This window comes from Sphaerochaeta halotolerans, from assembly GCF_003429665.1.
GTDB lineage: Bacteria > Spirochaetota > Spirochaetia > Sphaerochaetales > Sphaerochaetaceae > Sphaerochaeta > Sphaerochaeta halotolerans.
In genome coordinates this window covers 173,015-230,685 of the sequence record NZ_QUWK01000001.1, presented here as the reverse complement: position 1 = coordinate 230,685, position 57,671 = coordinate 173,015, and the positions used below count along the sequence as shown (strand labels likewise).

The window sequence follows — 57,671 nt, the reverse complement described above, 5'->3', positions numbered from 1 at the left end:
CCAGCAGAGCTACTTCCTTATCCAATCCATCGGCAAGATTACTCAACTCAGCAATCAGCCCTGCCTCATAGGAAAGTGAAAGGGAGGATACTGCTGCTTTCTTGTCCAGAAAACTTCTTGCCAGTGCCCCGCTGAAAGCACTCAGGGCAGGAAGTACTTGTTTTCTCATCATATCGACGAGCGTGAGCGCCTCGATATTGAGTGTCTTGCAATAGTTTTCCAGGACAATCTCATAGCGACTATGCATCTCTGATGAGGAGAGCACCCCGAACTTCTCAAACAGCGCAATGTTTTTCGCATGAATAAAGGTGGGGAGGGCTTCAGGGGTGCTTACGAGGTTCAGCAATCCCCTTCTCTTTGCCTCATCAATCCATTCAGGTGCATAGTTGTTGCCATTGAACACAATCCTTCTGTGCTTGCTATAGGTCTCTTTTACCAAGGCAGAGAGTTCACTTTCGAAATCCTTTGCCTGCTCCAACTGATTGGCAAAACGGGAGAGTTGCTCAGCAATTATCGTATTCAGGACAAAGTTTGGTCCAGAGACAGAGAACGAGGAACCGAGCATACGGAACTCGAATTTGTTGCCGGTAAAGGCAAATGGACTGGTGCGGTTTCGGTCGGTGGTATCCCTGGGGAATGGAGGCAAGAGGTTTACTCCAAGCAGCATGGAGGATCTCTCTTTATTGGGATAATCGGTTCCGTCAACAAGGGAATCAAGAATTTCAGTCAACTCTTCCCCAAGGAACATGCTGACGATGGCCGGAGGAGCCTCATTGGCACCGAGGCGATGATCATTCCCTGCACTGGCAACCGAGACGCGAAGCAGGTCCTGATACTCATCCACAGCAGCGATTACCGCTACAAGGAAGAGCAGGAACTGAGCATTGTCCTTTGGGTTGTCTCCCGGTTCCAGAAGGTTCAGCCCTGTGTCCGTTGAGATCGACCAGTTGTTGTGTTTCCCTGATCCGTTCACCCCAGCAAACGGTTTCTCGTGCAGTAAACAGACAAGACCATGCTTATTGGCAATTTTCTTCATTATTTCCATAGTCAGCTGGTTCTGATCGACGGCAAGGTTGCTTGTGGTAAAGACGGGAGCAAGCTCATGCTGGCTGGGAGCAACCTCGTTATGTTCTGTCTTGGCAAAGATTCCAAGTTTCCAAAGTTCTTCATCCAGCTCCTGCATGAAGGCAGAAACACGACTCTTGAGATTGCCGAAGTAGTGGTCCTCCAACTCCTGGCCCTTTGGGGGGCGTGCCCCTACAAGGGTACGACCAGTGTGGATCAAGTCCTTGCGTTGCAGGTAGAGGTCCTTATCAACCAGGAAATACTCCTGCTCAGGTCCTACCGTGGTCACCACACGCTTCACATCACTTCGCCCAAAGAGTTTCAGAATCCTGATGGCCTCACGGCTTATGACTTCCATGGAACGAAGCAATGGGGTTTTCTTGTCCAATACTTCTCCGCTATAAGAGCAGAACGCAGTAGGGATACAGAGTGTATTCTCCTTGATAAATGCATAACTGGAAGGGTCCCAAGCAGTATACCCACGCGCCTCGAAGGTTGCCCTGAGGCCACCGGACGGGAACGAAGATGCATCAGGCTCTCCCTTGATCAACTCTTTTCCACTGAACTCCATAAGGGCGATACCTTCAGAGGAAGGAACCAAAAAACTCTCATGCTTTTCTGCGGTAATGCTGGTCATGGGCTGAAACCAGTGACAATAGTGGGTAGCACCTTCACTCAAGGCCCACTCCTTCATGGCATGGGCAACCTGGTTGGCAATATCCAGATTCAGTTCTTTTCCTACCCTGATGGTCTCTTTCAGCTGGCGGTAGGTGTCTTTTGAGAGATACTCTTTCATCTTCTCGTACCCAAATACCATGCTCCCAAAATACTGATCTGCTCGTTCTTTCATACAGTCCTCCACTCTCTATAATGCACAAACGGGGTCCCCGGCAGCCCGGGCGCTTTGCTTACAGCATCGCCTGGGCTACCCACCTGCCCCAATCCGACAAGAATCCTTCTGCCGGAAACGCACAAAAGGCGCTGTAGCCCAAACTGGACTACAGCGCCTTTGCTGATGTTTCTTTTTACACCAGAGCGGGTACTTCTGTCAATCAGGGAGCCTTGGTTTCCTTCTTATTCACCTCGAAAGTGAGATGAACACTACGTATCAGGTATAGAGAAAGGTTTGCATCCCCATGGATTTTGCAGTCTCGATATTGCGTTTCGCATCGTCTATGAACAGAATGTGCTGAGGGGCTGTCTGTACTTGCTCTATGACGTGATGGAAGATTGGCTTTTCTGGCTTATTCATCCCCAGGATTCCTGAGATGACAAACAAATCAAAGCAAGCAGTTGCCCAGTAGGTACCGTGCACAAGCCGCTCATAGGTCTCTGAGGCCATATTTGATACCAGCACTGTCTTGATCCCCCTACTACGCATATCACATACCCACCTCACCATCCTGGGCCGTATGTGTGAGAAACCAAGAAGATCTATGGTAAAGAGCAATTGCAGGGTCTCCTCATCATCTCTGAGAGGACTGTAACAATCAGTCAACACATGATGAAAGTAACAATATGCATCATATTCACCTGAATCGAGCCTATCTCTTCGTTCCCAATAGGGAATTTCAAACGCATCAAGTGGCACCTGAGCCATATCTGCCAAGAGACTGAGGGTGTCTCTATCGATGAAGTCACTCATAACTCCCCCAAAATCGACGGCAAGAGCCTTCACCTGCATTGCGTGCAAATCCAATTGGAATACATCTCGTATGGTCCCCATTACTATCCTCTTTGCATGAACGTTCTTGTAACGATTCTAATCGAGTTTGATGCTTGTGTGGAGAGCCAGCTGATGTATCCATACAGAATCAGTACCTTCCATGACTGGTAATGAAAGGCACTACTCACCTTGCAAAATGCTATTTCCAGGGATAGGCTTGGGATATGAATGCAACTCTGATCAAAACAATTTCTGAAATGGTGGAACAAGCCTGCGCTTCAGAACGAAACAAGATTGGGTATGAGCTCTGGAAGTCTCATATCAAGCCGATGATTCCCATCGCACAAGAACTTGCTGTCGTCCATAAAGCGGATGAAGAAATTGTGACGCTGGCTGTCTTGCTCCATGACTTGGCGGAAGTAGAGGATATTGCAAAAAGGGAATTTTATCCTAACTCTGCTGCCCAACGTGCTCGAGAAGTTCTTGCAATGTATCAATATCCCGTTGATAAAACTGAACTGGTCGCAAGGTGTATTCAGAATCATACAGCCGACTTGAACATCCCTGAGGAACAGTGTGTGGCTGATGCCCATGAACTCATAAAGATCGTGGATATTCCAAGCCTGTTTTATGATGCATACCATCATGAGCATCTTGGCATTGCTGAAGGGAAAAACTGGGTGGAATCATGCTGGGCACAGGTAAGCCCTCTCTCCCAGTCTCTGTATCAGGATAGGTATACATTGGCAAGACACCTTACACAAGGCAATGTTTGTAAGCCTTATTCCTATGAAACAGATCTTGAGCGAACGCTTTCTGAACTCGTAGAGAAAGCTTGCATGTCTGAGAAGAATGTCTATGGATATGGAATGTGGGAAAACCATATTTGTCCAATGGTACCTATAGGAAATGCATTGTCAGAGCTCCACGGAGCTGATGCAGAAATTGTTCGCATAGCCATACTGCTCCATGACCTGGCAGGTATTGAGGATTATTCCAAAGCAGCAGATCATCACATCCATGGAGCGCAGAGAGCCAAGCACCTCTTACAAGAAGCAGGATATCCTTCAGATAAAACCGACCTGGTTGCAAGGTGCATACTGCACCATAGAGGTAGTGTTATACTGCCAAAGGAAACACCGGAAGAGCGATGCCTCGCTGATGCCGATGCCGTTGCGCATATGTCTGACCTCCCTTCCTTGTTCTTCATGGCATACGAAAAAAAAGGGTTGGGATTTGAAGATGGGAAAAAATGGGTCAAGAAGAAAATCCTGAGAGATTGGCAGAAGATGAGCGAAATTGCAAGGCAAAGCTATTGTAATCAGTATGATGCGATCATGCATATATTGGTTTCGTAGCACCATCAATCTCTTCATATACCCCAATCTGTGTTATGCAGAATGAAAAGTATCAATACCCAAAGACAAGTCCATCATTTTACATATTTTATTCAATAATAAAGACTTAGATACATATATCCCTTCTCATTCCCTCCCCTCGTGACAAACACATGCATTTTCGCTATGATAAGGCATATTCAATTGGACAAAGGCGTCCATCAGAGGTACCTCGCGTATGCAAGGTATCTGTGGTGGGCGCCTTTTTTTCGTATCCAAGGAGAAGCCCTATGAACGGATACCATCAACGAACACCTTTGGAGGGAGAGGTCCGCATTCCCAGCGGATGTGCTATCAGTGGCATTATTTCACGGAGCGGAAAACGATTTTCCGGACGGGAAGCCATCTCCTCAATTGCTGTCATGCACGATCGCTCGAACGGACTCGGAGGAGGCTTTGCCGGGTATGGCATCTACCCCGAATATGCTGACTTCTATGCGCTGCATGTCTTTTATTATTCCAGTGAGGCAAAACGGAGTTGCGAGGACTTCCTTGAAGAGCACTTCGATTTGATCAACCTCTCCAAAATTCCTACCACGAAGCACCACGCCATCACTGATGAGCCACTCATCTGGCGTTACTTCGTCACGCCACTTCCTACCAAACTTGCATCCAGTCAGTTGGATGAAAATGAATACACCGCAAGATGTGTCATCAAGATAAACCGAGAAATTGATGGTGCCTATGTCTTTTCATCCGGAAAGAACATGGGTGTCTTCAAGGCAGTGGGCTATCCGGAGGACGTTGGTGAGTTTTATCGTCTCGACGACTACGAAGGATACAGTTGGACCGTCCATGGTCGCTACCCGACCAACACCCCCGGTTGGTGGGGAGGAGCCCACCCCTTCAGCCTGCTCGATTACAGCGTAGTACACAATGGGGAAATATCGAGTTATGACGCAAACCGGCGTTTCATTGAGATGTTCGGCTATTCCTGCACCTTGATGACCGACACCGAGGTCATTACCTATATGATCGACTACCTCCACAGAAAACAAGGTTTGAGTTTTGAAGAGGTAGCCAATGTCATTGCAGCTCCCTTCTGGTCGACCATTGAAAGAAAATCCCAAGAGGAAAAAGAGGTGTGTACCTATTTGAGAAATACCTTTGCAAGCATGCTGATCACCGGACCATTCTCCATCATCCTCGGCTTCAGTGGAGGGCTGATGGCACTCAACGACAGACTCAAACTCAGAAGCCTTGTCGCAGCAGAGAAGGATGACCGGGTCTACCTGGCCAGTGAGGAAGCAGCTATCAGGGTCATTTGTCCTGAACCCGACCGGCTCTGGTACCCAAGTGGTGGGAAACCGGTCATCGTCACCCTGGAAGGTCAACAAGGAGGGCAAGATGGGCATCAATTACCTGTATCCGGACTTTGAAGTAGTAAGAAACCAAGATAGATGCATCTCCTGCAGGGTGTGCGAAAGGCAATGTGCGAATGAGGTCCACTCATTTGATGAGGCCACAGGTCGCATGAAAGCTGATGAAAGCAAGTGCGTCAATTGTCATCGCTGCGTTTCCCTCTGCCCTACCCGTGCCCTGAAGATTGTCAAGACGGACCATACGTTCAAGGAAAATGCAAACTGGAAGGGAGAGGTCATCCAGGATATCTATCGGCAGGCAGAGAGCGGTGGTGTTCTGCTAGCCTCAATGGGCACCCCCAAGGACTATCCAGTCTACTGGGACAAAATGCTGGTGAATGCGAGCCAGGTAACCAACCCTTCCATCGACCCGCTTCGCGAGCCAATGGAGACCAGAACCTACCTTGGGCAGAAAGAATCTGTAATAAAGAGGGATGCAAATGGAAAAATAATCACCAAGACCGCTCCCCAGCTGAAGCTGGAGATTCCCATCATGTTCAGTGCCATGTCCTATGGGTCCATCTCCTACAACGCCCACAAATCCCTCGCGCTTGCTGCCCAAGAACTCGGTATCTACTACAACACCGGTGAAGGGGGCTTGCATGAGGACTTCTATCAGTATGGAAAGAACACTATCGTCCAGGTAGCCAGCGGCAGATTTGGGGTACACCCCGGTTACTTGAATGCAGGAGCAGCCATTGAGATCAAGATGGGACAGGGAGCGAAGCCCGGCATCGGGGGACACCTTCCCGGTTCCAAGATTGGGGAAGATATCTCAAAGACCCGGATGATCCCGCTCCACAGTGATGCGATCAGCCCAGCACCCCATCATGACATCTACTCCATTGAGGACCTCAGACAGCTGGTCTTTGCCCTCAAGGAAGCGACTGCCTATACCAAACCGATCATTGTAAAAGTGGCTGCAGTACACAACATCAGTGCAATCGCCAGTGGTATTGCCCGTAGCGGTGCAGACATCATCGCAATCGATGGCTTTCGAGGAGGAACCGGGGCAGCTCCTGCCAGGACAAGAGACAATGTCGGAATTCCCATCGAACTGGCCTTGGCCAGTGTTGATGAACGACTGCGTCAAGAAGGCATACGCGGCAATGTAAGTCTTGTGGTAGGTGGTTCAATCCGCAGCAGCAGTGATGTATTGAAGGCCATAGCCTTGGGTGCAGATGCGGTCTATGTAGCCACCAGTGCCCTAATCGCCCTTGGCTGCCATCTTTGCCGCACCTGCCATAGCGGGAAGTGCAACTGGGGAATTGCAACCCAGAACCCCGAGTTGGTCAAACGTCTCAACCCAGAGGTGGGTAGCGAGCGATTGGTCAACCTTATCACTGCCTGGAACCATGAACTCAAGGAGATGATGGGAGGAATGGGGATAAACTCCATCGAGGCACTCAGAGGAAACCGCTTGATGCTCAGAGGTATCGGCCTGCATGAGACTGAGCTGAACATCCTCGGTATCAAACATGCCGGGGCGTAGGAGGAACTGATGAAAAAGATCTACGTCAATGAACAGTGGTGTTTGGCCTGTCATCTTTGTGAATATTACTGTGCGTATGCAAACAGCGGACTCTCCGACATGGTGCAGGCATTGAAGGACAAACCCTTGCATCCGAGGATACAGGTGGAACAGAGAGGGACAGTAAGCTTTGCGGTGAACTGCCGCCATTGCAGTGAACCATTGTGCCTGAAGAGCTGCATAGCCGGTGCCATCACAGAGAAAGATGGCCTGATCGTTATCGACCAGGACAAGTGCGTCGGTTGCTACAGCTGCATCATGGCATGCCCCTATGGTGCCTTGATGCCAAGTGAAAGTGGGGTTATGCAAAAGTGCGAACTCTGTGCCACAAACAGCCATGGACTCCCTGTTTGTGTACAAGGATGCCCAAACCAGGCCATCGTTTATGAGGAGCGGTAGCATGCAGTATGTCATTATCGGAAACTCCATCACCAGTGTGGGTTGCATTGAATCCATCCGAAAACATGATACCACAGGAGCTATCACGGTCATCGGGGAAGAAAACCATCCCATCTATGCCCGGCCCCTCATCTCCTACCTATTACAAGGTAAGACTGATGAGCAGAAGATGACCTATCGGGATGAAGGATTCTACCAAAAGCATGGAGTACAGGTGCTCACAGGAAGGAGAGTGGAAAAGATTGAAGTGGAAGGACAGCTACTTCGCTTGGATGATGGTTCATCCATGCAGTATGACAAGCTACTCATAGCAACAGGCTCCATTCCCTTCATCCCACCTATGAAAAATCTTGAGGAGGTGGAGCATCGCCATACCTTTCTCTCCTTATCTGATGCAAAGGAGCTTGAAGCAGAACTGCAACCCAGCAGCCGAGTGCTCATCATCGGGGCCGGTTTGATCGGACTCAAGTGTGCCGAGGGAATTCTGGAACGTGTACAATCGGTGACGGTTGTCGATTTGGCAGACAGAATACTCTCCAGCATTCTCGACGAAGAAGGCTCGGCGCGGGTACAGACCCATCTGGAACAGATAGGAATTCGTTTCCATCTAGGAGACAGCGTCCGTGAGTTCTGTGGCCAGGAGGCACTCCTGACCAGTGGCAAGGTCGTGGGGTTCGATATCCTCGTACTGGCTGTTGGGGTAAAGCCAAACATAGCATTGGCGAAGGATGCTGGACTTGCTGTCAACAAGGGAATTCTCATCGACCAAGCATGCAGAACCAGCAATCCACATATCTGGGCTGGAGGGGACTGCAGTGAGGGGTGGGAGCTTTTGAGCGGGGAAAGACGGAATCTTGCCCTGCTGCCGAATGCCTATATGCAGGGAGAGACCGCTGGATATTCCATGGCTGAAAATGAGCAACGCTTTGAGAATGCCATTGCAATGAATGCGATTGGCTTCTTCGGCTTGCATATCATTACAGCCGGGATATACCAAGGGGAGGATCTTTGTTTTGCCACGGAGAAAGGATACAAGCGACTTTTCATCAAGGACGATCACCTTGTTGGATGCATCCTGATAGGGGACCAGGTTGCGCGAGGGGGAATCTATACTAATCTGATTAGAAGCAGAACAGACCTCAGAACACTCGACTTTGCCATGATCAGCGAACAACCGGCCTTGATGGCGTTTGCACAGAAGGTGCGAAGTGAACAGCTTGGGAGGGCACAATGAAACACATTGACGTAGGAATGATGCAATACCGCCAATTGAATGAACAAATACGAGAGAGTAAAGCAAAGCAATTTATACTGTCCTCAGTAACCGGTCAGCGGTACATTGGGTGTGCTCAGAAAGACAAGACCATTACCATCAATGGTACTCCGGGCAATGGTCTTGGTTCCTATCTGGACGGTGCAACGCTCATTGTGAACGGCAATGCACAGGATGCAACGGGTGATACCATGAACGAAGGCGCTATCATTGTACATGGCTCCTGTGGGGACGGGACAGGATATGCGATGCGAGGGGGAAAGCTCTATATCCGCGACAGTGCTGGCTACCGCTGTGGCATTCATATGAAAGCGTTCGAAGAGAGGCAACCGCTTCTGATCATCGGCGACAGGGCCGGCAGTTTCCTTGGGGAGTACCAAGCAGGTGGTACCATCATTGTGTTGGGTATGAACCAAGAAGGGAAAGCTCCGGTAGGATATTTCTGTGGGACAGGGATGCATGGTGGCACAATCTATTTACGCTGTGATACACTTCCTCAGGGCTTGCCACCACAGGTTGCAGTGCATGATGCCGATGAAGATGACAAAGCGCTCCTGTTTGAGTTACTGGATGAGTACTGTGCCCTTTTCAAGCTCGATAAAGCACAGTTGCTTGCATCGCATTTTTACGTACTGAGTGCCAACAGCACCACGCCCTATCGGATGATGTATACCCATGTATGACAGAGGGAGGAGAAGAATGATGAGAAATACCCAGCAAGAGGTGATGCAGTTCATCAAGGAACAGGATGTTCGGTTTGCCCGTCTGGTCTTCTGCGATATTTTCGGACAGATCAAGAATATTTCCATCTCAGCAAGTGAGCTGGAGCGGGCTTTTTCCAGTGGCATCAGTTTCGATGCATCCTCGGTAAAAGGCTTCCTTTCAGTTGAGGAGAGCGACCTGTTGCTCTTCCCCGACCCTGCAACCCTCTCCATCCTCCCCTGGCGTCCGGCTCAGGGCCGTGTGGTGCGGTTCTTCTGCTCGATAAAAAGGCCCGATGGAACGCTCTTCGAGGGAGACACGCGTTCTCTCTTGCAAGAGACAGTGAGAAAAGCCTCTCTGCAGGGTTACTCCTTTGGAGTAGGACCCGAGTGTGAGTTCTACCTTTTCAAAACTGATGAAGAGGGAAAACCAACCTACCAGCCATTGGATGATGGCACCTACCTCGATGTTGCGCCGCTGGACAAGGGGGAGAATGTACGTAGAGAAATCTGCCTTACCCTTGAACAGATGGGTTTCTACACCGAGCGCAGTCATCATGAGTCAGGTCCCGGGCAGAATGAGATTGACTTCAAGTACGGAACTCCTATTGAGGCGGCGGATAACTTCATTACCTTCAAATCAGTAGTAAAAACCATCTCAGACCGCAGCGGTTTGTTTGCCTCATTCCTCCCCAAACCTATGCAAAGAGAGAGTGGAAGCGGTCTGCATTTCAACCTATCCATCAAGGCTGAGGGGGAACAATACAGCAAGATTGAGGCAGCAATGAGTGCAGGGATTCTGAACAGAATCCAGGAAATATCCCTCTTCCTCAACCCGCTTGCAAACTCCTTCGAGCGACTAGGGTCCTTCGAAGCTCCCAAGTATGTTGGTTGGGGCCGGGCAAACCGCTCCTTGCTCATCCGCATTCCCTACACCAGTGGGGAGTATCGACGGATTGAGGTGCGTTCAGCCGACCCAGCCTGCAACCCGTACCTTGCCATTACCTTACTGCTTACTGCAGCTTTGGAAGGTATTCGTGGAGACCTCCCCCTTGAGGAAGAGTACCAAGGCTCAGCGTATCAGAAACAAACCGGTCGTATGCTCCCCTCCTCCTTGGAAGAAGCCATGGAGCTGGCAAAGCATAGTGATTTTGTACAATCCATTCTCCCTGAGCGTCTGCTTACCTGTTTTCTTGAGGCAAAGGGAGCAGAGTGGAGGTCCTATGAGAAGGCTGTCGACCCATTCGAAGCGAGTCGAAAGGCCTATTTCCTGACGACGTAGAAGGAGTGTCCATGCCTCGAGCGCTGGTGGTGTCATCAACACAGAAAGGATGTGACTCATTGTGTTCCCTCATGCGTGAGTATGACCGATCCATTGAGCTCCTTCACTGTCTAAGCGCAGGAGAGGCTCGGAGACTGGTGCTCGACCAGGAACTCGACTTGGTTGTCATCAATGCACCACTGTTGGATGAATCAGGGGAAGAGCTTGCTGTGATGGTTGTTCAGCAGAGTTTAGCAGGATCCATTCTTGTGGTACGGAGTCAATACTTCGAACAGTCTGAAGCACTCTTCTCCGAACAAGGGGTGCTTGTAGTCAGTAAGCCGGTAATCCGTCAGATGTTCTTCCAAGCCCTTAGCCTCGCACGCTCAATGCGTCGAAGGCTCACGGCAATGCATACAGAGAACGAGAAACTCCACAAGAAAATTGAAGAGATCAAAATCATCGACAAGGCAAAATGGGTCTTGATCGAAAACCTTGGTATGGATGAGCAGCAAGCACACCGCTACATGGAAAAGCAGGCAATGGACCAGCGCAAAAGTCGGTATGCCGTTGCACTCTCCCTACTGAAGACGTATCAGATGTAAATCTAAAGACAAGGAGAATGATATCTATGGCCAAACACATTTTTGTGACGGGCGGGGTTGTTTCGGGTCTGGGGAAAGGCATAACCGCAGCATCACTGGGAAGACTTTTGAAAGCAAGAGGACTGAAGATTGCAGCCCAGAAACTCGACCCCTATATGAACGTAGACCCTGGAACAATGAGTCCGTATCAACATGGTGAAGTATTCGTAACCGAGGATGGTTCGGAAACCGACCTCGATTTGGGACACTATGAACGTTTCATTGACGAGGATCTGAACAAGTACAGCAACCTCACCAGCGGAAGGGTCTATTGGAATGTGCTGTCTAAAGAACGCAGTGGAGCCTATCTGGGATCCACTGTTCAGATTATTCCCCATGTAACCACAGAGATCAAAGAGGCTATCTACGCATTGGACCGGAAGACCGAGGCCGAGGTTATCATTACCGAAATCGGGGGAACCACTGGTGATATCGAAAGCCAACCCTTTCTGGAGGCAATCAGACAGATTGGTCACGAGGTAGGACAGGATAACTGTATTTTCATCCATGTAACGCTGGTGCCCTATTTGAAGAGTAGCAAAGAGCACAAGAGCAAGCCAACCCAGCACTCGGTGAAAGAGTTGATGGCTAGTGGTATCTTCCCCGATATCATTGTGACTCGCAGTGACGAACCGCTTGAGGAGAGCATCAAGGATAAGATTGCCCTTTTCTGCAATGTAAACCGCGACTGTGTTATTGAAAACAAGACGGTACCGGTACTCTATGAAGCACCGATGATGCTGCGCTCCGAGAAGCTTGACGAGATTGTCTGCAGGGAACTGAAGTTGCAAACAAGAGAGCCCGATCTCTCTGATTGGGAGGCAATGCTCACCCGTATTGCAGGTGCAAAAAAACAGGTTCGCATTGCCTTGGTAGGAAAATACATCCAGCTTCATGATGCATACCTCAGTGTTATGGAGGCACTCAAACATGGTGGATGGGAACACGGTGCAGAAGTCCAGATAGATTGGGTGGACAGTGAATTGGTCACTAAAAATACGGTCGACAAGCTCCTCTCTGGGGCAGATGGTATCCTGGTCCCTGGTGGCTTTGGAGACCGAGGCATCGAAGGGAAAATCCTCTCAGCCCAGTACGCCAGAGAACAACAGATTCCCTATTTGGGAATATGTCTGGGGATGCAAATCGCCGTCATCGAATTCGCACGTCATGTAGCAGGGTACCCAGACGCACACTCCTCTGAATTTGCACCTGATTCACAGCACCCAGTCATCGCCCTGATGCCCGACCAGCGGGGCAACATCCCCAAGGGGGGTACCATGCGACTTGGCTCTTACCCTTGTGTGGTAAAACCGAATACGCATATGAGCAAGGTGTACAAGCAATCTGAGCGTATTGGAGAACGTCACCGGCACCGCTATGAGTTCAACAATGCATTCAGGGAAATCCTTCAGGAAAAAGGCCTCGTCATCTGTGGCACCAGTCCTGATGAAACTTTGGTGGAAGCCGTGGAGATTTCATCCCATCCGTTCTTCATCGGAGTACAATATCACCCTGAGTTCAAGAGCAGGCCCAACCGCCCGCATCCACTTTTCAGCGGCTTCATCGCTGCATCTCTTGCGCATAAGAGTTGACAGTTTGCTCACTCTGCGATAGTTTTGTGTATGCATTCAGGGGCCATAGCTCATCTGGTAGAGCGACTGGTTCGCAATCAGTAGGTAGAGGGTTCGAGTCCCTTTGGCTCCAGCACAGAGACCCGTCTCGAAAGAGGCGGGTTTGTTGCGTTTCTGAGAACAAAATCCTCTTTGATCTCATTGTTCCACGATTGCCTTTTTAAATATACAATGGTAAAATGCAACGGCTTGCAACAAGAAGAAGCAGGGAATCGAACAGATGTCAACTATCGTCTGCAAGCCAGACATCTGATACACAAGAGGAGAGAAAACGATGAAAAAACTACTGATGGTTTTGGTAGTGCTACTTACATTGGGACTTCTGTTTGCAGCAGGCAGGACAGAAACCAAGGCTGAAACAGAAGCAATTGAACTGGAATGGTGGACATGGGACCCTGACATGCTTGAACAGAATCAACAGATTATCAGCGCCTTTGAAGAAGCTAATCCAGGTGTGAAAATCAACAACACCATTGTCGGGACCAAGGAGTATTGGACAAAAATCCGTATCCAGGCAAACCAGAACAAGTTGCCTGATGTCTTTACCATGAGCTCTGGGTATATTGAGGAGTGGGCGAAGGCCGGGCTTCTCTACAACCTCGACGCTTTCATTGAGAGTGATGATACCTTCGACAACTTCTATCAATCCATATTCGATTCAAGCCGGGAGATCAGCAACACAGACAGTTACTACGCCATCCCCTTTGCCCTGGTAACTACGGTGCTCTACTACAACAAGGATGCCTTCGATGCAGCTGGGGTTGCCTACCCAACTGATGACTGGACTTGGGACGACTTCAGGAAAGCCGCCAAGCAGCTTACTCTTGACAAGAATGGAGACGGGAAAACCGACCAGTGGGGACATTGGTTCTACGGACGTTACGCTCACATTGAGCCTTGGGTGTATGCGAACAATGGAAAGCTCATCGACAAAAATACCATGCAGTTCAATCCTGATAAAAACGCAATGGATGCTATCAAAATGCTGTGTGACTTGGTGCTTGTGGACAAGGTAGCCCCTCCCCAGAAGGATATGACCAGCTTCCAACAGCAGGATGTATTTTCTCAGGGAGTGGCGGCTATGTGGGTTGATGGATCATGGTTCGTCGATACACTACGCAAGAACGTCGGTGATGATATGAGATGGGGCATTGCACGGGTTCCCAGTGGTCCTTCCGGTCCTAGCGAACTTACCTATGGATGGCCTGACAGTTACGCCATTGCTCCAAATACAAAACATCCTGAAACGGCATGGAAGTTTGCCAAGTACGTGGCAGGAGAGGGTATCAGCTTGGATGTATATATGGCTGGCAAGATTCCCTCTGCAAAGAAACTTGCAGAAGATCCCCTGTTTGCCGATCCCAGTCAACAGCCTGGAGAAGAGATGAACCTCCTGATCGAACAGGCCAACGGTCCCATGACCACCAGCTATACCATGGGATGGAGCGAATGGAGAGGCTATGGTGGATCGGAATCTCTTGGCCTCAACGGTACTATAGATGCAATCATCAACGGACATATGGGTTTTGATGAGGCGTTCAAGAAGGGAACTGAGAACATCAACGCCGTCTTGAAGCGATACTACAAGTAGATTACAATTTTATAGGTCGGTTGCCTGGGGCTCCAGGCAACCCCATAACCAGTAAGGATATCAATTGATGACCCAGCCACCATACCGATGGCACAGCAAGATCACCCCATGGGTATTCATCATCCCTACGGTAATCGGACTGCTTGTGTTCAGGCTCATCCCAATCGTCTCATCCCTGTACCTCAGTTTTACTGATTGGAACCTCTTAAGCTCTCCTGTATTCATTAACATGGAAAATTACCAAGAACTGCTGTCCAGCGAGGATTTTCTGGGAATTGTGCTGAACACCTTTCAGTTCTCCTTGATCTACGTAGTAGGATCCATCGTCTGTGGACTTGCCCTCGCCGTGCTTATCAATGTACGAATCAAGGGAATTGCCTTCTTTCGTTCTGCCATCTACCTCCCGGTGGTGACCTCTGCTGTAGCAGTGGGTATCATCTGGAACTGGATGCTTGGGCCAACCTACGGATTGGTAAACAACCTCATCGAGGCAATTGGGCTGACCCCACCGTACTGGCTTGGGGATACCCGCCTTGCCTTGAACACCGTAGCTTCGGTACAGGTGTGGAAGATGAGTGGCTACTACATGATTATCTTCCTAGCCGGCTTGCAAGGAATAAACAGGGACACACTGGAATCGGCACGGGTCGATGGAGCCAATGCATTCCAGAGTTTTTTCAGAATTACCCTGCCCATGCTGATGCCGACCCTGTTCTTTGTACTCACCATCACCATCATCGATTCGTTCAAGAACTTCGAGCTGATATACGCCATGACCAAGGGGGGGCCACAGAACGCAAGCAATACCTTGGTCTATGACGTATACCTCAATGCATTCGTCTACTACCGGGTAGGATATGCTTCTGCAATTGCCTACATTCTTCTGATATTCGTAGGCTTGATGACCATCTTCAACTTCTACATCAAGAAGCACCTGGTCCAGAGTTTGGATTGAGGAGGAGTTACATGAAACAAAAACAAGCAGATCGCTACCGGCTCCTCTTGATCGCCTTGGTTGCAATCATCTACATCTTCCCCTTTCTCTGGATGCTCTCCAACTCATTCATGTCAGAGAAGAACATCTTCTCAGTCCCACCAAAGTTCATCCCTGACCTTCTCTTCACCGACCAAGTGCTCGACAACTACAAGGAGGTCTTCACCCAGTACAACTTCGGCAGATACACCATCAACAGCCTCTGGGTATACACTTTGGCAGCATTTGGACAGATTGTGGTTTGCTCCTTGGCTGGTTTTGCCCTCTCCACGATGCAATTCAGGGGGAAAGCCCTGATCTTCTCCCTTTTGATTTTCACCCTTATGATTCCCGTGCAGGTGACTATCATCCCTGAGTATTATCTCTTCCTAAAACTCAACTGGATGGATACCTATCTCCCCTTAATTGTGCCTTCTTTCCTTGCCGGCGCCTTTGGCACCTTTATGCTCAAGGAGTTTTTTTCCCAGGTACCCCGCCCACTCTTTGACGCGGGTATCATTGACGGGGTGAATGCCTACCAGATGTTCGCACGCATCTACCTGCCCCAGGCAACCAGCCCTTTAGCTACCCTCTTCATCATAGCCTTCATGAACAACTGGAACGACCTGTTGCGTCCAATGCTCTACATCTCAAGCCGCGATCTCTATACGGTTACCATCGCCCTCTCCCAGTTCCAGAACCAGTATGGAGTCAAGTGGAATCTACTGTTAGCTGGAAGTGTACTCTCCGTGCTTCCCCTGCTTGTCATCTTTGCGTTCAGTCAACGGTACATTATTGAGAGCACCATGAGCTCAGGAATCAAGGGGTAGCATGAGAAACACCATCATTACAGAGACCCACCAAAACGGTGAAATACAACGTTTTCAAGTTATAACGGGGTTTGCTTGGGAAAACCTGCAATTTGCTGTTCCTGAGTTCGATCCAAGAGCCATTACAGAGATTGCAAGGTTGTACCGACTCAACATCGTGGAGAAGAACCCCTCTGCCTATGGGAGGTTGGTTTTTTTCCATGTTCCTGACGATATTGCGTTTCCTTTTTCTGACCACAGTGGAACTTTGCAGTTTTTCTCGAAGAACATTACTGCCAAAATACAGCTCCAGAAGCTTGTCCGTGAAGGGAATCTTCATTGGGCAGGAGTATGGAAATGTAGGGATACCTCTGTTGAGGAATTTCTGGGCCAATTGGAAGCAACGCATGTTCTTGAGATGGTTACAGGAAAGAAAGATGAAATCACCTTCATCCCCATTGATGGCAAGGTAGGATTTCTCTCCTCCCTTACATTTCCCCTTGCAGTTAACTCCCATTTCTTCCTGATGGATCCCACCGACCTCGATTCCCCGTTTTGTGAGCTTGGGACTCCTCATGGTCTTGCACTCAAGGATGGAGTGGTACTCAATCCACCGCTGAACCATCGACCCTGTCTATTGGTGGACAATACGGGAATTTGCTATACCACACAGGTTGAATTGACTGATCTGGTTATAGAACTCGATTCCATGCACTACAGACACAACAAGAATGCAATCTTTTACTTCCGACCTGAAGTACGCGTCACTCCACCTTGCAACGGTACTGATGTCGTCATTACCGGAAATACAGTTGTGGCAGTGAATCGAGGAGGAAACACCATAGTACCGATGGCTGGGTTTGTTCTCAGCCTACCCAATGAGATCTCTCTTAAGGATACCACTGTTCATTTTCTTGGTTTGGAGGCATACCAGTTCGGTATCCAGGTAGGGCCTCCCATGATGCGTAAATCCATGATGGTCGACTCTCTCTGTTGTCCTTTCTACAACCCACTGGTTGAGCAGGTTCCCTACCCATCAACCGTCTATCCCCTCCCATTTGAAACTGCCCGTGCAGCACGCATCGCATTGGGAACAAACAGTGAGGGCAATCCGGTACTCGTGTGGGCAGAGGGAGCAAGCAAACGAAATTACCTGGTGGGGGAGGAGAGCTCAGGGGCATCCCTGCTTGAACTGGCACAGTTCTGTGACAGGCAACACTACCAAGAGATTATCAATCTTGATGGAGGGGGATCGGCACAGATTATCTATGAAGGGAAGCGGTATCTAAAAATTGCCGATCGGTATGAGGACAACAGCGAAGCTGAGCGCCCGATCCCTCTTGCACTGGTTTTTAGTGCTTCCTGTTCGCAGTAAAAAGGACCAAACCCGAGATAAACAACAGCACCAAGCAAAGTGTGATCGCGGGGTTGTAGGAACCAGTACTATCGGCAATCCACCCACCAACACCGGGAGCAATGATTCCTGCCAGTCCATAGGAAAGGAATACCAGAGGATAGCGCTTGGAAAACGCTTCCACCCCATAGGCTCTTGAGAGATACCCCGCATAGAGCACAAACTGAGAGCCAAACAAGAATCCAAGAACAAGTACACTTGCTAGGAATACAAATCCACCCGAAGCGAAGCGCAACAGCATATAGAAAAGCGAAGCAAGCAGAAGCGACCAGGGAATGACACGATAGCCTGTCTTGTCAAAGATATGCCCCCAAATGATTCTACCACTCAGGTTCCCAACTGAGAACAAGACAACTGAAAGCACTGTCATTTCCTCCACAAGTCCCTTGGAGAGGGCATAGGGAGCAAGGTTGCCCACGAGGAGCAATCCAGCAAAGGTTCCACTGAACATTCCGAGGATGCTAAGAAGCATGGGCTTCTTTACGTTTTGATGGACTTGCATCTCCCCTAATTCCTTTCCAGTGGATGCTGGAGGAGAGGAAAGCAACAGCGAGGCAAAAAATAGCAGCGAGCCACTGATAAGACTATAGAAGAGGAAGAAACGATCCAAGGAAATACCCGAGAGCTTGCCTGCCTCAATGCAGGAAGAAAGAATGATTGCCCCTCCTCCAAATCCGCCTACAGAGAGACCGGTGATCAGGCCCTTTTGGCGAGGGAACCACTGCATCCCAACCGAAAGAGGAACAACATAGGCAAAGCCAATCCCAGACCCTGCGATAACTCCTACTGCAAGCAACAAGAGGGGAAAGGAACCGTGGGAACGGGATGCGAGGAAATATCCTGCCAGATACAGGAGCGCACCAATGAGGGCAGGAATCCTTGGACCTTTCCTGGCCAAGAGGTGGCCGGAGTAGACCATGACCAAGGTAAAAACAGCAATACTCAAGCCGAATACAAAACCGCTCTCCCCGTTGCTGATACCATAACTCTCTGCAAGCCATGGGGTAAGGGTACTCCAAGCATAGATCCCCCCCAGTATGGTTTGCATAATCAGTCCGGCAATCAGGACAATCCAACGATTGTGCATCGTCACTCCTCAAGAAAAATTTTAGGCAGTATAGAAATTTTGTCCTCCTGGTGCAAGCATCATGGCAGAATTTCTCAGGAGGCACCGTACGTTCCCTATTTTAGATGGCGGAGGATCAGATATTGGATCATGAGGGCAGAAAGAACACCGCAAGGGAAACGGCAAGATAGCTAACCTTTGCTCCCACACAACTCAAAAAGGTTTAGGATGGAAAGCTTTGGAAGAGAGCGTATTCCAATTTGAGACAGTACTGGATGAATATTTGGAATGGAATATGAAGCATTTTGGACCTTAGGAAAAAGCCCAAAACAAAACCCTCCGACCGGGAGGGCTCTTTGGCTACTCAGGGTTATTTCCTTCGGTTATTCCCCTTCTTCACCACCACAATTACATCGTATCATCGTTCAGGAAAACCGTCAAATTTTTTCGTATCAGGAATATACTTTGTTCTTGACATTACTGTGTAACACACACTCTTATATAACTAAGAGGTTTCATATGGACAGTAGAGAGCTTCTTGCCAACTTTATAACAGAACTCAACCGAGGGACGTTAACACTCTGTGTTCTCAGCCAACTCACCACTCCACAGTACGGGTACTCCCTGTTGCAGATACTTTCGGAAAAGCATATAGCGTTGGAAGCCAACACGCTCTATCCCATGCTCAGAAGACTGGAAACCCAAGGGGTCTTGGAAAGTAGTTGGAATACCAGCGAAAACAGACCAAGAAAGTTCTACCAACTCACTGAGGAAGGAAAGACAATCTTCACAGCGCTTACAAACAAATGGAAAGAGCAACAATCGCACATAGAAGCGTTGCTCGGGGAGGAGAGCCATGCATAAGCTCATCAGCCGATATATTGCGGAGACGGTTCGTCATCTAAAAGCTGAAGAACGGGTAGAGGTAGAGAAAGAACTCGAGGCCAATATTCTCGATATGTTGCCAGAAAACCCCAGTGACAACGAGGTTGAACAGACACTCTTGTCAATGGGATCACCCTCTTCACTGGCAGCGAAATACCGTGGAAGTGAACGCCACCTCATAGGTCCTGCAACGTATGATACATATGTAATGGTACTCAAGATTGTTACCTTGGTAGTCTCCCTGGTTACCTTGGTATTTACAACGCTCTCTTTCTTCCTCTCCCCATCCGGTCTATCAATCTTTGAAATGGTTGCAAAGGCACTGGCATCAATCTTCAGTGGTGCATCAGGAGCGTTCCTGTGGGTTACCATCACCTTCGCCTTACTCGACAGGTATCAGGTAAAAACCGATATCAAGGAATGGAATCTTCCTGAACTGCGTAGCCTTGAGGAAATCCCAACCAAGGAGATCAAGAAGAAGGACAGTATTGCCGACTTGGTAGGCTTGTCACTCTTCTTCCTATTCCTGGGATTCTTGTACATGAACAGTGATTTGCTGGGAATCTACACTAAAGATGGGGAACCAATTCCCCTATTTATTGGAACCTCTTTACGCCCCTACCTGATAGGTTGGATGGTGACCACCACCATCGCCTTCTTCGTGGCAATGCTCAAGATGGTTAGGAGACGATGGACAAAACCCCTACTGGGGTTCAGTGCAACCTCCGATCTACTGGGAGTCTTCTACTTCTTCTTCATTGCCACTCGTTGGCAGATTTATAACCCGGATGCCTTACTGTTCTTCAACCTAGCCATTGAACAGTGGCAGATCATCATCAAGGCAGCGGCTGTGGTACTGCTCTTGCTCACCCTCTTCAGCATCGGGGAAGATACCTACACCACACTCAAGAGAACCGAACCTGACGAATCTGGGAAAGTACCTGTTCGGTAATCTGCTTTGACTCCTGGATGAATGGATTATCATCGAGGCTGCCGAGCACTGCGTTTCGCTCTTCAACAGTACGGTAGGTACTAAAGCGGAACCGGTTGTTGAAATCCTTCTCCTTTGTCTTGAAAACCTGATTTTCAATCTCAATGCGGATTACAGCTACCTCATCCACCACCTGCTCCCACTGACCTTCGTTGATTGCATTGCAACCCAAGATTGCGTGCAACGTGGCAAGTGCATGCAAAGCACGGTCTTCCTCATAGAGGGAGAACCAGTAGGCATAGGCATCATGCACCTCGCCCCAAGAGGTAATGGAACCTTCCTTCAAGCCGTCCCTGAGTGCATCAAACCGACGCTCGGGGACCAGTTGTCCCCCAATATTGAGCCAAGGCTCAAGAGAAGCATCATGGGTCTGTTGAAACTCACTGATGGTAATTTCATGGCCAATACAATACTCACTGAGTGTCTTTACAGCATAGTATCGGAGCATCTGCTGATATGCTTGGTATGCTTCCACCGTCTTGAGCACCTCAACCGGTTCGTTGCTGTTCTCCAACTCCCAGACATACATCTGCATTGACTGTACCTCTGAAGGCTTGCTGGTGATCAGACTGCGACCTTGGTTGATGAGGTCACCTCGTTCCTGGGAAGCAGAACGGGTTCTATTGTAATTGATTCCCACCCACTCACAAAGCAGGTCACATGCTTCCAAAATTTCATTGACCGTATCGGGAGCAAGGTAGTTCGTCTCAATCTGCTGACGGATGACCTTCCGCTTGTCACGCTTGCGATACTTGTAGCTGTTACGTTCCAAAGCATACAGATTGTACATCCACCAATAAGCAGGCATTACTACCCTTCTGCCCTCCTTGGAGTCCGCACTCAGCAGACTGAATGGAAGGGGGATGTTCAACTCATGGGGATAATTCCCCTTGGCGATCAAGACATAACTTGCAAACTTGCAGTCATACTTGAGCGTACTGCTGAGAGCAGGCCAAAACCCCCTGCCCGCAACCATCTCCCCGTCATTTCCACGGCTGTTGTGATTGGAGCCGATATTTGCACCTGCTGCCATGTTGGACTGTCCCTTGATCAAGCTTGCAATCAGGAAGGAGTTGTTATGGTGCTGCTCATGTCCCCCAAAGATAAGGTTGTTGAGTAGTTCACAACAACTAACCGTTGAGTTGTCCCCAAGGAAGGAGTGGATAAGACGGGCACCATACTTGAGATTACAGTTGTCCCCCATGATGAAACGGATTGCCTTGCATCCATAGAACACCCTGCTCCCCGCACCAATGATACCATTTACCAGCTCAACACCTTCCCCAATCTGTATTGGTTCAGCCAAGGTGGAACGGAGACGAAGGTTCTTAAGCTTGTTGGCCCCCTTGATATAGGCACCTTCTCCAACCCAGACATCCTTTACAGTATCACATGATTTAATCACTGACTGTTGACCGACAAACCCGTAGTATCCTCGGCGTGTATCACAGGTTTTGTTCGTCAAGGTCTCAAAAATCTGCATCAACTCAGCATCATCCCGGTAGGTACCCCAGAGGTAGGCATCGGAGGGAAGCATTCCATCGAAGGGTCTAATCGCCCTTCCCCCTGCCTCATTCATGATATCAATGGTGGTCAACACCTCTGGGTCCTCTCCATCCTTGAGAATGCCACTGCCGAACTTTGCATGGTTGGTGGTCTGCATCTCCCCAATACGGTAGATGATGACATGATGGTCAAGAATGTAGTGGCTGAGATAGCTACAATCGAGAATGGCACAACTGTCCCCGATATCACAACTGACAATTCTGCTGTTGGTAATCCCTACAGGCACAGAGAAATCATGGAAGCTGACAATCTGACGAGCCATGCTTCCAATACGTACTAAGCCATAGAATTCGCTGTTTTTAATCAAGGAAGGATCAAAGGGGTCACTTACCAGCACATCGTCCCAACAGGGTGAGGTGTTCAAATTCTCCTCCAGCAGCGCTATCTCCTCTTCTTTGAGATGTCGATAGCTTTCTGGATCCTTCTTGTTCCGGATGTTCCTAAGATAATACTCATCCTTTCCCTCAGGAAGAAATTCCGGGGGGATGAACCCATAACCAAACCGCACCTCTGGCAATACCATCACTATGTCATTCATGCAAGAAGTATAGCAACACCTTTCATGCATGCACAATAAACTTGGGCGTCGTCATTGCTTGTTTTATTTTTTTCTTTTGATTACAGTATCGGCATGAAACAAACAACTGCCTCTCTTGGAACAGAATCGATAGGAAAACTGCTGTTGCGCCTTGCTGTCCCTACCATCCTGGCACAGGTGATTAATGCCCTCTATACCATCATAGATAGAATCTATATCGGCCATATCCCAGGTTCCGGTGCGTTTGCATTAAGCGGAATCGGACTGAGCTTCCCTATTATCATGCTTCTGGCCGCATTCAGTATGCTCATAGGAGCTGGAGGCGCACCACAGGCTTCCATCAAACTGGGACAGAAGAGGAAAGAAGAGGCTGATGCCATACTCAGCCAAGCAATAGGCACCCTTATTATCTTGGCTGTCATCCTTATCTTCTTTTTCCAGATCACCAAACGTCCACTCTTGTTCGCATTCGGTGCGAGTTCCCAGACCATCGACTACAGCATTGACTATCTCTCCATCTATCTCTGGGGGACCCCGTTCGTTCTCTTCAGCCTTGGGCTCAATCCATTCATAACTGCGCAGGGATTCAGCAGGACCAGCATGATGACAATGCTTCTTGGTTCAGTGGTGAACATCATCCTCGACCCAATTTTCATCTTTGTACTGGGCTGGGGTATCAAGGGAGCAGCGCTTGCTACGGTTATCAGTCAAGCAGTCAGTGCAACATGGGTGTTGAGCTTTCTCTCTTCAAAGCGTTCCACATTGACCATCAGTTTCAAAAAAATCCGTCCCACCATGAAGGTGATGCTTCCTGTATTTGCATTGGGTATTTCACCCTTCTTCATGATGTCCACCGAGAGCTTGGTGAACATTATCCTCAACTCTACCTTGCAGAAAACAGGTGGGGACCTGGCCGTTGGAGCAATGTCGATTCTTGCATCAGTCATGCTCTTCAGCCTCGCCCCACTGCAAGGGCTTACCCAAGGGGGGCAACCAATACTCTCCTACAACTATGGGGCGGGTAACACAGAACGGGTAAAGGCAGCATTCTCCAAGATATTGATCAGCAGTGCTCTTTTCTCCACCACGGTCTGTCTCATCCTGGTACTCTTCCCGGAACCGGTGGTCCGGATCTTTACCCGTGAACCACTTCTGGTAGAAAGAACCAGTGAAGCAATGCGAATCTTTAGTGCAGGATTCTGGATGCTTGGTTTCCAGATTGCCTGCCAACAAGCATTCATATCCTTCTCAAAAGCCAGAATCTCACTCTTTCTCGCCTTCCTAAGAAAAATCATCCTGCTTATTCCCTTGGTCTTCCTGCTCTCATCCCATTTTGGTATGCGAGGAGTGTTTCTGGCCGAACCTATCGCTGATGTCCTGGCAGGAGTCACTACTACACTGCTCTTCTTCCTAAATTTTAAGAAAATCATAGCGGAAAGTGGTAAATAGCACATACTTTGTGTTTGATAATTACTAATTGAATATACAAATGACCTAACAGTACTGACTCGAATACTTGCGTCACGCTGATGGATATACTACCATATGATTACTATGACAGACTATGATTTGTCTCCGAAGATGAAACGTATGGTCGCCCTGATAAACAAGACTACGATTACTGATCCTGAAGGGCTGACCCCAAAACGCATCGAGGAGCTTAACGCTATATCGATTCCTAATAACTTGGTGATCCGCAGACTTCTTGGCAAGAGTGCGAAGGACATCACCACCAAGACCTTTATCATCCCGGTTACAGATGGGATGATTAGTGGGTATCTTTTTGAAAAGCAAGGTTCACGTGGCATCAGTGATATTACCCCCTTGATCATCTTCTACCATGGAGGTGGCTGGGTTTGGGGAAATATGGACCTCTATAACTTTCTCTGTGCCCATCTTGCCGATATCACTGGAGCTGTAGTGCTTTCAGTTGATTATCGCCTTGCTCCAAAGTACAAATTCCCAACAGCGGTTGAGGACTGTTACGACACCTTGGTCTGGGCAGCAGCGGGATGCCGCTATTGGAAGACAGACCCTGATCGCATCTTCTTGATCGGAGACAGCGCCGGAGGCAACCTTGCCGCAGTGGTCAGTCGCCTTGCACGTGACAGAAAAGGGCCTGCCATAGCTGGCCAGGTGCTGCTCTATCCTGTAACTGACGGCCGGATGCGGACCAATAGTTATGAGAAGCACAAAGATGCTCCTTCCTTGACTGACAAACAGATGGCCTTTTTCATCAACAGCTACCAACGAGAGCCAAAGGATATCCTCAATCCCAACTTCTCCCCCCTGTTGGCAAAAGATCATAGCAGACTTCCCGAAACCCTGATCATCGGTGCTGAGTACGACCCACTCCATGATGATGGGATGCTCTATGCCGATGCATTGGCTTCAGCAGACACCCCGGTAAAATACCTTGAGGTGAAGAAGACCATCCATGGCTTCATTAATTACCCACAGGCTACGGGGACAGAGGAAACCGAAAGTGCCATCATCCAGTTCATCAGCGGCAGGCCGGTAGATCAGGTTGCGTTGATCAGCCGAAAAGAGTGGGCAAAAGCACAAAAGAAAGAGCTGAAAAAGATCAAGAAGCAAAGCAAGCATTATGTCGATGCACGCGTGCAATAGAGTAACGTTAATCCTATTTTTTCCTTAGAAACACCCTGTTTATAGGTATATTTCCCTAAATACAACACTACCCTTCGGACCGTACATTGACAACGGTCGTAGTGCAGGGAAACTGTATATTATTTGCTTCCAAGTAGTTGACTATGGGAATTTCACCTGCTCAAATCCAACAAGAGCAGGCTTTCTTTGCTTCGCCTTGAACACCCCCCCTTGACGAATAAGGCGCAAACGGTAAGATAAGACCAAGAATAATCCCAAAAAACCTTGTGGCCTTTTGCCACATCCCGTTACTGTAGAAATCTTGCAGGAGTTTTCATGGGGGAGGGAGATTTGAATGGCAATTGATTCGGCAAAGATAGAAGAACATGTCCGTGGGATTTTGCTTGCCTTGGGGGAAAACCCTGACAGGGAAGGTCTTTTGGACACCCCAAAACGTGTTGCACAAATGTATGAGGAGTTGTTTAAGGGCATTGCCTATTCGAATGAAGAGATTGCACAGATGTTTGACAAGACTTTTGAAGATGATCTCTATTTGCCGCAAAACAACAATGAAATTGTTATGATGCGCGATATCTCATTCTTCAGTCACTGTGAGCATCATATGGCGCTCATGTATAACATGAAGGCGACTATTGCGTACGTCCCCAACAAGAAAATCCTGGGATTGAGCAAAATTGCAAGGATCTTGGATATGGTAGGCAAGCGGTTGCAGTTGCAGGAACGAATCGGTTCGGACATTGCCCAGATAATGCAACAGGCAACCGGTTCGGAAGATGTCGCCGTCATTATTGAGGGACAACATGCCTGTGTTACCACCAGAGGTATCAAGAACACCAATTCCGTAACGGTAACAACCACCATGCGAGGAAAATTCAATACCGACCAAAATTTCATGAATAGGCTTATGATCATGTATGGGAAAGAGTTGCATGAAAATCACTGAGGAAATTATTGCCCATCCACTTTTCCGTGATTCCCTAGAAAGAAATGAAGAAGCGGAGAAAGAGAGGGTATTCTGCCACCATGATTTCCAGCATTGTCTCGATGTTGCCAGGGTAGCCTATTGCATGGTTCTGGAAAAAAACTTGCCCATTGAAAAGGACATTATGTATGCGACTGCCCTGTTGCATGACTTGGGGAAATGGAAACAATACGAATCAGGGCTTGACCATGCACAGCAAGGAGCCAACCTTGCAGGAATCATTCTTGGTGACATTGGGGTGGAAGAGAAAATCTCTTTGGAAATACAAGATGCCATACGGACCCATCGGTATGCCGAGAACAAAACGTCCCTTTTAGGTGCCATACTATATGCAAGTGACAAGGCTTGCAGACCTTGTCTCTTTTGCAAGAGCCTCAAAGAATGCAAGCTATTTCCTGAAGGCAGAGAACCTTTGCTTCAATACTGACATTCTCCATCGTATTACCATAGACTGGAAACGGAAGGATATGCACATGAAAGATAAGATGACCATAGCTGGCAAAACCTGGGAATGGGGAAGAAAAACCTTTATCATGGGGATTTTGAACGTAACCCCCGATTCTTTTTCTGATGGTGGGCGTTTTTCGAATCTTGAAGCTGCCCTTGCCCAGGCAAGCCGCATGAAAGCCGAAGGTGCCGATATCATCGATATAGGAGGGGAATCAACCAGACCGGGGGCAACAGATACTGTAACAGCTGATGAAGAGCTGAGACGGATAGTGCCAGTCATCCAACAATTGTCAAAAGATATTGAGATACCTATTTCGGTCGATACCTACAAAGCCAAGACGGCACGACTTGCAATCGGGGCAGGTGCACATATGATCAATGATGTATGGGGACTCAAAAAAGATCCTGAAATGGCCGAAGTAGCGGCATCCTTGAAAGCTCCCGTATGCATCATGCATAACCGCGAGACACCTGTATATGCCAATCTCATGAAGGACATCCTCCTTGATCTGGAACAGAGCCTTGAGATTGCCTTCAAAGCCGGCGTGAAGGAAGAACGTATAATACTGGACCCTGGCATTGGGTTCGGAAAAACCTGGGAACAAAGCCTGTTGGTGATGAGAAACCTCGAGATGCTACGGGAACTTGGCTTTCCCGTTCTCCTTGGGGCTTCAAGGAAAAGCTTCATAGGCAAAACCCTGGGATTGGAAGTACAGGACCGTCTGGAGGGAACCTTGGCTGTTACGGCCATAGGTATCATCAAGAAAGTGGATATCGTGCGTGTCCATGATGTATTGGGAAATGTACGGGTAGCCAGGATGACTGACAAGATAGTGAGGTAAAGTCACATGGATAAGATTCTCATTCAAGATTTACAGGTATATGCTCACCATGGAGTGGCAGAAGAAGAAAAAACCCTCGGACAGATGTTCACAATCTGTCTGGAAATCGGTGTTGACCTTGACCAGGCAGCCAAGACCGATGACCTTATTAAGACTCTCAGTTATGCAGATGTATGCAATGAAGTGAAAAAGGTATTGCAAAAAAAATCTTACAATCTTATTGAGGCAACAGCCATGCATACATTAGAGCATCTATTTCACACATTCCCTTGCATCGAACAATTGAAAATCGTATTGAAGAAACCCTGGGCCCCCATGGGACATCATCTTGAGTATACCGCCGTGGAACTATATCGCAGTCGGGGAGACAGGAATGTCTGGTAGTGAAGTCCTGGCATTTATTGCCTTGGGTTCGAATCTGGGGGATAAGGAAAAGAACCTGGACCAGGCAATAGCAGAACTTGGCAAGACAGAAGGCATCATAGTCATTGCTGTATCTTCATTCCGGGAAACCGCTCCCGTCGGATACACGGACCAACCAAATTTTCTTAATGGAGTTGTTGGAATCAAAACGGCGCTTACTCCGTACCAACTCCTGAAAAGGTGTAACGAAATCGAACAGTCCTTGAAGAGGGTCAGACTCATCCACTGGGGTCCCAGGACCATCGATCTGGACATCCTGTTGTATGGCAATCTCATCCAGCAGGAAGAAAAGCTGACCATCCCCCACCCAAGGATGCTTGAACGTGGGTTTGTCATGCAACCCCTTTGTGAAATCGCCCCCTTGGCCATACACCCCCAATGCAACAAGACCATCGAGGAGTTATACAGAAAAAATCCATAGGCTATGTTTGACAATTTGTATTGAAACACTACTATTCACTTGTTACGTGTTGTATAATTGTCAACTTCTTGAAGAAGTCATGACCACCGGCATAGCTGGTGGCTTGTGTTGCCCCTATAAGGGGCATGGTACCAGCTGCAACTAAAGTCGCTTGGAAACGCACCGTTACTTGCTGCCCCTCAAGGGGCCCCTTTCAATAGTCAGCGCCTATCCTGTCCGACTCTTCCTGATTCTGGATGTACTTCTTGATCACATCCTCATCCGGAAGAATCCTAACAGGCGTTAGCGCTAGACTGAATGTAGAATTCAGTAGGGCGGTGAAGTAAATGGTATATACAGAAGAAGAGAAGCTGGCGCATGTGGGAAGAGCCAAAGTGTACGTGGAAAAGGGAGAGGGCTCCTATACAGCGTATGCAAGGGAGGCCAGGGTTCCCAGGACCACCTTCCACAAGTGGCTGCATAGGGTTTACCCCGAGACACGTATAAAAAAGGCCAGGGCATCGGAAAGGAGCCTTGTCAATCTGGGAAAACTAGGGAAGGATAGTACTGGGAGAGGGACGTTCCTAGTCGAGTATTACGGTTCCAGGATCGAGGTGAGTTCGACAGGCGACCTGGCGGAATTGCTCAAGGGCATCAAGGAAGCGAGTTCTATCTAGTGGCGCCTACGAAGTTGTATGCCGTGGTCCTGGCAGGATCCGGCTTTGCAGCCAGGCGCCGCTCGCGCATCTCGGTCAGCCTTCCAAGATCGATCTTGTCGGGAAGCAGTGCTTCCCACTGCTCATCGGTCTTGCCCCCGGGGCCGAAGGTGCAGATGGCCTCTACATAGTCCATCGGGTTCAGGTCCGAACGTTTGGCGGTCTCGATCAGCGAAAAGAAGAAGGCGGAGGCATCCGCACCGTCTACAGATTGGCTAAAAAGCCAGTTTTTTCTAATATGTTCTGTAGAGCAGCATAAGTCCATATGGATGCAAAAGTTGAACATCAATACTCAGAACATAATTTTTAGATGGATTCAAGGAATTCAAGAATTCCTTTTGTAGCCTTGTAATCCTTGGGCGAGCCGTCCACTTCATGGACTTTGGCAAAAGCCTTACGTTTCATCTCCACATGTGAAATAGTTTGGTTCTAGGAACCACAACCATGGTACAAGGAGGACTTGGGGATTACTCAATTCATGTGGAAAGAGCCCGAAGGAGTATGGATGAGATGTACGAGTAGGAGGTGTTGAGAAACTTGGAAAAACGAACCCCAACCAAGATATGGAAGGAGCTGTAAGTGAAACAGTTCATGACGGTAGGATCTTGCAGGGGTATATAGGACTCACGAGCACTATGAGTGAAAAGCTTCCGCGCAGCGGATTAGTTCAATATGGAAACTCCCGCTCATACCGCAAATGAAATATTCCTATAGGGGAGAGGCTGTGTTTTAATAGAGGGTAAGACCAGGGGAGAGCAACCCCAAAGGAGAAGAAAAGAGGAAGCTCTTTGTCTTGTTGGGACATTCAAAGACTTCCTCTATACCAAAACACCTATGGGAACAATGCCATCGAGGCGGCTTAGGTTCAAGTGGGTCATCAAAAACAGTGGTTCGCCCACCGAGGCCTTCTTCAATTATCTGAAAATCGCGGCCAAGAAAGGAAAAGAGTATTCCCATCCATCGTTAATCATACGCCACCGTCCCCTACCAGGATTAGGCTTTAATGTATGTAAGTCACCATAACAGAGTATTCTCCGCATGCCATTCAATATACAGCAAAGGAATAATCAACGAAAGTAAGTTGGATATTTCTCCCTAATAGCAGATTCATCAATCTTGTATCGACTGAGGTGGTTCTCCATCAACTGACCTGCAAGTTCGGCATCCCTTTGCTTGATTGCTTCAGCAATTGCTTGATGGTCACTGACAATCTTAATATTCTTGATAGCATTCAGACTCATGGCACGTACCCGGTCGAAATGGATGGTGAGACCTTCAATCATCCAGCCATAACATTGGACTTTGTTTGCAAGCTGGAACAGCAAAGCATGGAACTGATTGTCCAATTCCAGCAATTTTTCTGGATTGGAGTGTTCAATATAGAAACTCTGCAAGCGGATATTCTCTTCCAAGAATGAGAGATCTGGGATTTCCTCCATGGTACAGAGAAGCTTTGCCACCTCTCTCTCCAACACCAGACGAAGAAAGCGGGATTCCTCAACCATGGCATAGTCAATAAGCATGATCCTGCTCCCTTTCTGGGGAAGGATTTCCACAATATTAACCCGACTCAGTTCAATCAAGGCTTCACGAACCGGGGTACGGGAGATTCCTAATTGGGCTGCAATCTCATTCTCACTGACCATACTTCCAGGTTCCAGTTGCAACGAAATGATGTTCTCCTTCAGCTGACGAAGAGCATACTCCCGTGCTGTCTCTCTAGGCAATCTCCTTTCAATATTCATACTTAATCGCCTGTATATAATCAGGGCGCCCTTACGGACACCCTAATTATCAACTATTACTGGATGGCAAGCAACTTATCAATAAAGTCATTCCATCCATCACTCTTTGCCCGATACTCTGCAAGCATGGGCTTACAAGCCTCTACCCACTTATCTCTGTCAGTAAGCGTATGAATTGTCACACCTTCTTCTTTCATCTTCTCCAATGAAACTTTCTGGTCTTCATCATCGATGACAGCCTGGTATGCTGCGGCTTCATCTGCAGCCTCCCGTACTACAGCCTGTAAATCAGATGGGAGGGAGTTGAACCACTCTTCATTAAAAAAGTAATAGGTACAAGCAATAATATGATCTGTGATGGTCAGGTTCTTGGCGACATCATGGAATCTCATCGAATAAATCATACTTGGGCTAGCTTCCATACCATCAACAACACCAGTTTGTAGTGCAGTATAGATTTCATTCCAGTCCATCGTAGTACCAGCAGCTCCAAGATATTCGAACATGCTGATGTAGATAGCATTAGGCCCACGCATCTTCATATTGGCAAGATCTTCTAGTTTAGTTACAGGGGTCTTGGTAAGCATGTGTCTTGATCCCTGTGACTGACCAGACATAGCGATAAAGCCATATGGCTGCACAAGTTTGCTAACTTCACCTTCCATACCTTTGAGTACTCTTCGGTATTGGTCATTATCCTTGAAGATAAATGGGAATTCAAACATCATCAACTGAGGAACCCAGGTTCCAGGACCAGTTCCCGGAGCTGCTACAACCATTTCCAAAGATCCCGTACGTGCCATTTCTACCTGTTCTGATTGGTTTCCAAGTTCAGCACCATAGTTAGCTGTTGCTTCAATTCGCCCATCACTTTTCTCATTGACGATTTCAACAAACTTCGTCAATCCACGTCCAATCGTACCAGTACTTGCCAAATTGGTTGAAGCTCTGAGTTTGTACGTTTGTTCTGCAGCACCTTCTTTCGTTCCTTGTGCGAAAATCGGTGTACTAAGAACGAGAACAATCATGAACATCAAAATCATACTTTTCTTCATGTCGATTCCTCCTAATGATATTTTGTTCCCGAAAACTTCGGGTACTACACTACTTTATGCATTGAAATCACGGCCCAAGGTAATCTTGGATGTTGAAAAATTCTCAACGCTCTTTCCTTTTGTGAAAAATTTGGGCATCTTCCCAACCAACCCGCTCTTACTATAAAAGGGGTCCTCCTTATCCAAAGGTAGACTAACCGGCTTCATTTCTATCGCTGACTTATACACAGCATGAATCAATTCAATAGTTCGCCTTCCTTCATTGCCATCAACTTCCAACCGCTCTTGTTGTCCGATTGCTCTAAGAAAATTTACCAGTTGAGCTGGGTGACCTTCCAAGGGAAGAGAATCAAGCTCTTCGTACCGTCGCAGTATCATCTCCTCCAATTCCTTATTTTGCTGTGGGAAGCCATTGGGTAAGGCATCATAAGCGGACACTGTGAAAGGCATAGAGACCGAAGCTTTCTCCCCATCAATAACTATCGCTTGTTTCTCTCCATGTGAAACCAATGAAGAAGTAAAATCAATGACCTTGTCATCATAGGAAAAAACAGCAAAACCAATATCTTCACATTCACTATTGGTATGACTAACGTTGTTGATATACCCTTGAACTTGCTTAGGCATACCAAAAAGCATCTGCATCAAATCGAGGTAATGAACTGAATGGCTGGTAAAACAACCACCAGCTTCCTGTTCCCAGGTGCCCCGCCACCAAAGGTCATAATAGTTTCCTCCACGCCACCAAAGAGAATCAAAAGAAGCATGGATAACCTTACCAAGGTATCCCTCTTCCATTAAACGCTTGATTTTTGAAAGTGGAGTTTTCCAACGGTTTTGGCTTACAACACACAGCAATTTGTCTTGCTCTGCTGCCATCTTTATCATCAAGTCACATTCTTCTAAGCTACTTGCCATTGGCTTTTCGACAACTACATGCTTACCTGCTTTCAGTGCCTGTATTGCAATATTAGCGTGGAGATATGGGGGCAAGCAAATACTGATTGCATCAACAGATGCTTGTTCCAGTAAATCTTCAACCAAACTATATGCTTTAGCATGTAATTTTTTTTCTGCAATTAAGGCTTTAGCCTTTTCTGAAAAAGTATCACATACTGCAACTATCTCGCATAGATCACCAAACTGCAAAAAACTATCAATATGAACGGCTGCTATCGCACCTGCTCCAATTATTCCTAAACGAATCATGCTTCTCCTCCTATGAGATTTTTATAGCCTTTTCTTGAGCGGTAAGAGCTAATTCCATAACATGTAGGGTATATTCTTGGGAGATTGCATTTTCTGTACCATCCAGACAATCGCGAATAAATCTTCCAAAGAATGGAAATCCTACTGTGTTGGATGCATCATAGCTATATTCTCCCTTTTGATTAGCCATATAGACAGAATTAGGGGCATCCTTCCGTGCAATATCCACATACTTTCTCAGTTCGATATATCCATCAGTTCCTAAAATTATTGTCCTCCCATCTCCCCAAGCATGTAATCCATCAGGAGTGAACCAATCAACACGAAAATACCCACTCGTACCATTCTCACAAAGCAGCGAAGCATCACCGAAATCTTCAAATTCTGGATGGTCAGGATTATTATAATTTCCTATTTTGCTGGAAAGAACGGTTGCAGATGAAGCATTGTTGTAGTGAAGTATTTGATCAATTTGATGACTCCCAATATCAGTGAGAATCCCACCAAATTTTTCCTTCTGGAAAAACCAATCAGGTCTGCTAGGCTTATTCAACCGATGAGGCCCTAAAACCACTGTTTGCAATACTTTCCCTATTAATCCATCTGCAATCAGATGATCTGCATAGGTTGCAGCTTCCACATGAAGACGTTCACTGAAATAGACTGCGAGATGTTTTTTACTTTGAATCACTGCTGAACGCACTGATTCAAGCTGAGCATGAGTCGTCATAGCAGGCTTATCAGAAAATGCATGTTTGCCTGACTTCAATGTATTTATTATGATACCTGAACGTTTTGAAGGAATTGCAGCTGTAGCCACCAAGTCAATGGTAGAATTTTCATAAATCATAGATTCAGAAGTTACAATCTTTGCAGTAGGGAAAGCCTTCACAAAGGTGGCAAGTCTTTCTGTGGAGGCATCACAGACGTGGGTAATGCTTGCCCCTGACTCTACCAAACCGTTACACATTCCATAGATATGACCATGGTCCAGCCCTACTACCCCAACATTAAATTCACCAGGTTTACAGACTGCCTGATATTTACCTACAGGCGCATATATTTGTCCATCTTTTCGTTGCATGGCTTCCTCCTAGGCTAATACAGATGGCAACCAAGTGACCAAAGGTGGCATAAAGAAACTAACTAACACAATTAACAATACCATAGCAATGAAAGGCAATAATGGTTTTGCTGCTTTCTCGATTGGAAGGTTCGCAACCCCACAAGATACAAATAAGAAAGATCCTACTGGCGGGGTAATAGCACCAACCTGCATGAGGATAACCATGACCACACCATAGTGTATGGGGTTAAAGTCGAAGGCACCGCCAACAGCTAAAATTGTCGATGCAAGCATTGCTATCAAAACAGTAGGATCAAGAAACATTCCTAGAATAAAGATAACCACCATCAAAAACAAAGTCCCGGAAACAGGATTACCTATTGTATTTACAACAAAGGAGAGAACCTCATTTTGAAAACGCATTCGTACGAGCACATTTGAAAGAGCTGCTGCCGAAGCGATTGTTATCATGACAATGGCAGTTGTGTGCCCACTGCTCAAAAGGATTTCAGGCAAATCTGCCAACTTTAGTTTTTTGGAAATCAAAAATCCGTAAATCAGCCCATAAGCAATGGCAATAACCCCAGCTTCAGTTGCTGTTACAATTCCAGTTACAATACCAACTATGATAATAATTGGCATCATCAGCGCTCCAAGACTTCGAGAAAACGATACAGCCAACTTCTTCATTGAGAAAGCATGTGTTGGTATCTCATACTTGCGCCTAGCATACATGAATCGATTAACACCCATCTGAAGAAGCGCAATCAAGACACCTGGAATAACACCGCCCAAGAACAGGCTGCTGACAGGGATTTCTGTATAATATGAATACAGAATCATCGCAATACTCGGTGGAATAATCGGACTAAGCATAGATGAACCTGCAGTAATTGCTACTGCATAATCTTTCTCATAACCTTGCTTTTCCATTGCAGGAATCAGCATTCCACCGATAGCAGAAGCATCCGCAATTCCAGATCCTTGGATTCCTCCAAAAAACATAGAAGCTAAAATATTTACATGCCCCAGACCACCTTTAAACTGACCAACAATAGAATCAGAAAGATCGATAATCTTGTAAGTAATATCCGCCTTAGTCATGATATTCCCTGCAATGATGAAAAAGGGGATAGCCATCAACGAAAAAGAGTTTACTCCTCCAAACATCTTTATAACTATCAGATTCAAAGGTAGATCCATACCAAGCATAAACACAATAGAAGTAAGTAATAATGCTAAGTACACAGGAAGACCTGTAAAAATCAATATAAGCAATATTGCAAATATCCCAAAAACCTGCCACATAGTATCGCTACTCCTTGTTACTTGTCTTTCTGTTTTCTAATACCTTCATTTTATACGAATTTCCCAAGGCCAAGCGATAGCCATATTCAAATAGACACAGCAAAGCACCTACAGGAATCGCTGCATAAAACCATGCCATCGAAATACGAATATTTTGTAGATAGCTAGTAACATTAGTAATTGTATATCTGTATCCTTGGTATGTAATTATCAAGAATACAATGATGGCGACTACATCAAGAACGTATTCTACAATCTTCCGTGCATTATTTGATGTTATTTTATTTAGGAAAAAGTCCACAGAGAAGTGGCTGTTCTCCCTAATTCCCAATGAAACACCTAGGAAAATTACCCAAATTGAACAAAGTCTTACTATCTCGTCTCCCCAAGCAAAAGGTCTCATAGAGATAAATGTGAAATATCGTAGAGTTACCTGCAAAATGCAGAGCGATACAGTGAATACCAATATAGAAATTATTACTATTGACCGGGCTTTATTGACCGTTTTATAGATAAGGCTTGCCATAATATTCCTCACTTACCTTTCTTTAATACGCATCATATTCTCAAATTACCTTAATAGGGTATCACTTGTATTCTAGTATGTCAAACAAATTTTTTTAAAAATATTTTTTCATTTATTTATATTATAACGTTTTATAAATTTATTGAAAATATAGATAGATTTTTATTGCTTTACCCACATCTGTAGACTCATCTGCATTACCGATTGAACTGGCGAGAAATTGGCTTTCCCGTCTACCCCAATGTACGTATTCTATCGGACTCATCGGAAAACACACGTATATGGCATGTGTATTGATTACAATAGAAAAGACCAGCGGTCGGGAACACCACTGGCCAAGGGAGCCGCGTCGCTAGGCAGAAAAAGTAGAACCAAGATGTAGTACCGGACAACCGCGAAAGAGAAAAACACCCAACAGCTAGTAAATCCAAGTAGCAGAACATTGCTGGGACTGAAGGGCCTTATCCCTGCCAGCTAACCTTCTATTTCTCTCTTTATCATATCCCTTCTTGGGTGCTAGCATATGCTAGTTTGTTTAAAATTGTCAATACACTACAGACGTATGCTATTTGCATATATAAATTTATCGATTTTCTTTAGCACTATTTTTACAACGAAAAATAATCGCTTCTGTCAGAACCTACCTCGTTTTTCCTGCAGAATTTGCAGGTTCTCTCGCAGTTTATTATGTTTCGTCCTTAGCTATGTCATAGTAAATTTAGTCACTATTTTTTTATCTACATATTGACCAAGATGAGTGCTACGGCGTAAACTTGTCCATGGCAATTATTGCTTAATTGAATTAGTTATGGAGGTTTGCATGATTGATCTCTGCGCCATCCGAAAGTTGCAGACTTCCCTTCGCAGCTTTGAAGACCAGTTGAAACAGCAAACAGGGCTCTCTTTCAACGATGCCTTGTTACTATGTGCTGTGAATAAGGGAATCTGTGAACCCAGTGCCTTGGCTAAGGAACTGGAACTCTCTCCTTCCCGACTCACACGTATTCTTGATAGTCTGGAAAACAGAAAACTTATCGAGAGAACCTTGAGCATCTTAGATAGAAGAAGCCTTACCGTTGCTTTAACCGAAACAGGCAGAGCAATGGTACAAACCTATAGTTGTTCTGAACTCAACCTTCCGAACGAACTACAGTTCACTCAGTCACCCAACACCTAGGAGAACGTATGAAAAAGAAGTATCTCATCATTGGAGGAGTAGCAGGAGGGGCAGGTACTGCCGCAAGACTCAGAAGACGGGATGAAAACGCCCAAATCATCATGTTTGAACGTGGTGAATACATCAGCTATGCGAACTGTGGTCTACCCTACTACGCCGGCAATGTAATAACGGAACGCTCCCGGCTTTTCGTCATGACTCCTGACAAGTTCATGGAATCGCTGCGTGTGGAGGCTCGCATCCTGAGCGAAGTTGTCGCCATCGATCGTGAGGCAAAGACCATCCATGTAAAAGACCTGAAACGCAACACTGAATATGATGAGCGCTATGACGTACTCATTCTCTCTCCTGGTGCCAGCCCGGTAAAACCTCCCATCCCAGGCATTGAGCACCCAGCAATCATGTCTCTCCGATCTGTCAGCGATATCGATAGCATCAAGGACAAGATTGACAGCCCAGCTACCAAACGGGCAGTGGTTGTAGGAGGAGGTTTCATCGGTCTTGAAATGGCAGAAAACCTGAAGGAACGTGGACTGCAGGTATCGGTTGTGGAAGCGCTTGACCAAGTCATGAACATCATTGACTACGATCTGGCATCAGAAGTACAGCAACACCTCAGGGCAAAAGGAATCAATCTTTTCCTGAAAGATGGAGTAGCCTCCTTTGAACATCATGGGTCTCTGGTCAGTGTACGACTGCAATCGGAAACCTTGATCGATGCCGATTTGATAATTCTCTCCATAGGAGTAAGACCGGATACTGCATTCCTCAAGGACTCAGGTATTGCCCTTGCAAAGAACGGAGCGATCAAGGTGGATGAGTTCTTCACCACCAATGACCAGGCCATCAGGGCAGTGGGAGATGCCATTGTCTTTGACAGCCCTCTCTCAAAGAGCCCGGTCACCATCCCACTTGCAGGGCCTGCAAACAAACAAGCCCGTCTCTGCGCAGACAACATCGTTGATGGAAACAAGAAACCTTACACCGGTAGTATTGGAACCAGCATAGCAAAGATTTTTGACTTGACGGTTGCTTCTACCGGGTTGACCGAAAAAGGCTTGAAAGCTGCTGGGCTCCCCTACCGTTGTGCCATTACCCACACGGGTAATCATGCAGGATATTATCCCAACGTACGCCAACTTTCCCTGAAAGTGCTCTATCATCCAGAGACAGGCAAAATCTGGGGTGGACAGTCCGTTGGCTATGGTGGGGTCGATAAACGCATCGACATCATCTCCGCCTTCATCGGGAAGGAGGGAACGGTCTATGACCTGGCAGAGTTTGAACAAGCCTATGCTCCTCCATTCTCAAGCGCAAAGGATCCTATAAACATGGTCGGGTTCATTGCCGTCAATGTCCTCGAAGGCATGAGCGACACCATCAGTTGGGATGAAGCAGAGCAAGCACGCAAGAACGGTGCCTTCATGCTCGATGTCAGAAGCGAAGAAGAATTCGAACTCGGTGCCATCGAAGGGGCTGTAAACATCCCCAATACAGATCTCCGTGACCGCTTGAAAGAAGTACCAAAGGACCGCGACATTATCCTCAACTGTGCCATAGGGTTACGCGGATACTTTGCTGAACGTATTCTCCGTCAGAATGGTTTCACCCGTGTGAAAAATCTCACAGGTGGATTCAAAACCTATGACAATGCAATACGCGAGCGCGAATTGCTAGAGCATAAGACGGTGCTTAACATCAAGGAATGGAGTGCCACGATTGACAATCTCAACGAAGATGGGTCATTCCGCAGAAGAACAGAGAATAAAATCTTCAAGGTGGACGCCTGTGGCTTGCAATGTCCAGGCCCAATCATCCGGCTCAAGAAGGAGATCGACAACCTAGAAGAAGGTGACCGCATTATCATCAAGGCATCCGACCCAGGTTTTGGTGTTGATGTCCAATCCTGGAGCAAGCTTACCGGCAACAACCTTGTTTCGGTTACCACTACCGAAGGGGTTATTGAAGCGGTTGTTGAGAAGGGGAATGCAAATATTTGCTCAATGCCTGACTCAGCTGGTGAGAAACCCGCCATTTGCGCTCCCGACAATAGCGCGACGATGATTGTATTCTCCAATGACCTGGACAAGGCACTGGCTTCTTTCGTGCTTGCAAATGGAGCTGTTGCTTCAGGGAAGCAAGTTACCATGTTCTTCACCTTCTGGGGCTTGAGTGTGCTTCGCAAGAAACACGCACCAGCAGTTAAGAAGGATTTCATGGGGAAAATGTTCTCCGCCATGCTTCCCAAGGGAATGGATGGGCTTGGACTCTCCAACATGAACATGGGAGGAATGGGAGCAAAAATGATGAAAAGCCGCATGAAAAAGAAACATGTCGACCAAGTTGCCCAGATGTTCGAAGACGCAAAGAATGCAGGAGTCCGCATGATAGCCTGCCAGATGTCGATGGACATCATGGGCATCACAAAAGAGGAACTGCTTGACGGCGTCGAGGTAGGAGGCGTTGCCACCTACATGGGCGCTGCTTCCGAGAGTAAAGTCAATCTGTTCATCTAGTTTCTAATAGTGGGGTGGCCTCTGGTCTGAAGGGGCTACGCCATCCCCCATTTCATCCATCACATCAGAAACACGCTTTTCCAATGATTCGAGACGGCTCTTCAGAAGTCCGATTTCTTTGGCTTGTTCGGTGACCACAGAATCGAGGGTTACAATCGTCTCTTCCGCATAGGCAAGTTTCATTTCAAGCTTCGTCAGACGTTCTTCCATAGCAGTCGCTCCTTGTATGCATATCCTATCATGAGTGTGTTTTCTCGACAACTCTCGCAGTATGTTGCAAAACTGTGTTTATTTGTGCAAATAAGCCTTGTAAGATGAGACATCCATGGTATACTGACTTGTATTTTGTTGCAGAATGGTGCAAATGAGAGGGAAATTGTATGAAAGGCGAACGTGTTGCACAACTAGAGTTGTTGCTTCACTCCCATCCGGAAGGACTGAGGAGAGCTGAGATTGCACGCCGTTTAGGCGTCCATCGCTCGACAATCAGCAGATATGTTGATGAATTGAAGCAGTACATTGACATCTATGAAGAGAATAACCTCATCAAAATCAAGACCCGGGAAGAGGATGAGAACATCGCCCTCAGTGTCTATGAGAGCCTTGCATTCAACCTCTCTGCGGAAATGTTGGCAACCAGCAGTGAATACCAGAATCCCCACCTTGCATCGGGCTTGAGAAAGATTGCAATGAATATGCGGTCCTATGCACCTAAGATCAGTGAGAACATTGTCAATCTCGCCGAACAAATTGACAAAAAGGTGCAAGAGAAGAAGGAGTGTAGCAAATTCAACTCTGTGTTGGAAGTGCTTATCGACTCCTGGGTATCTGGGCGTATTGTGAGAATTGTACAAGGCCTGAAAGGGTTTGACCCTATCGAGACCGAACTTGCCCCCTACTTCATAGGTTTCCGTGAAGAAGACACTGGAGGCAGGCATCCGATTAGCGTTACAGGAAGATTACGCCATACCACTGAGATAATTACCATTGATATCAGCACCATCACCAGTGCCATCATCCTTGATGAGACCTATACCATTCCAGACAACCTCAAACCATTCAAGTTCCATGAACCTGAGGAACACTATGAGGCAATCGATATGATTCCTTTGAGCCTTAGGCTCAAGGAACGCTCGGCAATGAACGTCTTCCGCTCGGTAGTGCATGGAACTCCTGTCTTTGAGAAATTGGAAGATGGAACCCTCATCTGCAATTTGGATGCAGAGAACTCAATAGAGCTCTATCTGAGAATCATTCAGTGTGGTGACTCAGTGGAGATATTGGGACCTGATAGTTTTAGGAAGAAATTCTGCAAGATGCTGAATAAAATCCTGGCCCTCTATCAGTCATAATTATCTTGCCCCTTGGCATGAATGTCGTTATGCTAAGAAGAGGAGGAAACAACTATGAAAGAGTACGAATGCGATCTTTGTGGGTATGTATATGACCCGAAAGTAGGTGATCCCGATAACGGAATCAAGCCTGGAACAGCCTTTGAAGATCTCCCCGAGGATTGGGTTTGCCCTCTCTGCGGAGCTCTTAAGTCTGACTTTTCACCCCGCGACTAATCTCGTGGGTTTCAAAGAACGGGGATGGTACTACCTACCTTCCCCGTTTTTTCATACCCAAAATGGAGAATTCCCCTGTTCAGGGCGATGATGAAAGCACAACAGTAGCGTACCGAGAACGAGACGGCAACCATTCTTGAAGAAGGTTCCTGTACACGAACAGTAAAAACCATAGTACATTAAAAAGAGATGTATTGGAGGAACCTATGGCAATGTTAGAAGCTATTGAAAAGAGAAGAGCCTATCGTGCACTCGATACCAAACCTATTGATGAAGAAGTACTGCTACGTCTTGCTGAAGCAGCACACAGCGCCCCCTCTTCCATGAACAGCCAACCCTGGAGACTGGTGACCGTCACTGATGAAACTGTGCTGGGCCAACTCAAGGAAGCCTTGACCCCCGGTAACTACTGGGCGAAGAAAGCTCCTGCCTTGGTAGCTGTGGTGACCAACAACTCTTGGGGAATGACCCTTGGTGAACGCAACTATGCTCCGTTTGAGCTGGGTATGGCTACCATGGCGTATCAACTCCAGGCAGTGCAAGAAGGACTCTATGTACACCCCATTGCTGGATTCAACGCAGAACTAGCGAAGAACGTTTTAGGCATTGCTGAGGAAGACTCCATCATGGTATTGATGGTCGTTGGATATCCAGGAGACAGCTCCCACCTGAGTAAAAAACACCTGGAAAGTGAGAATGGCAAACGGGATCGCCTCCCCTTGGAGAAAGTCCACGCTTTCAACCATTTTGACAACCAGCTGAAACCAGAAGGTAAGTAATCCTACTGCAGATGCACAATCTCCTGATTGATCACCTCTTTGAGCCGCTCTTCTTCAGTGATGATCATCTCACTTTCCTTGAGGAAGGAGCTACCGATCATCCCTGCAACCAAGAGAGCGGCCAAAATAGCAAGCAACATGGGGGCATATTGTTCAGTCACAACCAGAGAGAATACAAGAATAACTGCACAGGCAGCCTGGCTGTAGAGCAGCAACATTCCTTGAATGACCTCCTCACTGATCCCCTGTCCCAACTCGGCAGCATACTGCGAGCCGATAGGAATTGCAGAGAGCAGAGAAAGACCTACAATTGAGGACCCAATCAAGGCAATTGCCTCACTGTTCAAGAATACTGCACCAAGTTGCTGGCAAAATACCAGAAGTAGGATACCTGGAATCGAGCAGACATTACAGAAGACATAGAAGAGTTTTCTCCTCCGAAAACGGTCGGAAAGGGCTGGCAGTACGATTGCTCCCACCATACCTCCTGCGAGCATGGCAATTCCGAGGAATCCATTTGAATCTGCAAAGCCAAGCAACTCACTGATTTCATCAATCTTAATGAATAAAGTCATCAGAACACCCCAGCCAATTGCAAAGATAATCATCAACCCACGAAGAGAGGGAATGGCATTGATTGCTCTGAATGAGGATTTATAGTGCACCTTGTTGTTGGTTGGAAGAGCGGAAGATGGAGAAGGTGGATTTTCCCTAATCAGAATGGCTGCAACAAGGGCAAGGGTAGAACTGAGAATTGCATAGAAACGCATCAACTCCTCAAAGCCACTCCCCCATGAGGGATCATTTGCCTTGGTCACAACCAGGATTGGAGAAAGAATCATTACCACGGCAAGCGATAAATATTGACTGGCACTGGTAATACCAACTGCCATACCACGCTCACGGATGGGAAACCAACGGCTGACAATCTCGGTGATACTGGTGAGAACCAAAGCCTGTCCAATGGCAAGGATAAACTGACCAAGGAGAACCAGTGAAAATGTAGGGAGATAGAGCCACTTGGTCATGGAACCGAATATGATCAACCCACTAGCTATCCACGTAGCCGTGCGGATACCGAGGCGGTGCAATAAATAGGATGCGGGGATGCTCGCCACCACAAAAACTACAAGATACGTCAATGAGAGCAAGTCCACTGGACGAGCGTAGGTGAGTGTTAGTTGGGACGCATAGTATTCATTTGCAACTCTACCCACTGGAGAAAGGTTGAGCCAATGGACCTCCACCGAGAGAATCTGAAGTACCAATGAGAGTAGAATCAACCATCGATAGCGATATGCCTTCACACTTTTCATACCATATAGGATAGAGCATTCTATCTGATTTGTATATCTCCACTGGAAGAAGCATCCACAGTGCCGTATACTCTAGCCATGCAAGAAACATTGAAACTATTGAACAATCGACGGAGCGTCCGCGCCTTTCAGGAGCGGCCCATCGAGGAGGAGCATCTCTCGCTCCTGAAACAGGCAACCCTTCGTGCCCCTACGGCAGGAAATATGGCACTCTACTCAGTCATTGAGGTCAACAACAGTGATAAAAAGAAAACCCTAGCTGGAATTTGTGACAACCAAACTATGATCAGCAAGGCCCCATTGGTCTGGGTATTCCTCGCCGACATGCAGAAGTGGGTGAATTATTTCCATGAAAGCGGTGCTGTTGAGAGAGGCAAAGAGCAAAAGCATGTTTCCTATCGAAAACCAGGACTTGGAGACCTGCATCTCTGCATGCAGGATGCCATCATAGCTGCACAGAACGCCGTAGTGGCCGCAGAAGCCCTCGGCATAGGCTCCTGTTACATCGGGGACGTTATCGAGCATTTTGAGAACCTGAAAGACCTCCTAGAGCTGAAGCAGTACACCATCCCTGCCTGCATGCTTATTTTCGGCTACCCCAAAGGGAAAGGCCCCATAAAATTGACCCCCCGTTGTCCCGCCTCTTCAATCTTCATGGAAAATCGATATGAGGAACCCCATATTGAGGTATTGGGAAATGCCTATAAGGAGCATGAGGAGCAGAGAAGAGCAAGACACGCGCTTCCCTATGAGAACAGTGGCACACTCGCTGACTACTACTACCTGAGAAAACATACCAGTGCGTTCATGGAGGAGATGAACCGCTCCACCAGTGTCATGTTTGACTGGTGGTGTGGGCACTAAAAAACTTGCTTACTCCCTCGTTTCCCTCTACCATGGTAGCTATGCCGTATTCAATACTTCTGGTTGATGATGAGTCTGCTGTACGAGAAGGAATTCGCTCCCGCACCCCGTGGGAGCGGTATAACTTCACAGTGGTCGGAGAAGCAGGAAATGGAATAGAAGCTCTTGAGCTGGTTGAGGACCTTCATCCCGATGTCGTCATAACCGATATCAGGATGCCCTACCTTGACGGTATGGATCTAATCAAGGAAATCCGACTTGTCCATCCTGCAACCACCTTGGTAATACTCAGTGGATATGATGAGTTCACCTATGCCCAGCAAGCAATGCACTATGATGTCAGTGAATATGTCCTAAAACCAGTCTCTGTTGCTGATCTTTGCGAGTTATTGGAACGTTTGAGTAATCGTTTGGACCAAGAAATTAAAAGAACACAGGACCAAGAAAGACTGAAAGAGGTCTACCAACAAGCACTTCCCCTTATCAGGGAAAAATTCCTACTCTCGCTCCTAACCACCACACAAGCAACCACTGACCAGAACCTGATCTCCAAGGCAAGGGAGTATGGCCTTGATCTTGATAAAGATGAATTCATGGTTGCTCTTATAGAAAGTGACCACCTCCAGAATGATCCACTGCAGACATTGGCAATATTCGAGGTAGTTGATGAGGTATGCAAAAAGGAGGAAGGATCTCTGGTTTTCCAATTTGAAAATCAGATAGCCATCATCTTCAGTGCCAAAAGCCATGGCCAAGCACACTATGATGCAGTGTTCAAGAAACAGACCTATCGCAAAGCTGAACAGGTCCAAGCCTACCTGGAGAAGTACAACTTCCCTGTGGTACTTGGAATTGGGAACCAGGTTCATAAGCCCTCAGCAATCTCTCAATCCTACAGACAGGCACTCAGGGCTCTCAACTACAGTTCTTGTTACCCAGAGCAATCTCTCTTGTTCATCACTGACCTGGAAAGTGATTCTCCCGAAGAGCTACCTGGAGCCCTCCAGGAATTGCAGGCCAATGTAGTACTTTCGGTTAAGACGGGAAACGAGCAACAGGTCAGTGAAGCAGTTTCCAATCTATTCGGGGAAGCACTCGCTTCACTCAGCCTTACCCAGATTCAGGAGCTTGTCCTCTCCCTAGCTGTCTCTCTGCAGGATCTGGCCCACAGCTATGGATATACGCTCTTTGCTTTCTCCGAAGAGGAAGGAAGGAACCTTTTTGCGGAGCTCGCCTCGCTCACCACCCTGGGGAAAGCACGGCGCTGGTTCACCCATGTCTGTCTGGGAATCAGGGAGAAGATAGCCGGACAGAGAGAAATCTCCCATATCCAGTTCATAGGGAAGGCAAAATCCCTGATAACGAAGCACTTCACTGAACCCGGATTCGGTCTTGAAGAGATTTGTGAAATGATTGGGGTCAGCCCTTCCTACTTCAGCTCCACCTTCAAGAAGGAAGTCGGATTGAGTTTCGTACAGTACCTGACTGCAATGCGTATGGACCGTGCGAAAGAGTTGTTGGTCAAGACTGAAGGAAAAACCTATGAAATTGCACAAGCGGTTGGGTTTTCAGAACCCAACTACTTTAGTTTCAGTTTCAAGCGGCATGTGGGGGTATCACCCAGTCAGTATAGACAGGCTAACCGATGAAGAGGAAGAAGCAACCGTACTCCATCATGACCCTCCTGACTTTTGCAATTGCGGTAGTTTCCATCTCCTTCACCCTCTTGATCTCAGCAATCCTGTACAGTCAGTTCTCCTCCCGGATCAAAGAGAATGCCACTGTCTCAACAAGAGAGATTGTTCGACAGGTAAATGCTAACCTGAGTTATTACACCAACGATATTCTCACCATAGCCACCTATGCTCGAGATCTTGCCAAACAGACTAACATTCTTCCCAGGGAAGAGATTGAAAACCGCCTACGATCCATTGTTGACAGCCGCCAGGATATTGTTTGCCTCGTCCTCTTCGACCTTGGAGGAGAAACATTGCTCTCCACCAGCGATGCTCCCCGCCGCCCAACAGAGGAGATCCTTGGCCAAACATGGTTCACCCGTGCCATCGGAGGAGAGGGAAACTTCTACTTCACCGGCCCCCATGTACAACAATTGTTCACCTCCAGCTACCCTTGGGTCATTACCTACAGCCAACAGATCAGCTACACCAACAAACAGGGAGAACTCAGCCAAGGATTGCTCCTCATCGACATGAACTCCTGGGCCGTAAGCGAACTCTGCCAAAGTGCAAAACTGGGATCCAGCGGCTATGTCTACTTCATAGACAACAATGGGAAGATTGTGTACCACCCTTACCAACAACTGATTAACTCGAATCTCTTCAACGAAGATATTGAATCAGTCCAGGAACATATCTTCGGAACCTTTACCAACACATTCGAAGGAAGGGAACGTCTGGTCATCATAGACACAGTGAACAACGCTCGATGGAGAATCGTCGGGGTAGCATATATGGACGAATTGATGGCAGGACTCGATCAGTACACCACCGTTATGCTCATCATCCTTGCCTTCTGTATCATTACAACCATACTCATCGCACGCACTGTTTCTGCATATATCAGCAGACCAATCAAGGAACTTGAAAGACTGATGAACAGTGTGGAGCGTGGTGACTTCTCGTCCCCCCCGACTGTAGGGGGAAACCAGGAGGTTGCAGCGCTCTCCCAAACATTTGCCGCGATGGTGCAACGCATCAGGCAACTGATGGATGACATCGTCAAAAGCCAGGAGATGAAGCGCAAGTTCGAGCTTGATGCACTGCAAGCAAAGATTAATCCTCATTTCCTCTACAACACCCTCGACTCGGTCGTCTGGATGGCTGAACAAAACGATACGAGCGGTGTCATCACCATGGTTACCGCCTTGGCAAGATTATTTAGGATATCCATCAGTAAGGGAAGGGATATAATCACCCTTGGTGAGGAACTGGAACATGTAAGGAACTATCTCATTATCCAACAGATCCGTTATCGGGATAAATTTCAGTTCTCCATCGACATGGAACCAGGTGTTGAGAACCTACCCACCATAAAGTTGATCGTCCAACCTATCGTGGAAAATGCCATCTACCATGGCATAAAATACCTGCAGGAAATGGGACACCTTGATATCAAGGTGTTCAAGAAGAAACCAGGAGCAGTAATCATTGAAATCAGGGACAACGGAGTAGGTATGGATGAACAGAGACTGAATACCATTCTGACCATGTCCAGTCCTTCCCAAAAGAATGGTGAGGGAATCGGGGTCCGTAATGTGCATCAGAGAATCCAACTCTATTATGGGTCGGACTATGGTCTGGAGATATCCAGTGAACTGGATGTGGGGACTCTGGTAAGGCTGGTCATTCCTGAACAGGACCCCATCCAACCGATCAAGGTGGCACACTGATGAAACGAACAATTCTTCTCCTATTGATACCCTTGCTCCTGCTCTCTGGCTGCTCCAGAAATCAGCAGGATACCAACACGCCTTACCGTATTGCAGTAATTACCATGATGCAGGGAGGAGAATTCTGGGGAGCACTGAAAAATGGCGCACGTAGTGCAAGGCTGGCAACAGGAGCTGTACTGGAGTTTTTCGCCCCAGTTAATGAATCGGATTACAGTGGTCAGATTGCTTTTGTAGAGGAAGCTATCGCACAAGAATTCGATGCAATCATCCTATCACCCAGTCATCATACACAACTGGAACACGTGGTGGGCAAGGCTCGCTCTGCAGGGATAAAGGTGGTGTTCGCAGACACCGGCCTTTTACAGGAAGAGCCGGATTTTCTCATTACAGCTGATTACCAAATGATTGGAAAGCATGTTGCGGAACACGCATTCAGCCACTTCAGCGAAGATGAGCCCATCAATGCCTTGATCATTGGCTCCTTGCCGAACACCACCAGCATGACTGCTCTTATCGGTTCCCTGGAAACAGCTTTTCACCAAAGGGAGAACGCAAGGATCAACTCAGTTGCCTACAGCTTCTCTTCAGAGGTTCTTGCGCACGATACTGCTGTAAGGGCTATCAAGGCCGATCCCTCAATCAACCTGATATTCGCCCTGGAAGAGTACACCGCACATGGTGTTGCTGCTGCACTCTCTCCAGATCCTAAGATTCATTTTATAGCCTTCGGGAACACCCAGCATGAGATCCAGCTTCTTGAAGCCGAGGTAATTGATGCCTTGGTTGTTGTAAACTCATTCAATTTGGGATATCGCAGTGTGCTTGCAGCGGTGGAACTTTTGGAAGGAAAGCGGCCGGTTCAAAAGTTGGTGGACTTTGCCTTGGTGACCAAGGAGTCCATGTTCAGCGAAGAACACCAGCACATACTCTTCCAGACGTTCCAGTGACAACTCTCCCGCCTAGAGTCCTCTCGTGCTCTTTCTTATAAAAGAGAGGCAGGTGTTACCCTGCCCCAACGCGTACAATACATTCGACTATTTTTTCTGGACGTACTTTCTGATATCAAAGGATACTGCAGATACAATGATGATTCCCTTGATGATGTTCTGCCAGTAGGGGTTTACCCCGACAAAGGTCAGACCATAGTTGATGAAGCTGAAGATGATAACACCTGCAATAACTCCACTAACCGTTCCAACCCCTCCGGTAGTCGATACACCACCAACAACACAACTTGCAATGGCATCAAGCTCATAGCCACTCCCATAGTTATTGGTTGCTCCTCCGGTTCTTGCAGCTTCGAGTACTCCAGAGAGGGAGATCAAGAAACCACACAAACCAAACAAACCAACCAAGGTCTTGGTGATGTTGATACCAGAAACGGCTGCAGCTTCCGGATTACCACCTACTGCATAGACATTCTTCCCAAAGACTGTCTTGTTGAGTATAAACCAGACAATGATTGATACAATGGCGGCAAAGATGACAATCACTGGAATGAACCCAATGGACCCAGAACCAAGATAGGTGAAATCAGGGCGAAGTCCGCCGATGGGCTGACTGTTGTTCGGGGGCATGTTGAAGTAAATTGAGTTGACTCCATAGATGATCAACATCGAAGAGAGCGTGGCAATAAAGGCTGGTACCTTGAACTTTGCCACAATCATTCCGTTCATCATCCCAAACAAAGTCCCAACAATTACCGCCAACAGAATAGGGATCAGCAAAGGAATCTGACCCAACTCTGGATAGAATCGTCTAACATAATCAGAGGTCTGGAGCATGGAGGCAGAAATAACAGCTGCCATACCAACCATACGCCCCCCTCCCAGATCAACGCCACCGGTGAGAATGACGAACATCATGCCTAAGGCCATGATGATCTTGGTGGAACTCATCATCAGGATATCCCTGAGTACCTGTACTCGAAGGATACGGGGGTTGATGATGGCGATCACGATAACCAACATCAGCAGGACGAGGAAGATTGCCTTGTCCATCACAAACTCTTTCAAACTCTTTTTACCAAAGAGGAAACCACCTATTGCTTGCGTACGCATTTGCTTCACCCTCCTACCCGACATACTTTGTCGCCAGTTCCATTATCTGTTCCTGGTCTGTTTCTTTACTGTTCACCGTACCGGCGACACGCCCCTCACTCATTACCACGACTCGATCGGTCATTCCCAAGAGTTCAGGCATCTCACTACTAATCATGATCACACCCTTGCCCTGTGCTGCGAGCTCTTGCATGATGACATAAATCTCATACTTGGCTCCTACATCGATACCTCTGGTTGGTTCATCAAGGATGAGAATATCAGGAGAGGTAAGCAACCAACGGGCGAAGAGTACCTTCTGCTGGTTTCCTCCGCTCAGGCTCTTGATCAAGGTTCTGGCTGAAGGAGTCTTGATGTCAAGATCCTTGATGCTTTTCTGTGTATCAGCTGCCATTTTTGCCGAATTGAGTAAACCACTCTTGTCCCGATATTCCTTGATGTTTGCTATTACCAGATTGTCCTGGACAGAAAGGACGGGGAAAATCCCAGTCGCTCGTCGCTCTTCGGTCAATAGTGCCATACCATACTTCTTGGCATCATAGGAATTGTTGATCGTCACTTCCTTACCTCGTATATACAGAGACCCTTCGCTATGGAGTCTCAATCCAAAGACTGCCTCCATCACCTCAGTTCTCTGGGCACCAACAAGACCTCCTAAACCTAATATCTCTCCCTTATGAAGTGTAAAGGATACATTCTTGAAACTTCTCGCATTAGGGGAAGTATAGTTTTCCACTCGAAGCAACTCTCCCCCGATTTTACTCTCTCGGGAAGGGAACCGATGGGTAAGATCACGCCCTACCATCCGCTTGATGATGGTCGCAGTTGTGAGCTCACTTGCTTCCCAGGTTCCTACATAGTGCCCATCACGCATGATTGTCACTTCATCGGAGATTTTGAGGATCTCTTCCATTTTATGGGAAATATAAATGATAGCCACTCCACGCTGTCGGAGAGAACGGATGATGGAAAACAGATGTTCCACTTCATTCTCCGTCAGCGATGAGCTGGGCTCATCCATGATGATAATTTTCGAATCATAGGAAACCGCCTTTGCTATCTCAACACTCTGTGCTTTTGAAACACTCAAGGTGCGTAGCAAATCAGTCGGTTTGATGTTGCTAAGATTCAACTCCTTCAGCAATTGATCGGTCCTGTCAAACATAGCCTGATGGTCGACCACCGGACTCTTTGCACCCCCTATTCTAGGAAACCTTCCCAGCCAAATATTCTCCATAACCGACCGATAGGGGATGAGATGGAGCTCCTGGTGGATCATGGAAATTCCCAAGGAAAGTGCTTCCTTAACGTTGTTGATGACAACCGGCTCTCCATTGAAGCGAATTTCTCCCTCGTCCATGGAGTAGAGTCCAAAGAGGCACTTCATCAACGTAGATTTGCCTGCTCCATTCTCGCCCATCAGAGCGTGGACCGTTCCAGGTTTTACCTTCAGGGTGACATCGTCTAGAGCCTTTACTCCAGGAAACGATTTGGAGACATGGTTCATTTCTAGTACATACATGACTTCCCTCGCCTCCCCGATATGCATCGGGGGTGTAGTTTTCTTGAAAAAACCCTCCGGATGACATTGCAACCCGGAGGGTATGTACTACATCTCAGCACTTACTTGAACTGCTGATAATTCTCCTTGGTAACCTTCTGATAAGGAACCCATACGTACTTGCCATCAGTAATGGTATAACCAATGGAAGCATCAGTGGGGGTGTTGCCCTTTGCAAGCTCATAGGAAAGAGCGAAGGTTGCACGACCCTGGTTGACTGCATCATTGAGTACGGTACCGAGCAGGGTGCCTTCCTCAAGTGCCTGCAATGCAGGAGCGGTTGCATCAACACCAACAACAGGCATGAACTTACCATCTTTGAAGTAACCGGCAGCCTTGAGAGCTTCGATTGCACCGAGGGCCATGTCGTCATTGTTTGCAAACACTGCCTCGATTGCATCACCCTGGCTGGCGATGAAAGCAGCCATCTTTTCCTGGCCCTTTACACGATCCCACATGCCGGTATCTTCAGCAAGTTTCTCAACCTTGATACCTGCATCCTGCAATGCCTTGATCGAATATTCGGTTCTCAGCTCCGCATCCTGATGTCCGGGCTCGCCTTTCAGCATGACATACTGCAGGACTCCATCTCCATTCTTGTCCATCTTTGGATTGGATTTCCAGTAATCAACAACCAGCTGACCACTCATGGTACCGGACTCTTCAGCACGAGCACCAACGTAATAGATTTTGTCCCATTTTGCCATATCTTCAGCCAAAGGCTCACGGTTGAAGAACACTACAGGGATGTTGGCCTTCTTGGCCTTGTCAATGATAACGCCAGCTGCGGTGCGGTCAACAGGGTTGATCTGCATTGCATCCATACCTTTGGTAATGAACAGGTCGACTTTCTCATTCTGAGTAGCCTGGATGTTCATGGAGTCAACAACCTCGACTTTTGCATCGGTCTCTGCGGCTGCAGCGATGATTGCATTACGAACACCAGTCATAAAGGTGTCGTCAAACTTGTAGATTGCACATCCGATTTCAATGTCGCTGGCCTCTCCCTGTCCTTGAGCAAAAACGGGAGTTACCAGAGCGAGTGCCAAGCACATGATAGCCGTAAACTTTTTCATAGAACCCTCCTAGTGGATTTTCTCTGTATTCAGTTTTGCACGACCTTAGGGAGTCGTACATGCAAATTTTTTTGGTTAATCTTGGTTTTTTTTCGATATTGAAACATTTTTCTTATACACAAGAGCCTTTCCACTCTCGATTGAGAAAAGAACAATTTCTAAAGAATTACAATAACGCCCTACAGGCAGACATCAAAAAGAGAGCCTCATTATTTCCAAGATTATCTCGTTCAGAAGAGGAGCCTGGTCCCGTGCAAGCAACCTCATAGAATCGTGATTGCTCTGCTGTGAAGATACTTTCCCCTCCCTCTGGAGGGAAGGCATGCATCTGCGTCCAACCGCAACTTTGGATGTGTTCATCAAGATAGCACTCACACACAAGTGCAAAGGATTTAATGGTAGGGTCGGCTTTCGGATGCCATGGTCTGCCAAGATACACCGAGTGGGCAGGGACCTCTTTTTTCCTGAGGAACCTGCATCGATGGAAACAGAAACCCAACTGGTCACCAGGAGTTGAGGGAGCAGTGACATACCCCTCCCCATTGGAGAGGATGGTACAATCGGTAAAGAGAGCGGCTCCTCCACCAAAGATGAAATCAATAGTACCTTCGATCTGGCAATTATTCAGTAGGTGCATACCCTCATCGAGCAAGAGCGTATCCTGATAGCCAAAGAAAGCACAATCCTCCAAAATGGTGGTATCGGCGCTTTCAGTGGTTCTAAAGGCAACTGCTTGCAATCCATTCACTTTCCCTGGATTCTGCTCCACAAGATGGCGAAATGAGGGATAGTCAAAATCGTTGGCAAACGTCAGGTGCTCTGCCCGGAAATTCGCTTTCTGTATCGTGCAGGAAGCAGAAGCAAAGGTTCCCATCATATATGCCCCTGCAGCATCACTGAAGGTAATACGTGTCTCATCACGCCCAGAACCGACAAGTGTGACATTCGCCCGATCGATAACCACCTTTTCTGTATAGGTACCCTTCTCAAGGGTAACAACAAGCGGCCTTTCCTCTTCAGGAAATTGGAGGAGAGCATCATTGATGCTGTCCTTTGGGGTGAGTGTAATTCGATATGCTTCCATAGCTGTATCATACGTCAATCGCTTTGGAGTTTTAAGACACTTGTTTCTCTTTTTCCTTGCACGAGACAAAGGGGCTGCCGCATTGCGACAGCCCCGATATATCGAACAGTTTGTTGATACTTACATCAACGGACCAAGTTTCTCAAAGAAACTCATGCGCTTCTTTGCATCTTCCTCGGCCTTGGCAAAGAGTGCCTCAGCATTCTCAGGATTGGTCTTGTACAATGAAGTGTAGCGAACCTCACCCTTGATGAACTCCTGGTAGGAACCAGTAGTTGCCTTGGTATCCCAGCTGAACCTTTTGCCTTCCTCAAGTGCGGGATTGAAGCGGTAGAGCGGCCAATAGCCAGCTTCCACTGCCTTCTTCTCCTCAACCTGGCTGAAACGCATGTCCATGCCGTGGTTGATACACGGGGAGTAACAGAAGATGATCGAAGGACCTTTCCAAGCAACCGCTTCCTGCAAAGCCTTCTGGGCATGCATGCGGTTGGAGCCAAGAGCGATGGATGCAACATAGACATGTCCGTAGGTCATGCACATAAAGCCCATGTTCTTCTTGCCAATCTTCTTACCAGCGTTTGCGAACTTCGCAACAGCTGCCATCGGAGTTGCCTTGGAAGCCTGTCCACCGGTGTTGGAGTACACCTCGGTATCGAGTACCAAGATGTTGACGTTTCTACCGGAGGCAACAACGTGGTCAACACCACCATAACCGATGTCGTAGGCCCATCCGTCACCACCCATGATGAAGACAACCTTGTCAGCGAAGTAGTCCTTCAACTCGTCAATCTTGGCGAGCAAGGCTTTCTCTTCGTCACTCTTTGCAGCAGCGATTGCCTCAGGAAGAACTGCCTTAACAGCTTTCTGGGCATCGTTTGCAGCCTCAGAAGACTCATCCCACAGTTCAAGGGACTTCTCAATGGCACTCTTGAGAGCATCAGTGGTTCCCAATGCAAAGAGCTGATCAATATAGATCTTCAATTGCTCACGGTTGGAATCGACAGCGAGGCGCATGCCCAAGCCATACTCTGCATTATCCTCGAAGAGACTATTGCCCCAGGAAGGACCCTGGCCGTCACTCTGACGGACAGTGTAGGGAGTTGTTGGGAAGGTACCACTGTAGATGGAAGAACAACCTGTTGCGTTTGCAGCAATCATGCGATCACCACAAATCTGGGAGACCATCTTGACATAGGGGGTCTCACCACAACCTGCACAAGCACCGCTGAACTCGAAAAGTGGCTGCTTGAACTGCAGACCCTTGAGTGTTGTTTCCTTGGTGCCATCAAGCACATCGTACGGAAGTTTCTCAAAGAATTCTGCATTTGCAATCTCACCAGCTTCACGCTCGGTTGCGATTGGGCTGAATACAAGGGACTTCTCCTTGCTGGGACAGGTCTCAATACAGACACCACAACCCTGACAATCTTCGGTATATACCTGAATCTTGAACTGGAGGTCCTTGTCATTCTTGGTATTGGACTTCAATACATTGAAAGTCTCAGGTGCACCTTCAAGGTATTTGGGTTCAATCTGCTTTGCTCTAATTGCTGCATGCGGGCAAGACTGGACACACTGGTTACACTGGATACATTTCTCGGCAATCCAATGAGGAACGAAGGGAGCAACCCCGCGCTTCTCGAATTTTGCGGTAGCAGTCGGCAGACTTCCATCGAAAGACATCTTGGAAACAGGAATATCGTTACCCTTGAGGTGCATGATGGGTTCCATGATATCCTTTGCATAATCGTCAGCATCCTCAGGAATCAAGCGAGCAGGATCATAGCTCTTGGTAATCTTCTCAGGAATGACAACCTCATGAAGAGCCTCACTGGCACCATCAACTGCTGCCCAGTTCTTCTTGACAATGTCCTCACCCTTCTTAATGAAGGTCTTCTTGATGTACTGCTTGACCAAATCAATGGCTTCATCCTCAGGAAGAACCTGACTGATCTTAAAGAATGCAGCCTGCATAACAGTGTTGATACGGGTACCAAGACCTGCGTTCTCTGCAATCTTCAATGCATTGATGTTGTAGAAACGGATCTTCTTCTCGATGATTTGTTCCTGCATCTCGCGAGTCAGATGCTCGAAAATCTCATCAGAGGGAATCTGGCTGTTGAGCAAGAATACACCGCCCTTCTTGAGAGGACCAAGCATGTCATAGCGACCGATGTAGGCAGGGTTGTGACAAGCAACAAAGTCAGCATGGTCGATCAACCACGGCATGGTCAGCTTGCCCTTTCCAAAGCGAAGGTGGCTTACGGTGATACCGCCGCTCTTTTTCGAGTCGTATGAGAAGTAAGCCTGGGCGTTCAAATCGGTGTTGTCCCCAATGATCTTGATCGAGTTCTTGTTTGCACCAACGGTACCGTCAGAACCGAGACCCCAGAACATGCAGGAAACCACACCTTCGGGAGAGACGTCGATATTTTCCTGTACAGGAATCGAACGATTGGTTACATCGTCGTTGATACCAACGGTGAAGTTGTGGAACGCCTTACCTGCAAGATGATCAAAGACAGCCTTTGCATGGGAAGGAGTGAAGTCCTTGCTGGAAAGACCATAGCGACCACCGTAGACCTTGATATCGCTCTTGTCCATCTGACTGAGAGCAGTGATGACATCCTGGTAGAGAGGCTCACCAAGAGAACCGGGTTCCTTGGTGCGGTCAAGTACTGCAAGACGTTTCACTGAAGCAGGAAGAGCTCCGAGGAAGTGCTTTGCACTGAATGGGCGATAGAGGCGGACCTTGAGGACACCGGTCTTGCCACCCTTCTTGTTGATGTATTCGCTGGTCCACTCCATGGTATCGGCACCGGAACCCATGACAACCACTACATCAGTTGCGTCTGGGGCCCCAACATAGTCGAAGAGGTGGTATGCCCTACCGGTAAGTTTCTCTACTTCATCCATGTACTTCTGCACTATCTCAGGCAGTACATCGTAGTACTTGTTGACGGTCTCACGGCCTTGGAAGTAGACGTCTTCGTTCTGTGCTGCAACCTTAAGCCTTGGCTGCTCAGGACGCATTGCACGTTCGCGGAAGCGACGAATATACTCTTCCCTCACCAACGGCTTGATGTCGTCATAAGAAATTTCCTCGACCTTCTGCAGCTCATGGGAAGTTCTGAATCCATCGAAGAAGCTGAGGAAGGGGACCTGTGACTCCAGTGTCGCCAGGTGTGCAACCAAGGCCATGTCCATGGTCTCCTGCACATTGCTTGCACAGGTCATGGCAAAACCCGTATTGCGGCAGGACATGACGTCGGAGTGGTCACCAAAGATTGAGAGAGATTGTGCAGCAAGTGATCTTGCAGACACGTGGAAGACGGTCGGTGTCATCTCACCAGCGATTTTGTGCATGTTCGGAATCATCAGAAGCAATCCCTGGCTTGCAGTAAACGTGGTAGTTAAAGCACCGGCAGCGAGAGCACCATGAACGGCACCAGCCGCACCAGCCTCAGACTGCATCTCCATGATTTCTACCGTCTTCCCCCAAAGGTTCTTACGTCCGGTACTGGACCAAGAATCCGCGAACTCTCCCATCGGGGAGGACGGGGTGATCGGATAGATTGCGGCTACTTCACTGAAGGCATATGCAATATGCGCGGCAGCGGTGTTTCCGTCAATAGTAACCCTTTTTTTGTTACCCATTTTGACACTCCATAATAACAGTATTTGATGTAGCCCTGAGGGGGCTACCCTTTGCGCGAACAAAAAAAAATCCAAACAGATTTTTTTCAGATTTCAATCTTAAACCAATAAGGAATCGATTGCAACCTTCTCCAGATTGATTTCATTATTTGCAAAACTTTTAGTTATATATCATGACTTCAAGTATTTATTTAGTGCAACATAACCGCACCCAAGGAGAAAACAAAGCGCTGCTGAAATACCCCAAAGCTGAGTATAGCCACTTACTGCCAACCACAAACCTCCGGCAGTTGGAGCAATGGAGTGACCGAGACTGGATGCAATGGTAAGCGATGCGTTGCAACGTGAACGCAATGATGGAGGAGCATAGGCATTCACAAACACATTGGCATTTGTTGCCATCAATATCTCTCCAAAGGTCCAAATGCAGGTGGCAACCAAGAAAAAAGGAAATGCTGTACATCTGGCATACATACCGTACCCAACAAC

Annotated in this window: 52 protein-coding genes and 1 tRNA gene (2 of these 53 running past the window's edge); 33 read left to right on the top strand and 20 right to left on the bottom strand. The window is 47.5% G+C overall.

Features of this window, described 5'->3' with window-relative positions; all coding sequences use genetic code 11:
• A protein-coding gene (locus DYP60_RS01045; protein ID WP_117329009.1) for a glutamine synthetase III family protein crosses the window boundary here: on the bottom strand, positions 1-1,915 show its 5' portion. The gene continues 179 nt to the left of window position 1, outside the view; the window shows 1,915 of its 2,094 coding nt (coding positions 1-1,915); the start codon lies at positions 1,913-1,915; its stop codon lies beyond the left edge, outside the window.
• A gap of 258 nt (positions 1,916-2,173) precedes the next feature.
• Entirely contained in the window at positions 2,174-2,791 is a 618-nt protein-coding gene (locus DYP60_RS01040; RefSeq protein ID WP_117329008.1) for an HAD-IA family hydrolase, read from the bottom strand.
• A 164-nt stretch (positions 2,792-2,955) separates the two neighbouring features.
• On the opposite strand from DYP60_RS01040, the gene DYP60_RS01035 reads away from it, so the two are divergent.
• The 14 genes from DYP60_RS01035 (at position 2,956) to DYP60_RS00970 (ending at position 17,677) form a co-directional block, all read left to right on the top strand.
• Positions 2,956-4,089, top strand: coding sequence for an HD domain-containing protein (locus DYP60_RS01035; RefSeq protein ID WP_117329007.1), 1,134 nt, complete (start codon positions 2,956-2,958; stop codon positions 4,087-4,089).
• A 269-nt stretch (positions 4,090-4,358) separates the two neighbouring features.
• On the top strand, positions 4,359-5,507 hold the full coding sequence (locus DYP60_RS01030; protein WP_117329006.1) for a class II glutamine amidotransferase: 1,149 nt from the start codon (positions 4,359-4,361) through the stop codon (positions 5,505-5,507).
• On the top strand, positions 5,476-6,981 hold the full coding sequence (locus DYP60_RS01025) for a glutamate synthase-related protein (protein WP_117329005.1): 1,506 nt from the start codon (positions 5,476-5,478) through the stop codon (positions 6,979-6,981). Before DYP60_RS01030 ends, DYP60_RS01025 begins: the two co-directional genes overlap by 32 nt.
• Positions 6,982-6,990: 9 nt before the next feature.
• Positions 6,991-7,419: a 4Fe-4S dicluster domain-containing protein gene (locus DYP60_RS01020; RefSeq protein ID WP_117329004.1), complete on the top strand. Its 429-nt coding sequence runs from the start codon at positions 6,991-6,993 to the stop codon at positions 7,417-7,419.
• 1 nt (position 7,420) lies between these two features.
• Positions 7,421-8,653 carry an NAD(P)/FAD-dependent oxidoreductase gene (locus DYP60_RS01015; RefSeq protein ID WP_117329003.1) on the top strand — a complete coding sequence of 411 codons (1,233 nt, stop codon included), beginning with the start codon at positions 7,421-7,423 and terminating at the stop codon, positions 8,651-8,653.
• Positions 8,650-9,375 carry a GltB/FmdC/FwdC-like GXGXG domain-containing protein gene (locus tag DYP60_RS01010; RefSeq protein ID WP_117329002.1) on the top strand — a complete coding sequence of 242 codons (726 nt, stop codon included), beginning with the start codon at positions 8,650-8,652 and terminating at the stop codon, positions 9,373-9,375. Before DYP60_RS01015 ends, DYP60_RS01010 begins: the two co-directional genes overlap by 4 nt.
• Positions 9,376-9,394: 19 nt before the next feature.
• Positions 9,395-10,675: a glutamine synthetase family protein gene (locus DYP60_RS01005; protein ID WP_206363084.1), complete on the top strand. Its 1,281-nt coding sequence runs from the start codon at positions 9,395-9,397 to the stop codon at positions 10,673-10,675.
• Positions 10,676-10,686: 11 nt separating this feature from the next.
• Positions 10,687-11,259 (top strand): ANTAR domain-containing response regulator, encoded by a 573-nt coding sequence (locus DYP60_RS01000; RefSeq protein WP_117329000.1) that lies wholly within the window; start codon positions 10,687-10,689, stop codon positions 11,257-11,259.
• A 26-nt stretch (positions 11,260-11,285) separates the two neighbouring features.
• On the top strand, positions 11,286-12,890 hold the full coding sequence (locus DYP60_RS00995) for a CTP synthase (RefSeq protein WP_117328999.1): 1,605 nt from the start codon (positions 11,286-11,288) through the stop codon (positions 12,888-12,890).
• A 39-nt stretch (positions 12,891-12,929) separates the two neighbouring features.
• Positions 12,930-13,002: transfer RNA gene (locus tag DYP60_RS00990), tRNA-Ala, on the top strand.
• A 201-nt stretch (positions 13,003-13,203) separates the two neighbouring features.
• Positions 13,204-14,520, top strand: a complete 1,317-nt coding sequence (locus DYP60_RS00985) for an ABC transporter substrate-binding protein (RefSeq protein ID WP_117328998.1) — start codon at positions 13,204-13,206, stop codon at positions 14,518-14,520.
• A 67-nt stretch (positions 14,521-14,587) separates the two neighbouring features.
• On the top strand, positions 14,588-15,475 hold the full coding sequence (locus DYP60_RS00980; RefSeq protein ID WP_117328997.1) for a carbohydrate ABC transporter permease: 888 nt from the start codon (positions 14,588-14,590) through the stop codon (positions 15,473-15,475).
• Positions 15,476-15,486: 11 nt separating this feature from the next.
• A complete protein-coding gene (locus tag DYP60_RS00975) occupies positions 15,487-16,323 on the top strand; it encodes a carbohydrate ABC transporter permease (protein WP_117328996.1) in 837 nt (278 codons plus the stop codon).
• Position 16,324: 1 nt separating this feature from the next.
• Positions 16,325-17,677, top strand: a complete 1,353-nt coding sequence (locus tag DYP60_RS00970; RefSeq protein WP_117328995.1) for a phosphodiester glycosidase family protein — start codon at positions 16,325-16,327, stop codon at positions 17,675-17,677.
• On the opposite strand, the gene DYP60_RS00965 is transcribed toward DYP60_RS00970, so the two are convergent.
• Positions 17,655-18,803, bottom strand: coding sequence for an MFS transporter (locus DYP60_RS00965; RefSeq protein WP_117328994.1), 1,149 nt, complete (start codon positions 18,801-18,803; stop codon positions 17,655-17,657). The two genes, DYP60_RS00970 and DYP60_RS00965, sit on opposite strands and share 23 nt — an antisense overlap.
• Positions 18,804-19,301: 498 nt before the next feature.
• Between DYP60_RS00965 and DYP60_RS00960 the strand changes: the two genes are divergently transcribed.
• On the top strand, positions 19,302-19,646 hold the full coding sequence (locus tag DYP60_RS00960; RefSeq protein ID WP_117328993.1) for a PadR family transcriptional regulator: 345 nt from the start codon (positions 19,302-19,304) through the stop codon (positions 19,644-19,646).
• The gene (locus tag DYP60_RS00955) at positions 19,639-20,619 is read left to right on the top strand and encodes a hypothetical protein (protein ID WP_117328992.1); all 981 of its coding nucleotides are present in this window, start codon (positions 19,639-19,641) and stop codon (positions 20,617-20,619) included. The genes DYP60_RS00960 and DYP60_RS00955 overlap by 8 nt, the downstream gene beginning before the upstream one ends.
• Here DYP60_RS00955 and DYP60_RS00950 read toward each other — a convergent pair.
• Positions 20,573-22,762, bottom strand: coding sequence for a DUF4954 family protein (locus tag DYP60_RS00950; protein WP_117328991.1), 2,190 nt, complete (start codon positions 22,760-22,762; stop codon positions 20,573-20,575). The two genes, DYP60_RS00955 and DYP60_RS00950, sit on opposite strands and share 47 nt — an antisense overlap.
• 93 nt (positions 22,763-22,855) lie before the next feature.
• Here DYP60_RS00950 and DYP60_RS00945 point away from each other — a divergent pair, with 93 nt between their 5' ends.
• The 8 genes from DYP60_RS00945 to DYP60_RS00910 all read left to right on the top strand — a co-directional run bounded on the left by DYP60_RS00945 (position 22,856) and on the right by DYP60_RS00910 (position 29,164).
• Positions 22,856-24,211, top strand: coding sequence for an MATE family efflux transporter (locus DYP60_RS00945; protein ID WP_117328990.1), 1,356 nt, complete (start codon positions 22,856-22,858; stop codon positions 24,209-24,211).
• Between the two features lie 96 nt (positions 24,212-24,307).
• A complete protein-coding gene (locus tag DYP60_RS00940; protein ID WP_240622804.1) occupies positions 24,308-25,390 on the top strand; it encodes an alpha/beta hydrolase in 1,083 nt (360 codons plus the stop codon).
• Between the two features lie 334 nt (positions 25,391-25,724).
• Positions 25,725-26,333, top strand: a complete 609-nt coding sequence (folE, locus tag DYP60_RS00935; protein WP_117328989.1) for a GTP cyclohydrolase I FolE — start codon at positions 25,725-25,727, stop codon at positions 26,331-26,333.
• Positions 26,320-26,799, top strand: coding sequence for an HD domain-containing protein (locus tag DYP60_RS00930; RefSeq protein WP_117328988.1), 480 nt, complete (start codon positions 26,320-26,322; stop codon positions 26,797-26,799). The genes folE and DYP60_RS00930 overlap by 14 nt, the downstream gene beginning before the upstream one ends.
• Positions 26,800-26,845: 46 nt before the next feature.
• Positions 26,846-27,664, top strand: coding sequence for a dihydropteroate synthase (folP, locus tag DYP60_RS00925; RefSeq protein WP_117328987.1), 819 nt, complete (start codon positions 26,846-26,848; stop codon positions 27,662-27,664).
• A gap of 6 nt (positions 27,665-27,670) precedes the next feature.
• Complete coding sequence (gene folB, locus DYP60_RS00920; RefSeq protein WP_117328986.1) at positions 27,671-28,048, top strand: dihydroneopterin aldolase; 378 nt, start codon at positions 27,671-27,673, stop codon at positions 28,046-28,048.
• Positions 28,038-28,508: a 2-amino-4-hydroxy-6-hydroxymethyldihydropteridine diphosphokinase gene (gene folK / locus DYP60_RS00915; RefSeq protein ID WP_117328985.1), complete on the top strand. Its 471-nt coding sequence runs from the start codon at positions 28,038-28,040 to the stop codon at positions 28,506-28,508. Before folB ends, folK begins: the two co-directional genes overlap by 11 nt.
• 326 nt (positions 28,509-28,834) lie before the next feature.
• On the top strand, positions 28,835-29,164 hold the full coding sequence (locus DYP60_RS00910) for a hypothetical protein (protein ID WP_117328984.1): 330 nt from the start codon (positions 28,835-28,837) through the stop codon (positions 29,162-29,164).
• Here the strand turns inward: DYP60_RS00910 and DYP60_RS00905 are convergent.
• From DYP60_RS00905 to DYP60_RS00870, 8 genes are all read right to left on the bottom strand, one after another.
• Positions 29,157-29,489, bottom strand: coding sequence for a transposase domain-containing protein (locus DYP60_RS00905; protein WP_117328983.1), 333 nt, complete (start codon positions 29,487-29,489; stop codon positions 29,157-29,159). The genes DYP60_RS00910 and DYP60_RS00905 overlap by 8 nt on opposite strands.
• Positions 29,490-29,932: 443 nt before the next feature.
• Complete coding sequence (locus DYP60_RS00900) at positions 29,933-30,160, bottom strand: hypothetical protein (protein ID WP_117328982.1); 228 nt, start codon at positions 30,158-30,160, stop codon at positions 29,933-29,935.
• A 110-nt stretch (positions 30,161-30,270) separates the two neighbouring features.
• Positions 30,271-30,948 (bottom strand): GntR family transcriptional regulator, encoded by a 678-nt coding sequence (locus DYP60_RS00895; RefSeq protein ID WP_117328981.1) that lies wholly within the window; start codon positions 30,946-30,948, stop codon positions 30,271-30,273.
• A gap of 56 nt (positions 30,949-31,004) precedes the next feature.
• On the bottom strand, positions 31,005-32,003 hold the full coding sequence (locus tag DYP60_RS00890; protein WP_117328980.1) for a TRAP transporter substrate-binding protein: 999 nt from the start codon (positions 32,001-32,003) through the stop codon (positions 31,005-31,007).
• A gap of 54 nt (positions 32,004-32,057) precedes the next feature.
• Positions 32,058-33,212, bottom strand: coding sequence for a Gfo/Idh/MocA family protein (locus DYP60_RS00885; protein ID WP_117328979.1), 1,155 nt, complete (start codon positions 33,210-33,212; stop codon positions 32,058-32,060).
• Between the two features lie 10 nt (positions 33,213-33,222).
• On the bottom strand, positions 33,223-34,296 hold the full coding sequence (locus DYP60_RS00880; protein WP_117328978.1) for a Gfo/Idh/MocA family protein: 1,074 nt from the start codon (positions 34,294-34,296) through the stop codon (positions 33,223-33,225).
• A gap of 9 nt (positions 34,297-34,305) precedes the next feature.
• A complete protein-coding gene (locus DYP60_RS00875) occupies positions 34,306-35,586 on the bottom strand; it encodes a TRAP transporter large permease (protein ID WP_117328977.1) in 1,281 nt (426 codons plus the stop codon).
• A 7-nt stretch (positions 35,587-35,593) separates the two neighbouring features.
• A complete protein-coding gene (locus tag DYP60_RS00870; RefSeq protein WP_117328976.1) occupies positions 35,594-36,112 on the bottom strand; it encodes a TRAP transporter small permease in 519 nt (172 codons plus the stop codon).
• Between the two features lie 820 nt (positions 36,113-36,932).
• Between DYP60_RS00870 and DYP60_RS00865 the strand changes: the two genes are divergently transcribed.
• Both DYP60_RS00865 and DYP60_RS00860 read left to right on the top strand, forming a co-directional pair.
• A complete protein-coding gene (locus DYP60_RS00865) occupies positions 36,933-37,289 on the top strand; it encodes a MarR family winged helix-turn-helix transcriptional regulator (RefSeq protein WP_160526305.1) in 357 nt (118 codons plus the stop codon).
• Positions 37,290-37,297: 8 nt separating this feature from the next.
• Complete coding sequence (locus DYP60_RS00860) at positions 37,298-39,805, top strand: FAD-dependent oxidoreductase (RefSeq protein WP_117328974.1); 2,508 nt, start codon at positions 37,298-37,300, stop codon at positions 39,803-39,805.
• A gap of 3 nt (positions 39,806-39,808) precedes the next feature.
• Here the strand turns inward: DYP60_RS00860 and DYP60_RS00855 are convergent, their stop codons facing one another.
• Positions 39,809-40,015, bottom strand: a complete 207-nt coding sequence (locus tag DYP60_RS00855) for a SlyX family protein (RefSeq protein WP_117328973.1) — start codon at positions 40,013-40,015, stop codon at positions 39,809-39,811.
• A 170-nt stretch (positions 40,016-40,185) separates the two neighbouring features.
• Between DYP60_RS00855 and DYP60_RS00850 the strand changes: the two genes are divergently transcribed.
• The 3 genes from DYP60_RS00850 to DYP60_RS00840 all read left to right on the top strand — a co-directional run bounded on the left by DYP60_RS00850 (position 40,186) and on the right by DYP60_RS00840 (position 42,152).
• A complete protein-coding gene (locus DYP60_RS00850; RefSeq protein ID WP_117328972.1) occupies positions 40,186-41,157 on the top strand; it encodes a helix-turn-helix transcriptional regulator in 972 nt (323 codons plus the stop codon).
• 54 nt (positions 41,158-41,211) lie between these two features.
• Positions 41,212-41,373 carry a rubredoxin gene (rd, locus tag DYP60_RS00845; protein ID WP_117328971.1) on the top strand — a complete coding sequence of 54 codons (162 nt, stop codon included), beginning with the start codon at positions 41,212-41,214 and terminating at the stop codon, positions 41,371-41,373.
• Positions 41,374-41,579: 206 nt separating this feature from the next.
• Positions 41,580-42,152, top strand: a complete 573-nt coding sequence (locus tag DYP60_RS00840) for a nitroreductase family protein (RefSeq protein WP_117328970.1) — start codon at positions 41,580-41,582, stop codon at positions 42,150-42,152.
• 2 nt (positions 42,153-42,154) lie between these two features.
• Here DYP60_RS00840 and DYP60_RS00835 read toward each other — a convergent pair whose 3' ends face one another.
• Positions 42,155-43,468 (bottom strand): MFS transporter, encoded by a 1,314-nt coding sequence (locus tag DYP60_RS00835; protein WP_117328969.1) that lies wholly within the window; start codon positions 43,466-43,468, stop codon positions 42,155-42,157.
• A gap of 78 nt (positions 43,469-43,546) precedes the next feature.
• Between DYP60_RS00835 and DYP60_RS00830 the strand changes: the two genes are divergently transcribed.
• Genes DYP60_RS00830 through DYP60_RS00815 form a run of 4 tightly spaced genes read left to right on the top strand, consistent with a single transcriptional unit; the run spans position 43,547 to position 48,691 of the window.
• Positions 43,547-44,332: a nitroreductase family protein gene (locus DYP60_RS00830; protein ID WP_117328968.1), complete on the top strand. Its 786-nt coding sequence runs from the start codon at positions 43,547-43,549 to the stop codon at positions 44,330-44,332.
• A 41-nt stretch (positions 44,333-44,373) separates the two neighbouring features.
• Positions 44,374-45,981, top strand: coding sequence for a helix-turn-helix domain-containing protein (locus DYP60_RS00825; protein WP_117329113.1), 1,608 nt, complete (start codon positions 44,374-44,376; stop codon positions 45,979-45,981).
• The gene (locus tag DYP60_RS00820; RefSeq protein WP_117328967.1) at positions 45,978-47,741 is read left to right on the top strand and encodes a cache domain-containing sensor histidine kinase; all 1,764 of its coding nucleotides are present in this window, start codon (positions 45,978-45,980) and stop codon (positions 47,739-47,741) included. Before DYP60_RS00825 ends, DYP60_RS00820 begins: the two co-directional genes overlap by 4 nt.
• Positions 47,741-48,691 carry a substrate-binding domain-containing protein gene (locus DYP60_RS00815; RefSeq protein ID WP_117328966.1) on the top strand — a complete coding sequence of 317 codons (951 nt, stop codon included), beginning with the start codon at positions 47,741-47,743 and terminating at the stop codon, positions 48,689-48,691. Before DYP60_RS00820 ends, DYP60_RS00815 begins: the two co-directional genes overlap by 1 nt.
• An 87-nt stretch (positions 48,692-48,778) precedes the next feature.
• On the opposite strand, the gene mglC is transcribed toward DYP60_RS00815, so the two are convergent.
• From mglC to DYP60_RS00785, 6 genes are all read right to left on the bottom strand, one after another.
• On the bottom strand, positions 48,779-49,804 hold the full coding sequence (gene mglC / locus DYP60_RS00810) for a galactose/methyl galactoside ABC transporter permease MglC (RefSeq protein WP_117328965.1): 1,026 nt from the start codon (positions 49,802-49,804) through the stop codon (positions 48,779-48,781).
• A 13-nt stretch (positions 49,805-49,817) separates the two neighbouring features.
• Positions 49,818-51,326 carry a sugar ABC transporter ATP-binding protein gene (locus tag DYP60_RS00805; protein ID WP_117328964.1) on the bottom strand — a complete coding sequence of 503 codons (1,509 nt, stop codon included), beginning with the start codon at positions 51,324-51,326 and terminating at the stop codon, positions 49,818-49,820.
• A 101-nt stretch (positions 51,327-51,427) separates the two neighbouring features.
• Positions 51,428-52,441 (bottom strand): galactose ABC transporter substrate-binding protein, encoded by a 1,014-nt coding sequence (locus DYP60_RS00800; protein ID WP_117328963.1) that lies wholly within the window; start codon positions 52,439-52,441, stop codon positions 51,428-51,430.
• 166 nt (positions 52,442-52,607) lie between these two features.
• Positions 52,608-53,525 (bottom strand): pectinesterase family protein, encoded by a 918-nt coding sequence (locus tag DYP60_RS00795; protein ID WP_133299260.1) that lies wholly within the window; start codon positions 53,523-53,525, stop codon positions 52,608-52,610.
• A gap of 120 nt (positions 53,526-53,645) precedes the next feature.
• Positions 53,646-57,182 (bottom strand): pyruvate:ferredoxin (flavodoxin) oxidoreductase, encoded by a 3,537-nt coding sequence (gene nifJ, locus DYP60_RS00790; RefSeq protein WP_117328961.1) that lies wholly within the window; start codon positions 57,180-57,182, stop codon positions 53,646-53,648.
• A 171-nt stretch (positions 57,183-57,353) separates the two neighbouring features.
• Positions 57,354-57,671, bottom strand: the 3' portion of a protein-coding gene (locus DYP60_RS00785) for an MFS transporter (protein WP_117328960.1). 894 nt of this gene lie beyond the right edge of the window; 318 of the gene's 1,212 nt are visible here — the last part of the coding sequence; its start codon lies off the right edge, out of view; the stop codon is at positions 57,354-57,356.

Bases quoted from the DNA above. Each gene is read 5' to 3' on its own strand.
- DYP60_RS01040 (WP_117329008.1), bottom strand. From the start codon at position 2,791: ATGGGGACCATACGAGATGTATTCCAATTGGATTTGCACGCAATGCAG.
- DYP60_RS01035 (WP_117329007.1), top strand. From the start codon at position 2,956: ATGAATGCAACTCTGATCAAAACAATTTCTGAAATGGTGGAACAAGCC.
- DYP60_RS01030 (WP_117329006.1), top strand. From the start codon at position 4,359: ATGAACGGATACCATCAACGAACACCTTTGGAGGGAGAGGTCCGCATT.
- DYP60_RS01025 (WP_117329005.1), top strand. From the start codon at position 5,476: ATGGGCATCAATTACCTGTATCCGGACTTTGAAGTAGTAAGAAACCAA.
- DYP60_RS01020 (WP_117329004.1), top strand. From the start codon at position 6,991: ATGAAAAAGATCTACGTCAATGAACAGTGGTGTTTGGCCTGTCATCTT.
- DYP60_RS01015 (WP_117329003.1), top strand. From the start codon at position 7,421: ATGCAGTATGTCATTATCGGAAACTCCATCACCAGTGTGGGTTGCATT.
- DYP60_RS01010 (WP_117329002.1), top strand. From the start codon at position 8,650: ATGAAACACATTGACGTAGGAATGATGCAATACCGCCAATTGAATGAA.
- DYP60_RS01005 (WP_206363084.1), top strand. From the start codon at position 9,395: ATGAGAAATACCCAGCAAGAGGTGATGCAGTTCATCAAGGAACAGGAT.
- DYP60_RS01000 (WP_117329000.1), top strand. From the start codon at position 10,687: ATGCCTCGAGCGCTGGTGGTGTCATCAACACAGAAAGGATGTGACTCA.
- DYP60_RS00995 (WP_117328999.1), top strand. From the start codon at position 11,286: ATGGCCAAACACATTTTTGTGACGGGCGGGGTTGTTTCGGGTCTGGGG.
- DYP60_RS00985 (WP_117328998.1), top strand. From the start codon at position 13,204: ATGAAAAAACTACTGATGGTTTTGGTAGTGCTACTTACATTGGGACTT.
- DYP60_RS00980 (WP_117328997.1), top strand. From the start codon at position 14,588: ATGACCCAGCCACCATACCGATGGCACAGCAAGATCACCCCATGGGTA.
- DYP60_RS00975 (WP_117328996.1), top strand. From the start codon at position 15,487: ATGAAACAAAAACAAGCAGATCGCTACCGGCTCCTCTTGATCGCCTTG.
- DYP60_RS00970 (WP_117328995.1), top strand. From the start codon at position 16,325: ATGAGAAACACCATCATTACAGAGACCCACCAAAACGGTGAAATACAA.
- DYP60_RS00965 (WP_117328994.1), bottom strand. From the start codon at position 18,803: ATGCACAATCGTTGGATTGTCCTGATTGCCGGACTGATTATGCAAACC.
- DYP60_RS00960 (WP_117328993.1), top strand. From the start codon at position 19,302: ATGGACAGTAGAGAGCTTCTTGCCAACTTTATAACAGAACTCAACCGA.
- DYP60_RS00955 (WP_117328992.1), top strand. From the start codon at position 19,639: ATGCATAAGCTCATCAGCCGATATATTGCGGAGACGGTTCGTCATCTA.
- DYP60_RS00950 (WP_117328991.1), bottom strand. From the start codon at position 22,762: ATGAATGACATAGTGATGGTATTGCCAGAGGTGCGGTTTGGTTATGGG.
- DYP60_RS00945 (WP_117328990.1), top strand. From the start codon at position 22,856: ATGAAACAAACAACTGCCTCTCTTGGAACAGAATCGATAGGAAAACTG.
- DYP60_RS00940 (WP_240622804.1), top strand. From the start codon at position 24,308: ATGATTACTATGACAGACTATGATTTGTCTCCGAAGATGAAACGTATG.
- folE (WP_117328989.1), top strand. From the start codon at position 25,725: ATGGCAATTGATTCGGCAAAGATAGAAGAACATGTCCGTGGGATTTTG.
- DYP60_RS00930 (WP_117328988.1), top strand. From the start codon at position 26,320: ATGAAAATCACTGAGGAAATTATTGCCCATCCACTTTTCCGTGATTCC.
- folP (WP_117328987.1), top strand. From the start codon at position 26,846: ATGAAAGATAAGATGACCATAGCTGGCAAAACCTGGGAATGGGGAAGA.
- folB (WP_117328986.1), top strand. From the start codon at position 27,671: ATGGATAAGATTCTCATTCAAGATTTACAGGTATATGCTCACCATGGA.
- folK (WP_117328985.1), top strand. From the start codon at position 28,038: ATGTCTGGTAGTGAAGTCCTGGCATTTATTGCCTTGGGTTCGAATCTG.
- DYP60_RS00910 (WP_117328984.1), top strand. From the start codon at position 28,835: ATGGTATATACAGAAGAAGAGAAGCTGGCGCATGTGGGAAGAGCCAAA.
- DYP60_RS00905 (WP_117328983.1), bottom strand. From the start codon at position 29,489: ATGTTCAACTTTTGCATCCATATGGACTTATGCTGCTCTACAGAACAT.
- DYP60_RS00900 (WP_117328982.1), bottom strand. From the start codon at position 30,160: ATGGGAATACTCTTTTCCTTTCTTGGCCGCGATTTTCAGATAATTGAA.
- DYP60_RS00895 (WP_117328981.1), bottom strand. From the start codon at position 30,948: ATGAATATTGAAAGGAGATTGCCTAGAGAGACAGCACGGGAGTATGCT.
- DYP60_RS00890 (WP_117328980.1), bottom strand. From the start codon at position 32,003: ATGAAGAAAAGTATGATTTTGATGTTCATGATTGTTCTCGTTCTTAGT.
- DYP60_RS00885 (WP_117328979.1), bottom strand. From the start codon at position 33,212: ATGATTCGTTTAGGAATAATTGGAGCAGGTGCGATAGCAGCCGTTCAT.
- DYP60_RS00880 (WP_117328978.1), bottom strand. From the start codon at position 34,296: ATGCAACGAAAAGATGGACAAATATATGCGCCTGTAGGTAAATATCAG.
- DYP60_RS00875 (WP_117328977.1), bottom strand. From the start codon at position 35,586: ATGTGGCAGGTTTTTGGGATATTTGCAATATTGCTTATATTGATTTTT.
- DYP60_RS00870 (WP_117328976.1), bottom strand. From the start codon at position 36,112: ATGGCAAGCCTTATCTATAAAACGGTCAATAAAGCCCGGTCAATAGTA.
- DYP60_RS00865 (WP_160526305.1), top strand. From the start codon at position 36,933: ATGATTGATCTCTGCGCCATCCGAAAGTTGCAGACTTCCCTTCGCAGC.
- DYP60_RS00860 (WP_117328974.1), top strand. From the start codon at position 37,298: ATGAAAAAGAAGTATCTCATCATTGGAGGAGTAGCAGGAGGGGCAGGT.
- DYP60_RS00855 (WP_117328973.1), bottom strand. From the start codon at position 40,015: ATGGAAGAACGTCTGACGAAGCTTGAAATGAAACTTGCCTATGCGGAA.
- DYP60_RS00850 (WP_117328972.1), top strand. From the start codon at position 40,186: ATGAAAGGCGAACGTGTTGCACAACTAGAGTTGTTGCTTCACTCCCAT.
- rd (WP_117328971.1), top strand. From the start codon at position 41,212: ATGAAAGAGTACGAATGCGATCTTTGTGGGTATGTATATGACCCGAAA.
- DYP60_RS00840 (WP_117328970.1), top strand. From the start codon at position 41,580: ATGGCAATGTTAGAAGCTATTGAAAAGAGAAGAGCCTATCGTGCACTC.
- DYP60_RS00835 (WP_117328969.1), bottom strand. From the start codon at position 43,468: ATGAAAAGTGTGAAGGCATATCGCTATCGATGGTTGATTCTACTCTCA.
- DYP60_RS00830 (WP_117328968.1), top strand. From the start codon at position 43,547: ATGCAAGAAACATTGAAACTATTGAACAATCGACGGAGCGTCCGCGCC.
- DYP60_RS00825 (WP_117329113.1), top strand. From the start codon at position 44,374: ATGCCGTATTCAATACTTCTGGTTGATGATGAGTCTGCTGTACGAGAA.
- DYP60_RS00820 (WP_117328967.1), top strand. From the start codon at position 45,978: ATGAAGAGGAAGAAGCAACCGTACTCCATCATGACCCTCCTGACTTTT.
- DYP60_RS00815 (WP_117328966.1), top strand. From the start codon at position 47,741: ATGAAACGAACAATTCTTCTCCTATTGATACCCTTGCTCCTGCTCTCT.
- mglC (WP_117328965.1), bottom strand. From the start codon at position 49,804: ATGCGTACGCAAGCAATAGGTGGTTTCCTCTTTGGTAAAAAGAGTTTG.
- DYP60_RS00805 (WP_117328964.1), bottom strand. From the start codon at position 51,326: ATGTATGTACTAGAAATGAACCATGTCTCCAAATCGTTTCCTGGAGTA.
- DYP60_RS00800 (WP_117328963.1), bottom strand. From the start codon at position 52,441: ATGAAAAAGTTTACGGCTATCATGTGCTTGGCACTCGCTCTGGTAACT.
- DYP60_RS00795 (WP_133299260.1), bottom strand. From the start codon at position 53,525: ATGGAAGCATATCGAATTACACTCACCCCAAAGGACAGCATCAATGAT.
- nifJ (WP_117328961.1), bottom strand. From the start codon at position 57,182: ATGGGTAACAAAAAAAGGGTTACTATTGACGGAAACACCGCTGCCGCG.